Source organism: Streptomyces sp. BE20 (assembly GCF_036322525.1).
Taxonomy (GTDB): Bacteria; Actinomycetota; Actinomycetes; order Streptomycetales; family Streptomycetaceae; genus Kitasatospora.
Genome location: NZ_JAQYWW010001036.1, coordinates 1 through 57,671, shown reverse-complemented (window position 1 = coordinate 57,671; position 57,671 = coordinate 1). Strand labels below are relative to the sequence as shown.

Sequence of the window (57,671 nt, the reverse complement as noted above, 5' to 3'; positions counted from 1 at the left end):
ACTCTAGTTGGCGCACCTCGCCTTCGCAGGTGATTCCGCCTGTCCGGACGGGGCTTCCCAGGTGTGCACGCGTCAGGAGGGGGCGATGGCGCATCCGCACGTTGCGGACCCGCCCCGGGGCGCCCCTGGCGGCAGTGGCACCCGGGTGCGCGAGGCGGCGGTCGCGGCGGTCGCCCCTCAGCCGGAGCGGCGGGTGCCGGCCACCGGCGTGCCGCCGAGTGGGGCGAACCGCCGGCAGGCTGTACCGCCGTGGCCCTGCTCTGAACGTGAAAACAAGCAGGCGTGATTGCTTTTTCTCGCGCACGGTGCCACTCTGCTCACCGACGGCGAACATCGGGCCACCGGTCGGGGAGGCGCTCGCGTGACATCGGGGTCGAAGTCGGGTGCGGGGGAGGCGGATCGGCCGGGGCCGGTGCTGCGGATCGGCAATGCGTCGGGGTTCTACGGGGACCGGTTCTCGGCGGTGCGGGAGATGCTCACGGGCGGGCCCTTGGACGTGCTCACCGGGGACTACCTGGCCGAGCTGACCATGCTGATCCTCGCCCGCGACCGGCTGAGGGATCCCTCCCTCGGGTACGCGAAGACCTTCCTCCGGCAGATGGAGGAGTGCCTCGGCCTGGCCCTGGATCGCGGGGTCCGGATCGTGACCAACGCCGGCGGGCTCAACCCGGCCCGACTGGCGGACGCCGTCGTGGAGTTGGCGAAGCGACAGGGGCTGGAGCCGGCTGTCGCGTACGTCGAGGGGGACGACCTGCTGCCCCGCCGGGCCGAACTCGGACTCCCGGAGGGGCTGTTGGCGGCCAACGCCTACCTCGGAGCGTTCGGCGTCGCGGAGTGCCTGACGGCCGGCGCCGACGTGGTGGTCACCGGCCGGGTGACCGACGCCTCGCTGGTCGTCGGGCCGGCCGTCGCCCGCTTCGGCTGGACCGGGGACGACCTGGACGCCCTCGCGGGCGCCGTCGTCGCCGGGCACGTCCTGGAGTGCGGCGCGCAGGCCACCGGCGGCAACTACGCGTTCTTCCGGGAGCACGACGTCACCCGGCCCGGCTTCCCGGTCGCGGAGCTGTACGCCGACGGGTCCAGCGTGGTGACCAAGCACCCCGGGACGGGCGGCGCGGTCACCGTCGGCACCGTCACCGCCCAGCTCCTCTACGAGACGGGTGGACCGCGCTACCTGGGCCCGGACGTGACGGCGCGCCTGGACACCGTCCGGCTCACCCGGGAGGGCCCGGACCGGGTCCGGATCGACGGGGTGCGCGGCGAGGCCCCGCCCACCACGCTCAAGGCCGGGCTCAACCGGCTGGGCGGGCACCGCAACGAGGTGGTCTTCGTCCTCACCGGGCTGGACATCGAGGCCAAGGCGGACCTGGTGCGGCGGCAGTTCGAGGAGGCGCTGGCGCCCGGATCCCGGCCTGCCGAGCTGCGCTGGACGCTGGCCCGCACCGACCACCCGGACGCCGAGACCGAGGAGACCTCCTCCGCGCTGCTCCGGCTCACCGCGCGGGATCCGGACCCCGCCAGGGTCGGCCGCGACCTCGGCCGGGCGGCGGTGGAACTCGGGCTCGCCGGCTACCCGGGCTTCCACCTGGTCGCACCGCCCGGGCCCGGGGCGCCGTACGGGGTGTTCACGGCCGTGCCCGTGGACGCGGCGGCGGTCGAGCACACGGCGGTCCTGCCGGACGGCCGCCGGGTGGCCGTCCCGCCCGCCGCTCCGCCGCGTCCCGCTGGCCCGCTGCGTCCCGAACCGCCGCCGCCCGCGCCGCAACTCCCGGGCGGGGAAGCCGGGTACGGGCTCCCCGTGCCGCTCCCCGGCGGCGGTCCCACCCGCCGGGCACCGCTCGGTCTGGTGGCGGGCGCCAGGAGCGGCGACAAGGGCGGTGACGCCAACCTCGGCGTCTGGGCCCGCGACGAGCCCTGCTGGCGCTGGCTCGCGCACGCCCTCACCGTCGACCGGCTGCGGGAGCTCCTCCCCGAGACGTCGGAGTCGGAGATCGTCCGGCACGTCCTGCCGAACCTCCGCGCGCTCAACTTCACCATCACCGGTCTGCTCGGCGAGGGGGTGGCGGCCCAGCACCGCTTCGACCCGCAGGCGAAGGCGCTGGGGGAGTGGCTGCGCTCGCGCCACCTCGACATCCCGGAGGCACTGCTGTGACCGTCCTGCCCACCCGCCTCGACCCGGGCGGCGCCGACTTCACCGGGCACCGCGCCGCGATGCTCGCCAAGCTGGCCGAACTCGACGCCGAGCATGTCGCGGCGCTGGCCGGCGGCGGTCCCAGGTACGTCGAACGCCACCGCGAGCGCGGCAAGTTGCTGCCGCGAGAGCGGATCGAGCTGCTGATCGACCAGGACTCGCCGTTCCTGGAGCTCTCCCCGCTCGCCGCCTGGGGCAGCGACTACCCGGTGGGCGCCGCACTGGTCACGGGGATCGGCGTGGTCGAGGGCGTCGAGTGCGTGATCACCGCCAACGACCCGACCGTGCGCGGCGGAGCCTCCAACCTGTGGACGCTGCGCAAGGCCCAGCGCGCCAACGAGATCGCCCTCACCAACCGCCTCCCCTTGGTCAATCTGGTCGAGTCCGGCGGCGCCGACCTGCCCAGCCAGAAGGAGATCTTCATCCCCGGCGGCGCCCTCTTCCGCGACCTCACCCGGCTCTCCGCCGCCGGGATCCCCACCGTGGCGGTGGTGTTCGGCAACTCGACGGCCGGCGGCGCCTACGTGCCCGGGATGTCCGACCACACCGTGATGGTCGCGGAGCGGGCCAAGGTGTTCCTGGGCGGCCCGCCGCTGGTGAAGATGGCCACCGGGGAGGAGACGGACGACGAGTCGCTCGGCGGCGCCGAGATGCACGCCCGCACCTCCGGGCTGGCCGATCACTTCGCGGCGGACGAGCAGGACGCGCTGCGCCTCGCCCGCCGGATCGTGGCCCGCTTCGACCACCGCAAGCCGGGCCCCGACCCCGACCCGTCGGCCGAGCCGCCGAAGTACGCCGAGGAGGAACTGCTCGGCATCGTCCCGGGTGACCTCAAGGTGCCGTTCGACCCGCGCGAGGTGATCGCCCGGATCGTCGACGGCTCCGACTTCGACGAGTTCAAGCCGCTCTACGGCACCAGCCTGGCCACCGGCTGGGCCCGCCTGCACGGATTCCCGGTCGGCATCCTGGCCAACGCGCAGGGCGTCCTGTTCAGCCAGGAGTCCCAGAAGGCGGCGCAGTTCATCCAGCTGGCCAACCAGCGGGCGGTCCCGCTGCTCTTCCTGCACAACACCACCGGGTACATGGTGGGCCGCGCGTACGAGCAGGGCGGCATCATCAAGCACGGCGCGATGATGATCAACGCGGTCGCCAACTCCCGTGTCCCGCACCTGTCCGTGCTGCTGGGCGCCTCCTACGGGGCCGGTCACTACGGCATGTGCGGGCGGGCGTACGACCCGCGGTTCCTGTTCGCGTGGCCGAGCGCCAAGTCGGCGGTGATGGGGCCGCAGCAACTGGCCGGGGTGCTGTCGATCGTCGCGCGGCAGTCCGCCGCCGCGAAGGGCCGGCCCTACGACGAGGACGCGGACGCGGCGATCCGGGCCATGGTGGAGCAGCAGATCGAGGCGGAGTCGCTGCCGGTGTTCCTCTCCGGGCGGCTCTACGACGACGGGGTGATCGACCCGCGCGACACCCGGACGGTGCTCGGGCTCTGCCTCTCCGCGGTCCACAACGCGCCGGTCGAGGGCGCGTCCGGCTATGGCGTCTTCCGGATGTGAGAGGGAACAACGTGCTGATCACCCACCTGCTGGTGGCCAACCGCGGCGAGATCGCCCGCCGGATCCTGCACACGTGCCGGGAGTTGGGCATCGCCACCACGGCCGTGTACGCCGACCCGGACGCCGGCGCCCCGCACGTCCGCGAGGCCGACACCGCCGTCCGGCTGCCCGGTGCGGCGCCCGCCGACACCTACCTGCGCGGCGACCTCCTGATCGCCGCCGCGCTCGCGGCCGGCGCGGATGCCGTCCACCCCGGGTACGGGTTCCTCTCGGAGGACGCCGGTTTCGCGCGGGCCGTGCTGGACGCGGGCCTCGTCTGGGTCGGTCCCGGGCCGGAGGCGATCGCCGCGATGGGCTCCAAGACGGCCGCCAAGCGGCTGATGACGAAGGCCGGTGTGCCCGTCCTGGACGCCTTGGCCGAGCCGGTCGAGGCCGACCTGCCGCTGCTGGTCAAGGCGGCCGCCGGCGGCGGCGGGCGCGGTATGCGGGTGGTACGCCGACTGGCCGACCTGGAAATCGAGTTGGCGTCGGCCAAGGTGGAGGCGGCGAGGACCTTCGGCTCCGACGAGGTGTTCTGCGAGCGCTACCTGCCCGCCGGCCGGCACGTCGAGGTGCAGGTGCTCGCCGACGCGCACGGGACGGTGTGGGCGGTGGGCGACCGTGACTGCTCGTTGCAGCGGCGGCACCAGAAGGTCGTCGAGGAGGCGCCCGCGCCCGGCCTCGACCCGGCGGTGCGCGCCGCCCTGCACGAAGCCGCCGTCGCCGCCGCCCGGGCCACCGGGTACGTCGGCGCGGGGACGGCGGAGTTCCTGCTCGCGCCGGACGGGCGGTTCTACTTCCTGGAGATGAACACCCGTCTCCAGGTGGAGCATCCGGTCACCGAAGCCGTCACCGGCCTCGACCTGGTCGCCCTCCAGCTCACCGTCGCCGAGGGCGGGAGGCTCACCGGGCCCGCGCCGGAGACGGTCGGCTGCGCGATCGAGGCCCGCCTCTACGCGGAGGACCCGGACCACGCCTGGAGGCCCTCCACCGGTGTCCTGCACCGTTTCGGGATCCCGCTCCCGCACACCGAGTTCACCGGGCGCGGGCTACGGCTGGACTCCGGCGTCGCCGACGGCGGCGAGATCACGGCGCACTACGACGCGATGCTGGCGAAGGTGATCGCCTGGGGGCCGACCCGGTCGGCCGCCGCCCGGCGGCTGGCGGACGCGCTCGCCCGGGCCCGCATCCACGGGCCCGTCACCAACCGGGAGTTGCTGGTGCGCGCGCTCCGGCACCCGGAGTTCCTGGCGGGGCGCCTGCACACCGCCTTCCTGACCGAGCACGCGGCCGAGCTCGTCGCGCTGGGCGCCCCGGCCCCCGGCGGCGCCCGCGGCGCCGCCCCCGACGGTGCCGACCGGGCCCTCGCCGCCCTCGCCGCCGCGCTCGCCGACGCGGCGGGCCGCCGGACCGCACTGCCGTCGGGCTGGCGCAACCTCCCCTCCCAGCCACAGGTGAAGCGCTACCGGACCGCCGACGGCGTCGAGACGGAGGTCCGCTACCGGCTCACCCGCGACGGCCTGCGGGCCGAGGGCCACCCGGACACGGTCCTGGTCGACTCCTCGCCGGAGCGCGTCACGCTGCGGACCGGCCCGCTCCGCCGGATCTTCGACGTCACCCGCCACGGCGACCGCGTGTACGTCGACACACCGTCCGGTACCACGGTGCTCACCGTGTCGGACCGCTTCCCCGACCCCGCCGCGCGGACCGACCCGGGCGCGCTGCTCGCCCCGATGCCCGGCACCGTCGTCCGCACCGTCGCCGCCGTCGGCGACACCGTCACCGCCGGGCAGCCGCTGCTCTGGCTGGAGGCGATGAAGATGGAGCACCGCGTCACCGCTCCCACCGACGGCGTCCTCGCCGAGCTCCGGGCCGCCCCGGGCCAGCGGGTGGAACTCGGCACCCTGCTCGCCGTCGTGCAGCCCGCCACCTGAGCACCGGCCGCCCGGAACGGCCGAGCCGGGCCCCGGCCGCAGCCGCGGCCCCGGCCCTGGCTCGCAGGCCGCCCCCGCCCCCGGCTCCCGCCCCCGCTCCCGTACCGAGAGCCCTCGCCCCCGCCCGGAAGGACCAGCCATGTCCGCACCGCGCACCACCGCCCCCGGCAGCCCGCTCGTCGAGACCCCCGAACGCCAGGCGCTGCGCCGCGCCGTCGCCGACCTCGGCGCCCGTTACGGCTCCGCCTACTACCTGGCCAAGGCCCGCGCCGGCGAGCCCGTCGACGAGCTCTGGGCCGATGCCGGGAAGGCCGGCTACCTCGGGGTGAACCTCCCCGCCGAGTACGGCGGTGGTGGCGGCGGGATCACCGACCTCGCCATCGTCCTGGAGGAACTCGGCACCGCCGGGTGCCCGCTGCTGCTCCTGATCGTCTCCCCGGCGATCTGCGGCACGGTCGTGGCCCGTTTCGGCACCGAGGAGCAGAAGCGGCACTGGCTGCCCGGACTGGCCGACGGCAGCCGGCGGATGGCCTTCGGCATCACCGAGCCGGACGCCGGCTCCAACACGCACCGGATCTCCACCGTCGCGCGCCGCGGCGGCGGGGACTGGCTGCTGACCGGCCGCAAGGTGTTCGTCTCCGGCATCGACCACTCCGACGCCGTCCTGTTCGTCGCCCGCACCGAGGACGCCCGCACCGGGCGGCTCAAGCCCGCCCTGTTCGTCGTGCCGCGCGAGACCCCGGGCTTCGAGTTCCGGCCGATCCCGATGGAACTGGTCTCCCCCGAACGTCAGTTCCAGGTCTTCCTGGACGAGGTCCGGCTGCCCGCCGACGCCCTGGTCGGGGACGAGGACGCGGGGCTGCTCCAGCTCTTCGCGGGCCTCAACCCCGAGCGGATCATGACCGCCGCGTTCTCCCTCGGTCTGGCCCGCCAGGCGCTCGGCAAGGCCGTCGAGTACGCGAAGACCCGCACCGTCTGGTCGACCCCGATCGGCGCGCACCAGGGCCTGGCGCACCCGCTCGCCCAGTGCGCGGTGGAGATCGAGCTGGCGCGGCTGATGACCCAGAAGGCGGGTCTGCTCTACGACGCGGGCGACGACCGGGCCGCAGGCGAGGCCGCCAACATGGCGAAGTACGCGGCGGGGGAGGCGGCCGCCCGGACGGTCGACCAGGCCGTTCAGACCCTCGGCGGCAACGGTCTCACCCAGGAGTACGGCCTCGGGGCCCTGCTCGCCGCGACCAGGGTCGGCCGGGTCGCCCCGGTCAGCCGCGAGATGGTGCTCAACTACGTGGCCCAGCACACGCTCGGGCTGCCCAAGTCCTACTAGGCAGGCCGGACCGGTCCCGTCCGGGACCGGTCCGGCCCCGCCCCGAGGACTCCCTCCCGCCCCACCGCGCCGAGCCCTCGAACGGATCGTCGCATCATCGTTCTGGCATCTGACCGCCTCCGGAGGCGTCCGGCCCTCCGACCTCGGTGTTCGCGGACCGCGCCCCTTCTTGCGCCCCGCGCGCTCCGCCAAACGTTCGTCACTACGACGCACCGCCCGGCCACTGTCCGTATGCTCCTGTGCGCACCGTGCGGCCGGTCGTCCAGGACCTCCCGCCGGCCACCCCGCCCGCGCCAATTTCCGCACAGGAGGCACTCCTTGGTGTTCCACAGCGAGTTCCCGGACGTCGGCATCGTCGACCTGCCCCTGCACGAGGCCGTCCTGGGCGGCGCCGAACGCCACGGTGACCGGCCCGCCCTGGTCGACGGTGTCACCGGCGAGACGGTCACCCACGCCCAGCTCGGCCGTGCCGTCCGCCGGGTCGCGGCCGGACTGGCCGAGGCGGGCGTCCGCCAGGGCGACGTGGTGGCCCTGTTCAGTCCCAACTCCATCGGCTACCCGATGGCCTGCTACGGCGCCGGTCGGGCCGGCGCCACCGTCACCACCGTCTCCTCCTTCGCCACCGCCGGCGACCTCGCCGGCCAGCTGGCCGACAGCGGCGCCCGCTGGCTGATCACGGTCTCGGCGTTCCTGCCCACCGCCCGGGCCGCCGCCGAGAAGCTCGCCGCCGAAGGCCGGCCGCTCGCCGAGATCATCGTCCTGGACGGCGTTCCGGGCCACCGCTCGCTCGCCGACCTGCTCGCCGCCACCGGCCCCGCACCCGAGATCGACCTCGACCCGGCGACCGACATCGCCGTCCTGCCGTACTCCAGCGGCACCACCGGGATGCCCAAGGGGGTGATGCTCACCCACCGATCGATCGCCACCAACCTCGCCCAGACCGACGCCCTCTACCGCCCCGCAGAGGGCGAACGGGTGCTCGCCGTCCTCCCCTTCTTCCACATCTACGGCCTCGCCGCCCTGCTCAACCAGCCGCTGCGCTGCGGTGCCACCGTCGTCGTGCTGCCCCGCTTCGACCTGGAACAGTTCTGCCGCACCATCGAGGAGCAGCGCGTCCAGGCCCTGATCGTGGCCCCGCCGATCGCCCTCGCCCTGGCCCGGCACCCGGTGGTCGACCGCTACGACCTGTCCTCGGTCGAGTACCTGCTCTGCGCGGCGGCCCCGCTGGACGGCGATCTCGCCGAGTCCTGCGCCCGCCGCCTCGGCCTGCCGCACATCCTCCAGGGCTACGGCATGACCGAGCTCTCCCCGGTCAGCCACCTGGTCTCCCCCTCCGAGACCGACCCGCCCCCGGGCTCGGTCGGCCGGATGGTCCCCTCCACCGAGCTGCGCGTCGCCGCCCTCGACGGCAGCGACCCGGACCTCGGCCCCGGTGAACGCGGCGAGCTGCTGATCCGCGGCCCCCAGGTGATGAAGGGCTACCTCGGCCGCGCGTCCGAGACCGCCGCCACCGTCGACGCCGAGGGCTGGCTGCACACCGGTGACGTCGGCTTCGTCGACGACCGCGGCTACCTGCACATCGTCGACCGGGTGAAGGAGCTGATCAAGTACAAGGGGTACCAGGTCGCCCCCGCCGAACTGGAGGCGCTGCTGCTCAGCCACCCGCAGATCGCCGACGCGGCGGTGATCGGCGTGCGCAACGCCGAGGGCACCGAGTGCCCCAAGGCCTTCGTGGTGCGGGCCCCGGGCAGCGCGCTCACCGAGGAGGAGGTGGCGGCCTTCGTGGCCGGGCAGGTCGCCCCGTACAAGAAGGTCCGCGTGGTCGAGTTCCTGGAGGTCGTCCCCAAGTCCCCGGCGGGCAAGATCCTGCGCCGGGAGCTGCGGGCCCGGGAGGCCGCCCGCTGACGGGCACCCGCCGCGTCGCCGTACGACCCGGGGCGTCACCGGCCGCACCGCGCGGGCCGTGGTCTGGCAGGATCTGGCGCACCCCCCGGGCCCCCGGGCCGGTCGCCGTCCCCGGCCCCGCCCGCCGGCCCTCGCACGAACGGAACCGCCACCGCAGATGACCACGCACCCCACCGCCCGCGCCCCCCGGCAGGACCGCAGCCGCGCCACCCGGGCGCGGCTGCTGGCGGCGGCCGTCGACTGCCTCGCCGAGCTCGGCTGGAACGGCTCCACCGTCGCCGTCGTCGCCGAACGGGCCGGTGTCTCCCGGGGCGCGGCCCAGCACCACTTCCCGACCCGCGAGGACCTCTTCACCGCGGCGGTCGAGCACGTCACCGCCGAGCGGCTGGCCGCCGTCCGGGCCCACGCGGACGAGCTGCCGGCCGCGGGCCCGGCGCGCACCGAGGCCGTCGTCGGCATGATCGTCCGCCTCTACACCGGCCCGCTGTTCCGCGCGGCCCTCCACCTGTGGGTCGCCGCCGCCACCGAGGAGTCGCTGCGCGACCGGATCATCGGCCTGGAGGGACGCGTCGGACGCGAGGCCCACCGGGCCGCCGTCGAGTTCCTCGGGGCCGACGAAAGCGTCCCCGGTGTTCGCGAGACGGTGCAGGCCACCCTCGACATGGCACGCGGTCTCGGCCTGGCGAACCTGCTCACCGACGACAGTGCACGACGATCCGGAGTGATCCGGCAGTGGGCGGGCGTTCTTGAGGGTACGCTGCGGCCGGTACGCCCATGACGCCCGTACACCTGAACGACCGGCCGACCCTTCACCAAGGGGTCGCCGGGCGGCCGATGTCCGTGCAGTCTGGAGAAGAACCCCGGCCGGCACGGACCGCGAGGCCCCGCCCGGCCGGGCACGAGCCGAACCGGGGTGCTGCCTGATCATGCGGAGACACGAGTGGGACGCGACCGACGCCGCCGGCCCCGATCCGGGCGGCACCTCCGCACGTCTGGACGGCCATCGGCTCGTTCCGCTCGCCACCGCCCTGCTCCAGGACGACGGTCTGATCCTCCACTGGAGCGAGGACGCCGAGGCACTGCTCGGCTACCCCGCCGACGAGGCCGTCGGCAGCTACGCGGCCCAGCTGCTCACCGCCTCGGACGACCGCCCCGAAGTGCTGGAACTCTTCGAACGGATCATGGGCGGCAAGGGCTGGTCGGGCGTCTTCCCCGTCCGCCACCGCGACGGTCACACCGTCGAGCTGGAGTTCCGCACCTACCCGATCTCCGGCCCCGGCGGCACCCTGCTGCTGCTCGCCACCGCCTCCGACACCGTCGCCCTGCACCGCGTCGAGGCGGACCTCGCCGTCCTCGACGGCATCTTCGGACAGTCCCCGATCGGGATGGCCGTCTACGACACCGACCTGCGCTACGTGCGGCTGAACGAGTCGCTGGCCCGGATGAACGGCGTCCCCGTCGCCGCCCACCTCGGCCGCCGGATCAGCAGCGTGCTGCCCGGCATCAACAGCGCCGAGATAGAACAGATCATGCGCCAGGTGCTCGCCACCGGCCGCCCCGTCGTCGACGCCCGCTCGCACGGCCGCGTCCCCGGGGACCCGCGCCGCGACCGCGCCTGGTCCGCCTCCTACTTCCGGCTGGAGGACTCCACCGGCCGGGTCTTCGGCGTCTGTTCGTCGATCATCGACGTCACCGAGCGCTTCCAGGCCGAGGCCCGCGCCGCCCGCGCGCAGGAACGTCTCTCCACCATCGCCGAGGCCACCGCCCGGATCGGCACCACCCTCGACCTCCAGCGCACCGCCGAGGAACTGATCGAGGCGGTCGTCCCGCGGTTCGCCGACTTCGCCACCGTGGACCTGCTCGAAACGGTGCTGCGCGGCTCCGAGCCCACCGCCATCCCGGAGGACCGCTCCGTCCAGCTGCGCGCCGTCGCCGTCGGCGAGTCCTACGAGTCCGGACTGGTCCACGCCGTCGACACCATCGGCGAGGTCTCCGAGTACGCCCCCGGCCGCAGCTACACCCAGTGCCTGCGCAGCGGCCGCCCGCTGCTGCGCGCCCACGTCGACGAGGAGGTGCTGCGCGGGCTGGTCGCCTCCGAGGACCGCGTCGCCCCCGGCATCGAGGCGGGCATCCACTCGTACCTGATGCTCCCGCTCACCGCGCGGGGCATGGTGCTGGGCGGTGCCGAGTTCATCCGCATGCGCAACCCCGAACCGTTCACCGCCGCGGACGTCGCGCTCGCCGAGGAGCTGATCGCCCGCACCGCCCTCGCCATCGACAACGCCCGGCTCTACCGGCGCGAGCGCGAGACCGCGCTCACCCTCCAGCGCAGCCTGCTGCCCCAGGAGATCCACCGGACCCTGGGTCTGGAGATCGCCTACCGCTACCTGCCCTCCAGCGTCACCAGCGAGGTCGGCGGCGACTGGTTCGACGTCGTGCCGCTCTCCTGCGGGCGGGTCGCCCTGGTCGTCGGCGACGTCATGGGCCACGGCATCCGGGCCGCCGCCACCATGGGCCAGCTGCGCACCGTCGCCCGCACCCTCGCCACCCTGGACATGCCGCCCGAGCAGGTGCTCACCCGGCTGGACGAGACCGCCTCCGGCATCGGCGAGGGCCAGTTCGCCACCTGTATCTGCGCCGTCTACGACCCCCTGGAGCGCACCGTCCAGGTCGCCTCGGCGGGCCACCTGCCGCCCGTCTGGGTGGCCCCCGACGGCACCGCCCGCCGGGTGGAGGTGCCGCCGGGCGTCCCGCTCGGGGTCGGCGGCGTGGCCTTCGAATCCGTCGGGTTCAGCCTCCCCGAGGGCGCCATGGTCGCCCTCTACACCGACGGCCTGGTCGAACGCCGAGGCCACGACCTCGACGAGGGCATCGACCTGTTCGCCCGCACCCTCTCCGGCCCCGGACGCACCCTGGAGGAGAGCTGCGACGCCGTCCTCGGCGCGCTGGTCACCGACGGCACCGACGACGACATCGCGATGATCATGGCCCGGGTGCTGCCACTGCCCGCGGACCGGGTCGCCACCCTGCCGCTCACCGGCGGCGGGAGGCTCCCCGGCATGGCCCGCCGCTTCACCCGCAGCACGCTCGACGGCTGGGGCCTGTCCGGCCTCTCCGACTACGCCGAGCTGCTGGTCAGCGAGCTGGTCACGAACGCCCTGCTGCACGCCGACGCCCCGCGCCGGCTCCGGCTCTTCCGCGACCGGGTGCTCACCCTGGAGGTCGCGGACGCCGGCGGCCAGACGCCCCAGCTGCGCCCCTTCGCCGAGCAGGACGAGGGCGGGCGCGGCATGTTCCTGGTCAGCGAACTCGCCCAGCGCTGGGGGAGCCGGCTGACCCGCGACGGCAAGGTGGTCTGGGCGGAGCTGGAGCTCCCCTTCGGCGCGGTGTGACGCCGCCGGGCCTGCCCGAAAGCGTCCGTTCCGGCGCGAACCGTCGGGACCGGCACACGACGGGGCCCGGTCCGATCGACGATCGGACCGGGCCCCGCGTGCCCGTGACTACACCCCGGCCTTCTCCGGCGTCCGCTCCTCCGTCGGCTCCTGCTGCGGGGCCGCGTCGGGCAGCTTCCGCAGCAGCCGCCAGGCCAGCAGGGCCGCGCCCAGCAGCAGCACGCCCGCCAGGATCGCCGCGACGTTCAGCCCGTGGACGAAGGCGTCCCGGGCACTGGCCAGCAGCGGAGCGGCCAGCGCCTCCGGCAGTCCGTGCGCGGCCTCGACCGCGCCGCCCAGCGACTCACCGGCCTGCGCCGCCGCCGACCCGGCCTCGGCGGGGACGACCAGCCGGCCCACGTACAGTGCGCCGACCACCGAGCCGACCAGCGCGATGCCGAGCGCGGTGCCCAGCTCGTACGCCGTCTCGGAGACCGCGGACGCGGCGCCGGCCTTGTCGGCGGGCGCGGCACCCAGCACCAGGTCGGCGCCGAGCGTGTAGACCACGCCCTCGGCCGTGCCGACCAGGAGGAAGGCGGCGGCCAGCACCAGGTAGGTGGTGTCCTGCTGGATCCAGCCGAGCATGCCGATCCCGACGCCCATCGTCAGCAGTCCGGCGGTCAGCGCCGTGCGGGCACCCGTGCGGCGGACCAGCCGCGCGGTCAGCAGGCCGCCGACCACCGCGCCGGCGAAGGCCGGCAGCTCGGCCAGGCCGGCCTTCAGCGGCGGGTAGCCGCGTACCAGCTGCAGGTACTGCGAGGTCACGAAGACCACGCCGGACAGCCCGATCAGCGCGGTCAGCGACGCGAGGACGGCGGCGGTGAAGCGACGGTCGGTGAAGAGCCGGACGTCCAGCAGCGGGGTCTCCAGCCGCAGCTGGCGGCGGACGAAGACGGTCAGCGCCGCCGCGCCCATGACGGCCGCGACCGGCACCTCCCAGCGGACGAGGCCGTGGGCGGCGGCCTCCTTGATCGCGTAGACCACGCCGATCACACCGGTGAGGGAGAGCAGCACGCTCAGCACGTCCCAGCGGCCGGGCTTCGGGTCCTTCGACTCGGGCAGCAGCCAGGCACCGAGCACCAGCAGCAGGAGCAGCACCGGGATGTTGAGCAGGAAGACCGAGCCCCACCAGAAGTGCTCCAGCAGCACCCCGCCGACCACCGGGCCGAGCGCGGCGCCGGCGGTGGCCGCCGCGCCCCAGATGCCGATCGCGGTGGCCCGCTCCCGGTCGTCCGGGAAGAGCGAGCGGATCAGCGAGAGCGTGGACGGCATGACGGTCGCCCCGGCGACGCCGAGCAGCGCGCGGGCGACGATCAGCCAGCCGGCGGTGGGGGCGTAGGCGGCGAGCAGCGAGGCGGCGCCGAACGCGGCGGAGCCGGCCAGCAGCAGCTTCTTGCGGCCGATCCGGTCACTGAGCGCGCCCATCGAGACCAGCAGGCCGGCCAGGACGAAGGAGTAGGCGTCGCCGATCCAGAGCAGCTGGGTGCCGCTGGGCCGCAGGGTCTCGCTGATCGAGGGGATGGCCAGGGAGAGGACGGTCGCGTCGACGGCGACCAGGGTGACGGCCAGGACGAGGACGGCGAGGCCGGTCCAGCGCTGGCGGGGGCGGAGGTGGACGGTGCTGCTCATGGGTATCGGTGTCCGGTTTCCGGTCCGAGGTGCGTGGATGGTGGAGATCAGTGCGGCTGGGGCTGCGGGTGGGGCTGCGGCCGGGAGCTGCGCAGCGCGCCGCCGAGGAACAGTTCGGCCAGCGAGAACGCGGCGTCGCGCGGGGCGAGCCGGCCGTCCTGGATGGCCCAGCCGACGCCGGCCACCAGGTCGAAGAAGGCCTCGCTCAGCCAGGCCGCCGAGAGTTCGATCCGGAAGGCGCCCTGCTGCTGCCCGCGCAGGAAGAGTGCGTGCATCCGGTCGATCTGGGAGTCCCAGAGGTCGTTGATGTCGGCGTCGTCGTAGAGCTGGTTCTCGCCGGCCAGGAACGCGCAGAGCGCGGCGTCCGGGACGACCGCGTCGACCAGGCGGCGCAGCGCGGCGTGGGCGTCGCCCTCCTCGACGGCCGCGGTGTCGAGCGCGGCGCCGAACCGGCGGAGCCCGAGCAGGCCGACCTCGCGGATCAGCGCGTCACGGCCCGGGAAGAGCCGGTGCAGGGTGGCGCGGCTGATGCCCGCGGCGCGGGCGATCTCGTCGAGGTGGGCGGTCGGGCGGCGGGAGAGCACGCCGACAGCGGCTTCGAGGACGGAGTCACGATCGGTGGCCATGGAGCGAGTGTACGCTGAATGAGACATGGATGTCTCAAAGTTAATTCCGGTGACGCAGATGAGGCGAGAGTCGATGGGCGGCGGGCAGCAAAAAACCGGGGACGGCACCTGCCGTCCCCGGTCGCGGGCTTCCGCGGTCAGCTCTGGTTGTAGAACCCGGTCTCGTCCAGGGGCCGGTCGATGACCATCACCTCGACGTCCGCCGGGGTCAGCAGGAACACCCGGCGGGCGATCCGCTCGATGCCGCCACGGGTGCCGAAGATCAGACCGGAGGCGAAGTCGACCATGCGCTTGGCCTCGGCCTCGTCCATCTCGGTGAGGTCCATGACCACCGGGATGCTGGCCCGGATGTGCTCGCCGACCGTGCGGGCTGCCTCGAATCCGGTCGGCCGCAGGGAGACGATCTTGGTGGGGGCTGGGGAGGACTGCACCGTCTCCTGCTCGACCCACTCGTCGTCGTACACCGCGGCCGGGTAGTTCCCGGAGGGCATCAGCCACCCGTTGTGGTGCTCGTCGCGAAGTGCTCCCATGCCGCGCCTCCCTGCCTCGTTCCGTACAGGTCCCCCGGGTGCGCGTGTCCTTTTGACACGTCATCCACTCGTCGGAACTGTCCGAGTATCGCACTGATCACCGGTACCGTGCCCGCTCGCGACCCCCGTACGAGTCGTGCCGCGCCGGAAGCCCGGGCGGACCCGGACACCTCTTGCGACGCCGGTGCGCGACGTACGGTTGCGCGCGTAGACCATATCGGTCGCGGTCACCGCGCAATTGACCTTCTGTCAACAATGCGGGAACGATTTCACACACGTCCGACAGTGACCCCCGGCCGGCCGAGCGGATCGGCGGGTCCGACGCGCCCGGCGCACCGGGTCGGGCGCCGGGCGCTCAGGCCGCGGGCGAGCGCCGCCGGGCGGCGGCCCGCCACAGCGAGACCAGACTCACCAGGCAGAGCACCCCGATGGCCCCGGCCGACAGCAGGAACGCCGTCGACCCGGGCTCGCGCGCGGTGGCCGCGGCCGTGACGTAGACCGCCGTCAACGGCGTCACCCCCAGCGCCGTCGCGGTGACGAAGGGGAGGAACGGCACTCCGGAGAAGGCGGCGCCGTAGTTGCCCGCCTGGAACGGCAGCCCGGGCAGCAACCGCAGCAGGAAGACGCTACGGAAGCCCTGCTCGGTGAAGCGGCGGTCCAGGGAGAGCAGCAGCCGCCCGCGCAGGTAGGGGCGGAGCGCGTCCCGCCCGAGCCGGCGGGCCAGGACGAACGCCATTGCCGCGCCGAGCGTGGTGCCGAGGACGGCCAGCACCACGCCCTGCTGCACGCCCAGCAACAGCCCCGCGGCCGCGTTGAGCGCCGGCCGGGGGAAGAACGCCACCGTGCCCAGTGCGTAGACCGCGACGAACACGGGAGCCAGCGGCACGCCGGGCGGGAGCCCGCCGTCGAGCAGCGCCGTCGGGCTCCACAGCAGGAGCGAGCCGGCCGCGGCACCGAGGATCGCCAGGAGCGCCGCGAACCGGACCCGGACCGCGCGCGGCAGACGCCCCGCGGGCGCGGGAACCGTCGGTGAGGACACCGTCGGCGAGGCGTCCGTCGGCGAGGCGTCCGCCGGTACGGGGCCGGTCTCTGCCGGTACGGGCGGCGGCGGGGGTGTCACGGCTGCGGGCACGCCCCCGAGCCTAACCGCGGACGTCACCGGTTCGGGAGGCGGGACCGTCCGTGCCCGCGCCCGTGCTCAGAGTCGGACGGGCGGCCGGAGGCCGGTCCACAGCTGGTTGAGTCCCCCGTTGGCGCCCCACTGGATCACTGGGGCGCCGTCGCTCGCGTCGTACCCGGCCACGTCGAGCACCAGGCCGTTGCCGTTGCCGACGGTGCCGACCGGGTCACTGTTGACCCCGGGGACGTACCAGCGCTGGCTGCCCGACGCCGGTCGCGGTGCGCAGTGCGACTGAACGGGCCGTTCGCCCCAGACGGTGCTGCCGCCGGGGACGTCGAGGCACAGCCCGCTGTTCCGGTTGACCAGGAACCCGTTGCTGTTGGCCGCCCACTGCTGGTTGGCCCCGCCCGTGCAGGTCCACTGGCGGACGGGCGCACCCGCGTCCCTGCGCCAGTCGGAGACCTCCAGGCACTTGCCGGTCGAGTGGTTGAAGAGCTCGAAGTAGGGGGTGTAGCGCGGGATCTGCTCCGAGGCGGCCGCCGAGGCCGACCCGGTCACGGCGAGGCCGGACGCGAGGGCGAGGACGGCGGCGCCGGAGGCGAGCCGGCTGCCGAGGGATACGCGCATGGGGTGGTCCCTTCGCTGTCGAGACGGGGTGCTGGAGTTGACTAGCGGACGCTGCCGGTCGGCCACGGCGAGTAGAACCAGACCTGGTTGAGGCCGTTGTTCTTCCCCCACTGGGCCACGGGGGTGCCGTCGTCGGTGCTGGAGCCGGTGAGGTCGAGCAGGAGACCGCTGTGACCGTTGGTCAGGGTGCGGATCCCGCTGTGGTGGACGACGGTCTCGGCCCAGGTCTGGTTGAGCCCGCCGTTGCAGGTCCACTGGCCCGCCCGGGTGCCCCAGGTGGTGCTGTATCCGGGGATCTCCAGGCACTTGCCGCTGCGGACGTTGACGAACTCGCCGCGGTCGGTCCGGACCCACTTCTGGTTGGCGCCGCCGGTGCAGGTCCACTGGCGGACGGGTGCGCCGTCGTCGGTGCGCCAGTCCGCGACCTCCAGGCACTTTCCGGTGGCGGCGCTGTTGATCTCGAACGGGGTGCTGTCGGCGGCCCCGGCCGGCGCCGGTACCGCCAGTGCGAGCGCACAGGCGAGGACGGCGGCGGGGCCGAGACGGACGGCGAGCGTACGGCGGGCGGTGCCCATGGTTCCTCCTGCGGTGGGGTGGGTTCGCGAACGGGCGAGGACGGCCCGGACGGCTCCGGGGTCAGTGGTGCGGGCCGGGCGGGAACGGCGAGGGCGCCCAGACCTGGTTGTAACCGCCGGTCGGACCCCACTGGATGACGGGCGTGCCGTCGGCCGGGTCGGAGCCCGAGACGTCGAGGTTGAGGCCGCTGTTCAGGTTGACGATAGTGCGGCTGCCGCTGTGGAGCCGGTTGGCGTCGCTCCAGGCCTGGTTGCGCCCCCGGTTGCAACTCCACTGGCCGCCCGGGGTGCCCCAGGTGGTGCTGTACCCGGGGATCTCCAGGCACTTGCCGCTGTGGACGTTCACCAGCTCGTCGCGGTCGGTCCAGTACCACTTCTGGTTGTCGCCGCCGGTGCAGGTCCATGTCCGGACCGGGGCGCCGTCGTCGGTGCGCCAGTCGGCGACCTCCAGGCACTTGCCGACGGCGAGGTTCCCGAGCTGGAAGTGCGCGGAGTCCGCGGCGTGCGCGGGCGAGGACGGGGCGGTGACGGCCAGTCCGACGGCGAGGGCGAGGCAGGCGGCGGTGGAGCCGGCCCGCCGGGCGAGTGCGGTGGGAGTGCTCACGGTCTTCTCCTGACGGTGGGTCGGGTCGGGTGGTCGCGGTACCGGAGGGGACCGGTGCGGGGAGGGGTGGCGGACCCGCCCCGCACCGGCGCGGTTCACCGGCTTCAGAGCGGGGTGCTGCCGTCCTTCCAGACGAAGAAGAACTGGTTGACGACGGTGCTGCGCGGCCACTGGATGGCCGGGGCGCCGGGGTCGAAGGAGACCTCGGCCACGTCGAGGGCGAGCCCGCTGTGGACGTTGACGAACTCCCGGTAGGTGCGCAACCCGTAGTACGGCGGTCGTGACGAGGGCGAGGACGGCGGCTGCGGAGGCCGAGCCGGGACGACGCTTCACGATGGTGCGACGGGTCATGGGGTCCTCACGGTGTGTTCGAATATGGACATACCTGGGACACGGCGGTCCGTGCTCGCCACGGAGCGCCGGGAGTGAAGGGCGGATGGTCGGATGTACCCGGTCCCCCCGACCGGTTCGCAGGGTTCGACTGAGGATCATTCGAAAGGGTTGTGCGGCACCTGAGGAAAGTTCATGAACCCTGAGAAGTGGCCGGGTTCGGTGGCCGAGGGCGTGCGGGCGGGGCGTGCGGGGGAGCGGCGGAGGGCGCGAACGCGTGCGCCCCGGCCGCGGGGTGGCTGCGGCCGGGGCGTTGCGGGGGTCGGGTGGTGCGCGCCGGGGGACGGTGCCGGCAGGGTGTTCAGCCGTCCTGCCGCTGCCCGGTTCCGGTGCGGTCGGTCCGGCCCGGGACGGCGGCCGGTGCGGGGTGCGGGGTGCGCTCCGGAGCGGGCTTCGGGGTGGTGGCCGGCGCCCGGTCGGGCTCGGCCCGGCGCAGGGCGCCCGCGCTGAGGAACAGGGCGACGGAGAGCGCGGTGACGACCCCGAACGAGACGGTGAGCGAGGTGGCCTGCGCCAGCCCGCCGACGATCGCGGGCGCGATCAGCCCGGAGGTGTAGGTGACGGTGGCGACGCCGGCGATGGCCTGGCTCGGGTTGGTGCCGATCCGGCCGGCCGCGGCGAAGGCCAGCGGCACCACCACCGCGACGCCGACCCCGATCAGCGCGAAGCCGGGGATGGCCAGGGCCGGGCTGTCGGCGACGACGACCAGCAGACCGCCGGCGGTGGCGATCGCCCCGCTGAGCCTGGTGGCCCGGACGGCGCCGAGCCGGCGGATCGCCGCGTCGCCCGCGAGCCGGCTGACGGCCATCGTGAGGGAGAAGGCGGTGTACGCGGCGGCGGCCACGGTCGACGAGGCGCCGGTGACGTCCCGGAGGTAGACACCGCTCCAGTCCATCGACGCGCCCTCGGCGAACACCGCGCAGAAGCCGACCAGTCCGATCACCAGCGAGCTGCGCGGCGGCAGCGCGAACCGCGGCGGCTCCTCGGCCCCGTCCGGCGCCCGCAGGTCGGGCAGGGCGCGGCAGACCGGCTGGCTGACGGCCAGCAGGACGAGCGCGGTGACGGCGAGCTGGAGGCGCGCGTCGAGGTCCTGGTGGGCGGCGACGATGCCGAACCCGGCGGCCAGCAGCCCGCCGGCGCTCCACATCCCGTGCAGTCCGGACATGATCGAGCGGCCGAGCCGCTGTTCGATCTCCACGCCCTGGGCGTTCATCGCGACGTCGGCCATGCCGGCGCTGGCCCCGTAGAGCAGGAGGGCCGGGCAGAGGAGCGGCAGCGAAGGGGCGAGGGGCGGCAGGATCAGGGCCAGGCACCAGAGCGAGAGCAGCCCGCGGACCGCCGCCCGGCCGCCGTAGCGGTGGACGAACCGCCCGGCCAGCGGCATCGCGAGGGACGAGCCGATCGCGGGCATCACCAGGGCCAGGCCCAGCTGGCCGGGGGAGAGGTCGAGACGGTCCTGGATCCACGGGATCCGGCTGACGAACGTGCCGCTCACGGCCCCGTGCACGGCGAAGACGAGGGAGATGGAGGCCCTGGCCCGGCGTGGTGAGTCCAGTGTGTCGAGGGGTGGTCCTGCGGTCGAGGTGCTGGTCATCCGGCTTCTTCCCTCCCGGCCGCGCCGGAGGCGCGGCGGTGCCCTGAGGTGGTGGTTCCTGGTGGGTGGCTGCTGCTGGGGGTGGTACCCGTCGAGCGGCACCTGTGACCGGTGCCCGCGCGGGGTCGTCGGTGCGCGGCGGCGACGTGGGATAAATTATCAGGAAGGGACCCTGATAGAAACACTCTGGAAGGATGTCCGCCCATGACCACCGCGCGTACGGCCACGCCGAGCACCGCCCGGGCGATCAACGACCGGTTGGCGCTCAACCTGCTGCTCGACCAGGGACCCCTCACCGCCACCGAGCTGCGCGACCTCACCGGCCTCTCCCGGCCCACCGTCGCCGACCTGCTCGAACGGTTGCAGCGCACCGGGCTCGTCGCCGTGGTCGGCGAGCGCGGCGAGCAGCGGCGCGGCCCGAACGCCCGGCTCTACGCGCTGGTCGCCTCCCGTGCGCACCTCGCGGCCGTCGACGTCCGCGAGGGCGGCGTCTCGCTGGTCGTCGCCGACCTCGCCGGACAGGTCCTCGCCTCCGCGGACATCCCGGTCGACGTGCCCGGCGGCGACTCCGCGGTCGACGGCCCCGCCGCCGACCGTGCGAGTGCCGACCGCGACACCGCGGCCCGGATCGTCCGCACCCTGCTCGACACCGCCGCCCGGGCCGGCGCCGGCCACCTGCACACCGTCGCCGTCGGCGCCCCCGGCCTGGTCGACCCCGCCACCGGCCGCCTCCAGTCCACCGGCGAGCTGCCCGCCTGGCACGCCGAACTCCTCGCCGCCCTGCGGGCGCTCCCCGGCACCGACGTGATCCTGGAGAACGAGGTCAACCTGGCCGGCCGCGCCGAGTACCGGACCGGTGCCGCCCGCGACCGGGAGGACTTCGTGCTCATCTGGCTCGGCCACAGCGTCGGCGCCGCCGTCGTCCTCGACGGCAGGCTGCGCCGCGGGGCGAGCGGCGGCACCGGTGAGATCTGCTTCCTGCCCGTTCCCGGCTCCACCGGCCTTCCCAGTGCGACCAGCTGCGAGGGCGGCTTCCACGGGCTGGCCGGCAGTGCGGCCGTCTGCGCGCTGGCCCGCGCCCACGGGCTGCCCGCCGACCCCGCCGACGACGCCTCCGCCGCCGAGGCCGCCGTCCGGGCCGCCCTGCGCGCGCTCGGTGACGATCAGCCGGGCGGGCTCTTCCTGGAGGAGCTGGCCGAGCGGATCGCCGTCGGGGCCTCGGCCGTCTGCGTCGTCCTGGACCCGGGCTGCGTCGTCCTCGGCGGCGAGATCGGCCGGGCCGGCGGCGCCGAGCTCGCCGCCCGGGTGGAACGCCGGCTCGCGATGCTCTCCCCGCTGCGCACCGAGGTCCGGGCCGGCGAGGCGGGCGGCGGCGCGGTGCTCGGCGGCGCCGTCCTCACCGCCGGTGACGCCGTCCGCCGTGACCTCTTCGGCGAGCCGTAGGCACGGAGGGCGGCGGACGCCCTCCGGCGGGCCGGCCGTCGGGCGGGCGGGCCGGTCGTCGGACCCGGCCGGACCGGCCGTGCCGTCGCCGGCGGTGGCCCGGCCGGGCGCCGCTTGGCCGTGCGGGCACCCGGTACGGCAGGATGGCCGCGGGGGCTCCGGCCAGGGCCCGCCGTGTCCGCACCGCGTCCGCCGTCACGCGTACCGGCACCCGAACGATCGTCAGGAGTCGCACCATGGGCCAGCCCGGGGCACCGGTCAACCCGTACCGCATCAGCGAGGCCGCGGCGCTGCTCGGCGTGAGCGCCGACACCATGCGGCGCTGGGTGGATGCCGGCCGGGTCGTCGCCGAGCGTGACGAGCACGGTCACCGGATCATCCCCGGCGCCCAGCTGGCCGCCTTCGCCCGCGAGCTGGCCCGCCCGGAGAATGCCACCGAAGGCCGTGCCTCGTCCGCGCGCAACCGCTTTCCCGGCATCGTCACCGACGTCGTGCTCGGCGACGTCGCCGCCCAGGTGGAGATCCAGGCCGGGCCGTTCCGGGTGGTCTCGCTGATCAGCCGGGAGTCCGCGGAGGAGCTGGAGCTGGTGCCCGGAGCGCCTGCCACTGCCGTCATCAAGTCCACCAACGTGATGATCGAACGGCGCTGAGCGCGACCCGAGAACCCGTCAGGAGAGGATCGCCCGATGCCCCACCCCCCGCTGCCGTCCACCCAGAGCGCCGTCTTCGCGATCGAGGCGACGGCCGCCCGGCACGGCCGTGCGGTGAGCACCGATCACGACATCGGACACGACCGGACCTTCGCCGGTCTGGTCGGCACCGGCGGCGGTGGTGACGAGCTGGCCGCGATACCCCACGAGGCCCTGGTGGAGATCCCGGGCCGGCCCGGGATCACCGTCCGGCTCTTCGTCCACGACGAGGCCGTGGTGACGGTCGACCAGATCGCCTTCGACGTCCCGCGCGACAGCGTGCCGGCCTTCCTGAACTCGGTCTGGTCCGGTCTGGTCCACCTCAAGCGGCGGGCCTTCCCGCCCGCCTGCACCATGATCGTCACCGTGCCGGGTGAGCCCGCCTACCGCGAGGCCGTCACCCTGCCGGTCCTCACCCCGTGGCTCGCGGGGAAGATCCGCTGACCACCCGGCCGACCCGGCCGGTGCCCGCAGTGTCCGCGGTGCCCGCCGGCCCGGCGAACCCCTCGACCGCGCACCTCCCACCGGCCGACGACCGACCCGACCCGACCCGACCACCGACCCGATGATCGACCCGACGAGCGACCCGATGAGCGAATTGATGCGCGCACCGATGAGTGAACCGATGAACGGACCGATGACCGACTCAGCCCGCCCGCAGGGCTCCGCCCCCCGCCCGGTGCTCGCCGTCGCCCACCGGGGCGACCCGTACCGGTACCGCGAGAACACCCTCCCGTCGATCGAGTCGGCGCTCGCCGCCGGGGCCGACGCCGTCGAGGTCGACGTCCGGCTCACCAGGGACCGCGTCCCGGTCCTGCTGCACGACGCGACGCTGGAACGGCTCTGGGGTGACCCGCGCGCACTCGACCGGGTCACCGCCGAGCAGCTCGACGACCTGGCTGACGGGCAGTACGCCGTCCCCACCCTGGCCGAGGCGCTCAAGGCCGCGGAGGCGTCCCCGACGGCCAGGCTGCTCATCGACCTCGACGACCCGACGCCCGCCGCGGCGGCCTGGGAGGCCGTCACCGGACTCGGCGCCGAGCGGCGGGTCGCGTTCTGCGGCCCGGCCACCGCGATGCTCGCCGTCCGCGCGCTCGCCCCCGGGGCGGAGATCGCGCTCACCTGGAAGCAGCCCCGGCTGCCCGTCCGCGCCCTGCTGGACGACCTGCGCCCGCACTACCTCAACCCGCCGTTCGGCCTGGCCACCCCGGAGTTCACCGCAGCCGCGCACCACGCCGGGCTCGCCGTCTCCACCTGGACCGCCGACCTGCGCCGCACCATGCGCAGGCTGCGCGCCGCAGGTGTCGACTCGATCACCAGCAACCGGATCGCCGTCCTGCGCTCCGTCCTGGACGGCCGCCGGTGAACGACGGCGAGGTCCTCGGGCCGAGAGCGCTCGGCCGCGCGCTGCTGGCCCGGCAGCACCTGCTGACCCGCACCGCCGCCACCCCGGCCGCGATGATCGGGCACCTCGGGGGCCTCCAGGCCCAGGCCGTCCCGCAGCCGCCCTACCTCGGGCTGCTCGCCCGGCTGGACGGCTTCACCCCGGACGCGCTCGACGAGCTGATCGAGGGGCGGCAGGCCGTCCGGATCGCCCTCCAGCGCGGCACCATCCACCTGGTCACGGCGGAGGACTGCCTCACACTGCGCCCGCTGCTCCAGCCGGTGCTGGACCAGGGGCTGCGCGCCACCTTCGGCAAGCGCCTGGACGGTCTCGACCTCGACGCGCTGGCCGCCGAGGCCCGCGCCCTGGTGGAGGAGGAGCCCCGGACGTTCCAGCGGCTCGGCGTCGAGCTGGCGGCCACCCGCGCCGACCGCGACCCGGCCGCGCTGGCGCAGGCGGCGCGCTGCCTGCTGCCGCTGGTACAGGTTCCGCCGCGCGGCCTCTGGGGCCGTGGCGGCCCCGCCGCGCACACCACCGCCGAGGACTGGCTGGGCCGTCCGCTCGATCCTGCGCCCTCGCTCGACGACCTCGCCCTGCGCTACCTGGCGGCCTTCGGTCCGGCCACCGTCGCCGACCTGCAGAAGTGGTGCGGCCTCAGCCGGCTCGCCCCGGTGCTGAAGCGCCTCGCTCCCGGTCTGGTCACCTTCCGCGACGACCACGGCCGGTTGCTCCACGACCTGCCCGACGCGCCCCGGCCCGACCCGGACACCCCGGCGCCGGTCCGGCTGGTCGCGCCGTTCGACAACCTGCTCCTCTCGCACGCCGACCGCACCCGCGTGCTGCCCGAGGAGTACCGGGGCCGGGTGATGACGCAGAACGGCATCGTGCTCGGCACCCTGCTGGTGGACGGACTCGTCGCCGGGAGCTGGCGGCTGGCCGAGGACCGGCCCGGTGAGCGGGTGGTGACGGTCCGCCCGTTCGTGCCGCAGGCCCGGGCCGACCGGCGTGCGGCCGAGGCGGAGGCCGAGCGGGTGTTGGCGTTCGCGGGCGGGGGCGGGGCGGTCCGCTTCGAGGAACCGGAGTAGGGGGCGGGCGTTCGACGGTCGGTCCGGTGTTCGGGGAGGCCGACTCGTTCGAGTGGCCTGCGGCGGGTGGTCCGTGCACGGAGCGGCCGGCCTGGCTTGAATCGACCCACCCGTCGGACGGCGGCGCCGCACGCGGCGCCGCCCCGTGAAGTGGAGTCGACAATGGCAGCACCTGTACCGGACGGCGTCTACGCCATCGGCAAGCCGGAGGAGCAACTGCTCACCCTCCAGGAAGCGAAGGAGTTCGTGGTCGTCCTCCCGCCGACCGGTGGGCCCGGCGAGCAGGAGTGGGAGGTGGCCGCGCAGAGCAACGGGAACGTCGTCGTCAAGAACCTCCGGCACGGCAGCTTCCTCGGCCTGGAGGGCCGGCCGGAGGTGAACCAGCAGGTCGTCGGTGCCGCCGAACCCTTCGAGTGGGTGCTCTACCAGGCCGCCGAGCCGTACTCCTTCCACGTCGTCCTCCCCGGCGGCCCGGTCGACGGTGAGGAACTGGCGCTCGACCTGAGCGTGCTGCGGATCTTCCCGCCGCGCACCGCGCTGCGGCCGTTGGACGTCGAGGACCAGGCGCAGACCTGGTCGTTCAGGTTCCACGAGTGACGGAGGGGCGTCCGGGCCGGTACCGCCACGGCCGGCCCGGGCGCGCCCGAGAGGGAACAAAACGCGCAATTGATCGGATCATCTGCTGAGATGGGGCAGACCTGGACCGATCGACCGGACGGAGACGCGGATGCCGGGGGAGCCGGGGAAACCAGGGGCGCAGCCGGGGGAGCCGGGGGAGCGGAAGGAAGGCCCGTCCGGCGACGGCTCGCAGGCGGAACGGCGCGCGACCGAACGGCGCGGGCCGGTCGACGTCCTCGAAGCGAGGCCCACGGACCACCGCCGTCCCTACCTGATGCTGCCGCCCCCGATCCGGGCCGCGGCCGCGTGGTCGGTGGCGGTCATCCTGCTCATCACCGTCGCCTCGCTGGTGGTCTACGCCCTCGTCGAACTGCGCGCCGCCACCGTCCCGGTCATCCTGGCGCTGCTCGGCACCTCGCTGCTGTACCCCGTGATGCCCTGGATGGTCCGACGCGGAGTCAGCCGCTCGGTCGCCTCCGGGCTCACGTGCGCGGTGCTGGTGGCCGCCGTGGGCGGGGTGATCGCCCTCCTGGTCAACTCCCTGGTGCACAGCGCACCGCAGATCGCCGCCTCGCTCCAGGAGGCCGGCGACCGGATCGCCGCATGGCTCGGCCCGTTCGGCGAGAAGATCCGGCACGCCCTCGACAACGCCCAGGGCGAGACCAGCTCGCTGCTCTCGACCGTCACCGACGGCGTGCTGTCCGGGCTCGGCCTGGCCACCCAGATCGTCACCGGAGCCGTGCTGGCACTCGCGCTGGTCTTCTTCTTCCTCCGCGACGGCCACCGCACCGGCGACGCCATCCGCTCCTACCTGCCCGGCCGCACCGCCGACACGGTCGTCGCCTGTGCCGAGCGGGCCTTCGAGGCGATGGCCGGGTTCATGCGCGGCACGACCCTGATCGCCCTGATCGACGCCTTCTTCATCACCGTCGGCCTTCTCGTGCTGAGCGTCCCCGGTGCGCCCGGCCTCGGTGCGCTGGTCTTCATGGGCGCGTACATCCCCTTCGTCGGGGCCTTCCTCTCCGGTGCGGTCGCCGTCCTGGTGGCGCTCGCCGAAGGCGGCTTCGGGACGGCGCTCTGGGCGCTCGGCATCGTGCTCGCCGTCCAGGTCATCGAGGGCAACGTCCTCCAGCCGCTGATCCAGAGCCGCACCGTGGAACTCCACCCGGCCACCATCATGGTCGCGGTGGTGGCCGGCGCCGGGATCGCCGGCATCCTCGGCGCCCTGCTCGCGGTGCCGATCTGTGCCGCCGTCCTGGGCGTCGTCTCCGTCCTGCGGGGCGATCCGAACCGCCGGGCGCGCGGAGGGCGGCGGAACGGCACGGCCCCCGCCGAGGTGGCCGTACCGGAGTAGGCGGCCGGGCGCCGTCCTCCCGGCCGCCCCGGTTGCCCGGGCGGCTGCCCTGCCCGTCCGTCCTGCCCGATTGCCCGGAACCCGGTTGCCGTGCGTGTGCCGAGTAGTGGAGAGTGCCGGGTGCGGGGGAGCCGCCGAGGTGTCACGAGAGAGGGGTGGGGCTGCTGATGACGGTCGAACGTATCAAGGTGTCGGACGGTGAGGCCGGTCCGTACGGCGTGACGGTCGGTCCGGACGGAGCGATCTGGTACACGCTGGTGCACGCCGGGGAGATCGGACGGCTGGCGCCCGACGGCACGGTGACCGGGTACGGGCTGGGCGCGCCGGAGTGCGGACCGTCGGTGATCACGGCCGGCCCGGACGGGGCGCTCTGGTTCACGCGGATGCGCGACCACCGGATCGGACGGATCGGCACCGACGGGACCGAGCGCTCCTTCGCGCTGCCGGGCGAGGGCGCCGGTCCGTACGGGATCACGGCCGGCCCGGACGGCGCGCTCTGGTTCACCGAGCTGAGCGCCGACCGGATCGGCAGGATCACCGTGGACGGCGAGGTGACGGAGTACCCGCTGCCCGTCACCGGAGGCTTCCCGTCGATGATCGCCGCCGGGCCGGACGGGGCGCTCTGGTTCACCCTCAACCAGGCCGACGCGGTCGGCCGGATCACGGTCGAGGGCGAGGTGACGATCCATCCGCTGCCCACCACCGGCACCGCGCCGGTCGGCATCGCAAGCGGTGCGGACGGCGCGCTCTGGTTCGTCGGGATCGGCGCCGGGCTGGTCGGCCGGATCGAGGTCGACGGCAAGGTCACGGAGTACCCGCTGCCCGACCGGGCCGCCCGACCGCACGCCATCACGGCCGACCCGGACGGCCGGCTCTGGTTCACCGAGTGGGGCGCCGGCCGGATCGGTTCGCTCGGTCCCGGGGGCGACTACCGGAGCCACGAGCTGCCGGTGCCCGGCGCGGAGCCGCACGGCATCGTCGTGGGCCCGGACGGCGCGGTGTACGCGGCACTGGAGATCGGCGAGATCGCCCGCCTCGCCCGGTAGCGGAGCCACCGGGCCGGCAGCGGCTACGGCGGGGCGGTCAGCGCGGTGAGTCCGTCCGGCGGTGGTGGGCGGCGGGGGTGTGGCCGAAGACCCGGCGGAAGGCGTCGATGAAGGCGCCGGCCGACGCCCAGCCGCAACGGTGCGCCACCGCCGTGACCGGCAGGTCGTCGGCCAGCAGCTTCAGCGCGTGGTGCAGTCGCAGCTGGGTGCGCCACTGGGGGAAGGTCATGCCCAGTTCGTCGTGGCAGAGCCGGCTGAGGGTGCGGGCCCCGGCCCCGGCGGCCCGGCCGAGCTCGGCGAGGGTGCGCCGGTCGGCCGGATCCCGGTCGAGGAGGACCCCGACCGCGGCGAGCCGCGGGTCGCGCGGCACGGGCAGGTGCAGCGGCTGCTCGGGGGCGTGCCGCAGTTGGTCCAGCAGGACGGCCAGCACGCGCCGTCCCTCCTCGGTCCGTTCGGTGCCGGGGCTGCTGTACGCGATCAGGAGCTCGCGCAGCAGCGGGCCCACCGCCAGCACGGCCGGGCGGGTCAGCCCGAGCGGGTTCCGGTCCAGCGGCAGGCCGACCGTGTGCAGCACCGTCCGTCCGTACGCGCGGTGCCGGTGGAGCGTCCCGGCCGGGATCCAGAGGGCCCGCGTCGCCGGTGCCACCCAGGTGCCCGCGTCCGTGGTCACCGCGAGCACGCCGCGGCCCGCGTACACGATCTGGTGCACCTCGTGCCGGTGCGCGGCCACCTCCGAGCCGGCCGACAGCGGGCGCGTGGTGGTCGGGTGGTCCGTCGGGCCGTGCTGCGCACGGTCGTGACCGGGCGGTCGGTCGGGTGAGGGGGCGGTTGACGGGCAGGGCGTCTGGTCGGGCGACTGGTCGGGCGGCGGGGGTTGGCAAGAATCCGGCATCGATCGGCACTTTATCGGAAGTGCGCCACCGGTCCGGTCCCCGATGATCGGCTCGTGACCTCCCAGACCTCGTCCCGAACCGCCCGAACCGGCGGTGCCGGCCGGCCCCGCGGTGCCGCTCCGATCGCCGCGCTGGCCGCCGGCCATGCGGCCGTCGACTTCTACCAGGGCGTCGTCCCCGCCCTGATCCCCTTCCTCGTCGCCGGCCGCGGACTGGGCTACCTCGCCGCGTCGGGGATCATGCTGGCCGCGACGCTGCTCTCGTCCGTCGTGCAGCCGCTGTTCGGCGTGCTGACGGACCGTTGGGCGATGCCCTGGTTGATCCCGGCCGCGACGGTGACGGCAGGTGCCGGAGTCGGCGTGGCCGGGCTGTTCGGGACCTACCCGCTGGTCTGCGCGGCGGTCGCGGTCTCCGGGATCGGGGTGGCCGCCTACCACCCCGAGTCCGCTCGGCTGGCGCGGGCCGCGAGCGGTACGGGCCACACCCGGATGGGCTGGTACTCGCTCGGCGGCAACATCGGCTTCGCTCTCGCCCCGCTGCTGACCGGCCCGGTACTGGAGGCCGGCGGGCTCGGTGCGACGCCCTGGCTGGTGCTGCCCGCGCTGGCCGCCGCCGTGCTGACCGGCCCGGTGGTCCGCAACCTGGCCACCCGGACGGCCGTCGCGCAGTCCGCCGCCCCGCGCGGTGGCGGGCACGACGACTGGCCCGCGTTCCTGCGGCTCTCGGCGGTGGTCGGCTGCCGGTCGGTGGTCTTCGTCGGGCTGAGCGCCTTCGTCGCCCTCTACGCCCGGCAGCGGCTCGGGGGCGGGACCGGCGGCAGTTCCGGCGCCGGGACGGTGGCGCTGTTCGCCCTGTTCGCGGGCGGCGCGGTCGGCACCGTCCTGGGCGGGTGGCTCGCCTCGCGCTGGGGCCGGGTGCGGACCGTCCGGTGCGCGTACGCGGCCGCCGTCCCGGCCGTGGCCGGACTGCTGCTGGTGCCCGGGCCGGCGCTGTACGGCTTCGCGGCGGTCGTCTCGCTGGCCCTGTACGTGCCCTTCTCGATCCAGGTGACGCTCGGCCAGGACTACCTCCCGAGCCGGATCGGGACCGCCAGTGGCGTCACCCTCGGCCTCGCCGTCAGCGTCGGCGGGGTCGCTGGCCCGGTGATCGGGCTGCTCGCCGATCACGTGGGTCTGCGGGTCGCGCTCGCGCCGCTGGCGGCCCTGTGCGCGGCGGCGTGGTGGATCGCGCGCCGACTGGTGGAGCCCGCCGGGGCGGCGGCGGTGGCGGCGGCCGGCACGGAGCCGCCGGCCGAAGCGGCGGGGCTGCCCGGGACGGCCGGCGGTCCGGTCCGGGAGTCCTGAGGGCGGAGCCCGCCGGGTGCGGCCCCGCGCGGACACCGGTGGAGGCTCCGCCGGGCGCCCGGGTCAGCCCTCGCCGCAGAGCTCGGAGGCCAGGTCGCAGAGCCCGGCGCGGTCGGTGCGGCCGGTCTTGGCCAGCAGGTTGGCCATGTGTTTCTCCACCGTGCGGGGGGAGATGGACAGCTTCCGCGCCAGCTCCTGGTTGCCCGGGCGGGCGGCGAGCAGGACGAAGACCTCGTACTCGCGGACCGTCACCCCGCAGGTGCGCAGCCGGGCCGGCACGGCGTCGCGGCCTCCCCGGTGCTGGGCGACACTGGCGCCGGCCCGCCGCAGCAGTGTCCGGCAGGCGGCGGCGACCGGTTGCACCTCCGCCTGGTGGAAGTACTCCTCGGCGGTGCGCAGCCAGGTCACCGGATCGCCCCATCCGTCGGCCAGCGCGGCCTCCGCGGTCAGCCGCAGGGCGAGGTGGTGGGCCAGCGGGAACGGTGCGGCGGTCAGCCGGGCCTCCGTGACCGCACGGGTGGCCTCGGCCGGCCGGCCCTCACGGCCCAGCAGGACCGCCTCGGCGAAGCCCAGGAACTGACGGTTCCAGGCGAGTTCGGCGGCCGGCGAGGCCACGGCCCGGTCGAGCTCGGCCCGCCCCCAGCGGCCGTCGGCCACCTCCAGCAGCGGATGCAGGCCGTGCCGGCCGGCCAGGTAGAAGACGCTGGGGTGCTCCTGCTCCCAGACCAGGCCGGCCGCCAGCTCGGCGGTGGCCCCGGCCCGGTCCTCGGCGAGCAGCGCGCCGACGGCCCGGCAGAGCCCGTACCGCAGTGGCATCAGGAACGACTCCTCGCCGCCGGCCTGCCGGAACCGGGCCAGTTCGCGTTCCGTCTCCCGGCCGCGGCCGCGGTGCGCGGCCAGGGTGGCGGAACAGAGCAGCAGGTAGCGGTGGGCGGCGAGGTTGCGCAGCCGGGCGGTGGCGTCCAGACACCGGTCGACGATCTCCCGGGCGGTGTCCCACTCGCCGCGCAGCACCGCGTTCATCGCGAGCAGTCCGTCCAGCGTCTGGGTGAGCATGATCGCGCCGAGCCCGGCGGCGGCCTCGCGGGCCCGCTCCAGCCGGGTGCCGTCGCCCGTGCGCATGAAGGCGTTGGCCCCCAGCCGGAGCAGCGCCTCGACCCGCCAGACCGGCAGGGCGTGGGCCTCGGCGACGGCCAGCATGCGTTCCAGGCAGGCGTCGGCGGCGTCGAAGCCGCGTTCGCGGGCGAGCAGGGCGAGCAGTTGCCAGGCCTGGCAGGCGACCACCGGCAGCCCGGCCCGTTCGGCCACCTCGGCGGCCTGGCGGGCGCGTCGTTCGGCCTCGGCGAGGCGGGTGGCGGTGTCGGTCCGGTCCTGCGGGTCGTGGACCGGCAGCAGGGCGAGGTGTCCCTCGACGACCGCGAGTGCGGCGTCCTGCTCGGGTCGTGGGCGGTCGGCCGAGAGCGTGCGCACGGCGGCGACCTGGGCCACCGCGTCCGGGCCGCGCTCGGCCATGACCGCCGCCCAGGCGAGGCGGGTGTGGAGGTCGATCCGGCGCTCGACGGCGGGGGTCCGGGCCGGTCCCCGGTCGGCGTGGACCGGGGGCAGCGTCCGGGCGAGCTCGAACGCCCGGTCCAGCTGGCCCGCCTCGGCGAGTGCGGGCAGCAGCCGTTCGGTGACGGTGGTCCGTTCGGCGTCCCCGGCGAGCTCGCGGGCGCGTTCCAGCAGGATCACCGCCGAGCTGGCCGCGCCCGCCTCCAGCATCCGCCGTCCGGCCTCCGCGAAGTGCACCGCCGCGCCCGCCCGGTCGCCACCCGCGAGCAGTAGGGAGGCAACCAACTGGCGTCTTTCGTCGGCGAGTTCCGGATCCGTTCGGACGATCGCCCGGGCCGCCCGGCGGGCCAGCGCGGCCCGTTCGGCGGGGGCCAGGGCGGCGGTCACCGCGTCGGCGGTCAGAGCGTGCCGGAACGCGTAGCGGTCGGGGGCGGCGCCGTCCGGCACGATCATGTTGGCCTCGGACGCCGAGCGCAGGTGGCTGAAGAGGGTCCGGTCGTCGTACCCGGTGATCAGCTGGACGGTGGTCACCGAGAACCGGCTGCCCAGGGTGGCGGCGGTCAGCAGTAACTCCCGTACCTGAGGGTCGAGTTGGTCGATCCGGCGACTCCAGCTGCGGACGATGGTGCTGGGCACGCCGGTCCGTGGTCCGCCCGGTAGGGTCCAGCGGCCGTCCTCGCCGCGGTGCAGCGCGCGGGAGTCCAGCATGTCGGCGAGCAACTCCTCGACCAGGTAGGGGCAGCCGTCGCCACGAGCGGCCAACTGGTCGATGACGGCCGCCGGTACGTCGGCGACCTCGCTCTCCAGGATCGCCGCGGCCAGCGCGGCGACCTCGGCGGGTGGCAGCGGGCGCAGTTCGGCGACGGTGGCGGCGCGCCGGCGCTCGGCGGTCCGGACCAGGTCCAGGGCGGGGCCCGGTTCGGCGCGCAGCGTGCCGAGCAGCAGCACCGGCAGGCCGTCCAGGTTGTCGACGAGGTACTCCAGTACGGCGACGGTCTCCGCGTCGGTGTCGTGCAGGTCCTCCAGCAGCAGCACACAGCCCTGGTCGCGGCCGAGTACGGCGAGCAGTCGCAGCAGCGCCTCGGCCAGCTCGACGACCGTCTCCGGGTAGGCGCCCGTGCCGGCCGCCGACGCCCCGTCACGCCACTCCGGCACCAGCCGGGCGAGCGCCGGGCGGTAGGGGGCGAGTTCGAGGTCGGCCGGCGGGCCGGCGGCCCGGAACCGGGAGGAGAGCGCCTCGATCAGCGGGCGGAAGGGCGTCACCGTGCCGGTCGAACTGCCCCGTCCGCGCAGGACCGGAAGGCCCAGCCCGTACGCCTGGTAGGCGCATTCGCCGGCCAGCCTGGACTTGCCGATACCGGCCTCGCCGAGCAGGAAGACCGCCCCGCCGGCCCGCTGCCGGGCGGCGGACAGCACATCGCCGAGCAGCCCGATCTCGGCTGCCCGGCCGACGGTGATCGACGACGTGGTGCGCATGGCCGCAGGCTACTTGACGTGGCATCTGTTCTGAAGGGCGGCGAATCGGCCACGAAGCAGACACGGTACGAACACGGGACGATTACGGCTCGACCACATGGATGGGGCGATGGTCCGGCGGGGTGACGGGTGTGACGGATGTGATCACTGGGTCGGGTGGGGTGTCCGGGAGTGGGGAGGCCGGGGTGCGGAGCGGTGTTCCGGAACGGTGCGGCCGGTTCCGGCGGGGCGGAGGGGGCGGGTGGCACGGCCGTCCCGCCGGGTGGTGCAGGTGGGGCGCACAGGAGCACGGGGTGCGGGCGGACGGCGGCGGGAGCGGGCCGGTCGGCTTGCAAATTCCGGGGCACGGGGCGCGCCGGGAGGGGCGCACGGGCGCACGGCGCGGTGCGGGCGGCGCGCGCAGTGGCGCGGTCCACCGCCGGGGGGCTGCCCGTACCCCGGCGGTGGACCGTCCGGCCGTGTCAGGGCCGGGGAGGGACTGCTAGAACGGGGTGGTCATGGTCGGGAACTCGAAGATCGGCGGGACGACCCCGCCGGTGCCGGCGAGCAGCTGCGAACGCAGCCCCAGGCCGCCGCCGGTGCGCAGCCGGATCTCGCCGGCCGGGTGGTCGGCAGCGTCACCGGGGCGGGCAACGGGCTGGGTCCGGTTCGGCTGCTGGTCGTTGGTGTGCATCGGGTGGTGCTCCTTCGCGGTCGGTGCGGACAGTGCGGGGGTGGCGCCGGTTCGACAGGGGCGGAAGGGGTCGGCGGACAGGGCGGGCGGTGCGGTCCGTCCGGCCGCACACGGAGTGCGGCGAACGGGCGTGTGCGGGGCGGGCGGAGGCCCGCGCGGGTCGGATCGGATCGGGTCAGTCCGGGTCGGGTCGGGTGCCGGGAACGGTCGGAGGGCGTGGTCGGCGGAGTGCGGGAGGCCCGCCGGAGCGGAGCAGCAGGGCGGGCGGCACGAGGTCGGGGAAGCCGAGGCGGAGCAGGCCGTGGCCGATCCCGGCCAGGCCGGTGAGCAGGCCGGGATGCGGGACGTGGTCGGGGGTGCCGCAGCGGGCCCCGTCGTGGTCGATTCCGGCCAGTAGCGCCCCGGCCCGGCGGACCCACGGCGTCCGGCCGGACGCGGGGCCGTGCCGGCCGAGCAGTTCCAGGACGCCGAGTTCGCCGTGGCAGAGGCTGTGGTCGGCGATCGGTATGGCGCGGGCGGTGTTCCGGACGGCGCGCTGGGCCCACTCGGCGAGCCGGCGGTCGGCGAGCGCGAGCGGGCTGTCGACCACGGCGAGCGCGACACCGGCCCGGCCCCGGCACCAGGAACCCTCCCGGGAGCGGGCGGAGGTGGCGACGTGCAGGGCGGCGAGCCCGGCCCGGTGGTGCGGCCCGTCGACCGCCTCGCCGATGGCCTCGGCGTACCGGAGCAGGGCCCAGCCCGTGCCGGCCGTGCCGTGCGCGAATCCGGTGGCGGGCGGCACGGGTCCGTCCACGAGCCGCTCGGCGCCGAGGGCGGCGGCGCGCAGCGCGGCGGTGGCCTGTGCGGCGGTGGCCTGTGCGGCGAGGGCGTCGGTGCCGGGCGTACCGGCGGTGCGGGCGCCGGCGGCGTGCGGCGGCCGTCCCGTGGCGTGACCGGGGTGGCCCGCGCGGCCGGTGTGTCCGGGGGCGGCGAGCGCGGAACGCACGGTCGAGGCGTGCACCGCGAGCAGGGCGGCGACGCCGCCGGCGGTGCCGCTGTGCACGCCCGGGTCGCTCTCGCGCTCGATCGCGGACGCGACGAGTGCCACCGCCGGGCCGGTCCACTGCCTGACCAGGGGGTCGTCGAGGATACGGGCGATCTCGGTGAGCGCGTAGGCGATGCCGCCGAGGCCGGCGAAGCCGCCGGAGCCGACGGCGGCCGGGAGGTCGGGGTGGGCGGCGAGGGATTCGAGCAGGCCGGGCACGGGTGTGAGGGCCTGACGGGCGACCTCGGCGTAGCGGTCGGAGCCGGTGAGCGCGGCGAGTTGGGCGAGGAAGAGCGCGGCACCGGTGTAGCCGCCGGCCAGGTCGGCGCCGAGCGGTCGGACCCGCCAGTACCGGTCGGCGAGCAGCTCCAGGCCGAGCCAGTTGGTGCGGGACCGGGCCCGGTAGGCGTCGGCGACCAGCTGGTCGCCGACGCCCCGGGCGGCGGTGAGCAGCTGCTCGGGCTCCGGCGCGGTGGCCCAGACGTTCTCGGGGACGGGCCGGCCCGGGCGGTGTGCGGGCGTCCCGGCGGCGCCGACCATGGCCGCGCGGATGATCCACTCCTGGTCCTTGCGGTCGACCCCGCCGAGCCCCGCGAGCTTGGACTCCGCCCGGGCCAGCCCCGCCTCGGCGAGTTCCCCGGGCAGCCGCCGGCCGCCGGAGGTCCACAGATCGCGGGCGCCGGGGCGGGCGGTGAAGAGCGGGACGTCACCGCTCCAGAGGTCGGCGATCTCGTGGTCGGCGAGTTCGGGCCGGCCGGGATCGTCGACCGCGTCGGTGCGCAGCAGCTCCAGGACGGCCTGGCGCGCGGCGGCGTCGCGCAGCACGTCCGGGTGGGTGGACTCGTCGAGCAGGCGTGCGTAGACCCGGGTGGCCCGGGGCACCACGCGGACCTCGTCCTCGGCGAACGAGCGCAGCAGGCCGCGCGGGCCGACGAGCCGGTCGCGCCCGGCGGCGAGTGCGGCGTACCCGGCGCGGAAGCCTTCGACCAGGGCCTCGGTGTGGCCGGCCGGGTCCACCGGCGCGCCGCCCAGGCGGGGGCGGTTGTGGGCCTCCCCGAACGGTCGCGGGCGCCGGACCAGCCGCATCTCGTCGGTGCCGGCGCCGGCCCAGTCGACGCCCTCGACGGGGGAGGTGAGCCGGCCCGCACCGCCACCGCCGATGCCGGAGACGTCCACCGCGCCGTCGTCGCCGACCAGCAACTGCGGCAGCAGGCCGACCCGGTGCACGGACTCCTGGAGGGCCAGGACGGCCGGGTCCTCTGCCGGGTCACGCCGGGCCGGCGGGTGGAACAGCGTCTCGACGTCCACCAGCACCGGGTGCTCCCCGCACGCGACGAGGTTCTCGAAGTGCAGGTCGGTGCCGTCCAGGACGTGCAGCAGCGCGAGCAGCGCGCCCTGCCGGCGGTAGAAGCGCTCGACCTCGAAGCCGGTCAGGCAGGGGCGTGCCTCGGCGTACTCGGTCCAGCCGTGGCCGCCGCGGTCGAGCAGGCCGAGCGCGCGCAGCCGGGGCACCCCGGGCTGCGCGGTGTACCAGGTGAGCAGGGCGTTGAAGTGCCGGTGCGCGGCGGGCGGCCGGGGCCGGTGGACGACGGCGCCGCCGTCGGCGAAGTGCAGCACGGCCACCGCACGCCCGCGCCGGTGCCGGTCGCCCGCGTCGGCGGCGACCGCGACCAGCGCGCCCGGGTCGCGTCCGCGCAGCAGGCCGGCGACCAGGGACGGACGGTCGCCGGCGAAGCGGTCCAGCAGCTCGGCGAACGCGTCGGCGGCGTCGAGGCAGGCGCGGGCGAGCAGCCGGGCCAGCACCGGGTACTCGCGCAGCAGCGCGGCCAGGCCCTCGCGGCGCGCCGTGAGCGCGAGGAACGAGCGGAACCGCTCGTGCGGGCTGCCGCCGGCCAGCCGCCCGCCCGCCCGTGCCACGTTGAGCTCCAGGACCAGCGTGCGGGCCGCGATCCGGGCGAGCCGTTCGGTCAGGCGGGCGGTGAACCCGGTGCGCAGGGCGGCCAGGTCGATCCGACCCAGCTGCTCGGCGGCCCGCACGCCGGGGGAGAGGGCGGTCAGCAACCGGACCTGGGCGCGGTCGGCGAACGGCTGCAGGACGAGCGCGAAACCCGTCAGCCCCGGGTAGGCGGCGCGCGGCACCACCGGGCGGACCGGGGCGGCGGCGACGGCGGCCTCGGTGAAGGCGGCCCAGTCGGGGCGGGCGGCGGGGGCGGGCCGGCCCGGCGTCAGGCCGCGCTCCCACCAGGGGGGGCCGCCGGAACGGGCAGCCCGGAGGCGGGAGCGGTGGAGGCGAGAGGCCGGGCCGGGGTGCGCCGGGCCGGGGCTCGGCGCGGCGGGGTCCGGTGCGGCGGGAGGGGGTGCGGCGGGCGTCTCCCCGGGGACGTGCGGGGTTCCGGATGCGGATCCCGGCCCGGACGAGGCCGGGGCTCCGGTTCCGGCCGGCGCCCGGTCGGGACCGGCCGGTTCGTCCGGCGAGGTGGCATCACCGGGCACCGGAGAGTGCGGGAACGGTGCGGTCGAGGAGATCGCCGGTGCGACCGGGCCCTGAACCGGTCCGGCGCCTCCGTCGAGGCGCGTGCTGCGCACGGCGTTCACTTCTGCCACCACCGCACCTCCGATGCCGGGAGAGGGCTGCGCTGCCGTCGAAGGCGCCGCCCTCGGTGCCGATCCTGGCGTCGAGGCGGCCACCGGGGCATGGGGGGAGGGCCCCCATCTTTGTGGCGGTCGGCCCGCATGATCCGGGCCGACCGCCGGGGCCGGGGGAGGCGCCGGGTGCGGGGCCGGTGCACGATCGGGTGCGGGGCCGGTGCGTGGCCGCCGCGTTTCCGGGTTCCGGGGAAGGGACCTACCGTCTGGCGAACAGGAGCCGAGTGGCGACCGCGGGGCGGCCGTTCATCGTGAGCACCGGGAGTTCGTGCTCGGCCACCGCGTCGAATTCGCCGAACAGTTCGCCCAGCCACGCCCGGGTGTGGTGGCGGCAGACCGCGCCGTCGCCGGTCTCGAACACGCCGAACCGGCCGTACCGCGGCTCGAACCGCCGGTAGCGCTCGCGGTTGCGTTCGTCCGGCTGGAGGCAGTAGTCGCTGACCTGGAGGAGCGCGCCCGGGCGCAGCACCCGGTGGAGTTCGGCGACGAGGGCGCGCTGGGCGTCGTCGCCCGGTACGCAGGTGAGGACGGCGAACAGGAAGGCCGCGTCGTAGGAGGAGTCCGGACGGTCGAGCCGGGGCGGGTCGGTCAGCACGTCGAACCGGGCGGCCGGTTGCTCGGCGCGTGCCCGGGCGACCGACTCCGCTGCGACGTCCACGCCTTCGACGTCGGTGAAGCCCAGGCCGGCGAGTTCGCCGGCGAGCCGGCCGTACCCGCAGCCGTAGTCCAGGAGGGCGGCACCCCGGTCGATCCGGGCGGTCCAGCCGGGGTGCAGCGGGTGGCCGAAGGTCTTCCCGGTGCCGGTGGAGTTCCAGTACGCGGACTGGTCGTCGGGGATCGACATGGCCCGATCATGCCACGGCCGGGGCGCGGTCCGGCATCCCGCGACGTCAGAGAGCGGGTGTGGCCCGGCCGTCCGGGGATTCCCGCACTCCCGGCGCCCGGGACGGCCGGCTCGCCCCGGCGGGAGCACCACGCCCGGACGAGCCGGGTCGTCCCGGCGGTGGGGGCCGGACGGCGGGCGCCGATGGGGCCGTTCGGCCCTTGTGACGGCTGTGCGGTGGCGGGATGGTGATCGACGCGCCGGTGTGTGCGGGCCTGCCGGAGGCGGGTGGCGCGGCCTGACGAGAACGCGGAACGGGAAGAGGCCTGAGGTGGGCGAGTTGGTCACGGTGCGGGTGTGCGAAGGGATTTCGCGAGGTTTCGCGGTCGACGCCAGGGCCCGGATCGCAGCCGTGGTGAGCGGGGCGGACGCCCTGGTCGAGTCGCTGCGGGTCCGGGTCGGACCGGTCGGCCCGACCGGCGTCCTGGCTCAGGTCAACGCGGACGTGGACGGCCGGCGGATCCGCGTCCAGGAGGTCGCCGTCGATCTGGGGGAGGCCCTGGACCGGCTGGCCGACGGCCTGCGAGGCCGGATGACAGCCGTCGCCTCGGGGTGGGCGCCCCGGCCCTGGCCCCGCCGGGCCCGGAGCCGAGGGCCTGCCGCGGCCCCCTCGTCGGTCGAGACGCCGCCGGCCGGGGTTCCGGAGGTCAGGGCCCAGCAGGTCAGGGCCTCGGAGGCCAGGGCCCGGCGCTGGGCGGATCCGCAGGCCGCCCGTACCGAACTCCCCTGCGCCGCCGGGCCGCAGGACATCGTCCGGCGCAAGCAGGCCCACCTCGTGTGGTGCTCGCCGGACGCCGCCGCCCGGACGATGGACGCGATGGACTTCGACATCCACCTCTTCACCGACCCGGCCACCGAGACCGACGCCGTGGTCTACCGGGTGGGTCCGACCGGCTACCGGCTGGCCCGTACGGCCGCGGCCGGTCCGCCCACCCGGCCGATCGCCCCACTCACCCTCAGTCCGAGCGGTGCACCGGAGTTGACGGAGAACCAGGCCGTCGAACGGCTGGCCGCCGCCGAGCTGCCGTACCTGTTCTTCGCCCAGCCGGGTTCGCGGCGCGGGCGGGTGCTCTACCGGCGCTTCGACGGCCGGCTCGGCCTGATCGCGGGCGCCTCGTGAACGACGAGTCCGTCCGTCGCCGCCTGCGCGCGCTGCGCCGGCCCGAGGGCCTGCCGCCGCCCGCCCGCCCCCGTCCGGCCTCCGACGCCCCGCCGCGCGAGCTGGTCCCGCTCGAACGGGCCGAGGCCCTGCGGCTGTTGGGACGTGCGCCGTTCGGCCGGATCGTCTTCACCGTGTCCGCGCTACCGGCGATCCGCCCCGTGAACCACCTCCTGGTGGACGACGTCATCGTGATCCGGACCCACGACGGCGCCGCGCTGACCACGGTCGCCCGGGGCGGGGGCGACGCCGGCGTGGTGGTCGCCTACGAGGCCGACGCGATCGACCCGTCGACCCGGCTCGGGTGGAGCGTGGTGGTGACCGGCTTCGCGCGGCCGGTCACCGATCCGTCCCTCCTGACCCGCTACCGTGGGCTGTTGAGTCCATGGGTGAACGCCTCGATGGACCACACGGTGGCCATCCGGCCCGACCTCGTGACCGGCTACCGGATCGCCGCGGTCGGCACCGCCGCCGCCTCCTGACGCTCCCGCGTCGGCCCCGTCGGCCGGGGGCGTGGCCACCGCGGACGTGAGCGGCCGAGGCCCGCGGGCGACCTTCGCCGACGCTCCGCCGTCCCTCGGCCGACGGCTCCCGACTGCGCCGGCGCGACCGGGGAGAACGTCAACTCCCCGGCAGCGACCGGTGCTTCGTCGTCTCCGGGGGCCGGTGACGGTGGTCCCGGCCGGTGGTTCCGAACCGGGGCCCACCGGCCCCGGCCGCTGGGTCCAACGGCCCTGGGACGCAAGGGTGTCGCGTTCCGATCATGGATCGCCACCCATCCGCAGTAGTTTCGAAGGAGTGCGTCCTTGAGCGCCATCGAGGCACGGGGCGACAACGCGCCGCCGCCGTCCGCCGCCCGCCCGGAAGGAGTCCGGGCCGCGCGGCCCGGCTCGGCCCTGGTCCGGCTGCTGACGACCACCGATCACAAGACGATCGGCACCATGTACCTGGTGTCCTCGTTCGGGTTCTTCCTGATCGGCGGCATCCTCGCCCTGGTCATGCGCGCCGAACTCGCCCGTCCGGGGACGCAGATCCTCTCCAACGAGCAGTTCAACCAGGCCTTCACCATGCACGGTTCGGTGATGCTGCTGCTCTTCGCGATGCCGCTGTTCACCGGCTTCGCCAACTGGATCATGCCGTTGCAGATCGGCGCACCCGACGTCGCCTTCCCCCGGCTGAACATGCTCGCCTTCTGGCTGTTCCTGTTCGGCTCGCTGATCGCCGCCGCCGGCTTCGCGACCCCGCAGGGGGCCGCGGACTTCGGCTGGTTCCTCTACGCGCCGCTCTCCGACGCGGTCCACTCGCCCGGCGTCGGCGCCGACATGTGGATCATGGGCGTCACGCTCTCCGGCTTCGGCTCCATCCTGGGCGCGGTCAACTTCATCACCACGATCATCTGCATGAGGGCCCCCGGCCTGACCATGTTCCGGATGTCCATCTTCTGCTGGAACGTGCTGCTGACCTCGGTCCTGGTGCTGCTGGTCTTCCCCGTGCTGGCCGCCGCGCTGCTCGCCCTGGAGTGCGACCGCAAGTTCGGCTCGCACGTCTTCGACCCCGCCAGCGGCGGGGCCATGCTCTGGCAGCACCTCTTCTGGTTCTTCGGCCATCCCGAGGTGTACATCCTGGCCCTGCCGTTCTTCGGCATCGTGTCGGAGATCATCCCGGTGTTCAGCCGCAAGCCGATGTTCGGCTACGCGGGTCTGATCGCCGCCACCGTGGCCATCGCGGGCCTCTCGGTCACCGTGTGGGCGCACCACATGTACGCCACCGGCCAGGTGCTGTTGCCGTTCTTCTCGTTCATGACGTTCCTGATCGCGGTGCCGACCGGCGTCAAGTTCTTCAACTGGGTCGGCACCATGTGGAAGGGCTCGCTGAGCTTCGAGACGCCCATGCTCTGGACGGTCGGCTTCCTGGTCACCTTCCTGTTCGGCGGCCTGACGGGCGTGCTGCTGGCCGCGCCGCCGATCGACTTCCACGTGACCGACTCGTACTTCGTCGTCGCCCACTTCCACTACACGCTGTTCGGCACCGTGGTCTACGCGATGATGGCCGGCTTCCACTTCTGGTGGCCCAAGATGACCGGGCGGATGCTCGACGAGCGGCTCGGGCGGATCTGCTTCTGGACGCTCACCATCGGGTTCCACTCCACCTTCCTCGTCCAGCACTGGCTCGGCGCGGAGGGCATGCCGCGCCGCTACGCCGACTACCTGGCCTCCGACGGCTTCACCGTGCTCAACACGGTGTCCACCCTCGGCTCCTTCCTGCTGGGCCTGTCGATCCTGCCGTTCCTCTACAACATCTGGAAGACCGCCAAGTACGGCGAGCGGGTGACCGCCGACGACCCGTGGGGCTACGGCCGCTCGCTGGAGTGGGCCACCTCCTGCCCGCCGCCCCGGCACAACTTCGTCACCCTGCCCCGGATCCGGTCCGAGTCGCCGGCCTTCGACCTGCACCACCCGGAGATCGCGGCCCGCGACTTCCTGGACCACAACGGCGAGCCCGCCAAGCACCTGGCAGGCGTCACCCCGGCGGCGTACGACGCCCCCGCACCGCGACGCGGCCGCGCCCTCGGGAGTTCCGCCGCCGGTTCCTCCGGGGCGTCCTCCGAGACGTCCCCCGGCGCGGGCCGCTGACGGCCTGCCCCTGAACGCCGCTCCCGCCCGCGTCGCTGCCCCCGGGCGGGCGGGAGCGGCCCTCCGTCCCGGGCCCTCCGTCCCGGGCCAGTCCACACGTCTTCCTTCGTCCGACGCCTTCCCGAATCCACGTCGAGCCCCACCGGCTGAGGAGCGCACGACACCATGTCCCACACCGTTCTCGCCATCGGCACGGCCGCGACCACCGCGTCCGGCTGCGTCTGGTACCTGCCCGCCATCGCCGACCTCCAGGCGGGCGACGACCGCCCCCGCTCGGCCCGCACCGCCGCTGCCGCCTGCGTGGTCTGGTGGGCCGGCCTCGCCCTGGGCGGCGTCCTGTTGCTGGCCGTCCCGGACTGGCAGCCCGCCGCCCGGATCACGCTGGCCGGCCTGGTCGCCGGTGTCCTCCTGCGGGTCCGCGCCCACCTGCAGAGCCGGTCCGAGTGGCGTGAGGACCGCCTCCGCTGGGCCCTGCTCGACCCGGACCCGGACTCCGGGGCCACCTGCTCCCCGCGCCCGGCGGCCCGCACGCTGCTCGGCTGGCTGCTGGTGGGACTGGCGGTCGCCTCGCTCGGCGCCGCCTCCGTCCTGCTGACCGGTGGCGGCCCCCTGGCCCCGCGCCTGGGCGCCGCGGCCGGAAGCGCCGGCGCCGTCTCCGCCGCCTTCCTGCTCATCGGCCTCGGCGACGTCCGTCGGCACCGTCGCTGAGGCACCGCCGTGAGGGCTCCGCCCCGTCTACCGTGACCGTGTTGCTCACCTGTCCGGTAGGGGTGGTGCGGAGGATCCAAGTCGACCTTTGAGCAGGGACTTTGAAAAGCAGTCAGGTCGACCCGTATCTTCGGGCGCGACACCGGGGGAACCGCCCCGGTGGCGTCGAAAGGGGTGTCCCATGACCACTGCCTCACCGCGCGAGGTCCTCCAGCGCTTCGTCGACTACATGGCCGACGGTCCCGACGAGGCGGCGGCGGACCTGTGCACGGAGGACGCCGCCTTCGAACTGCCCTACCTGATGCCGGGCGTGCCCGAGCAGAAGCCGGGGCGGGAGGCCTTCCGGGCCCACCTGCGGCACGGCGCCACGATGCAGAAGTCCGAGAGCGTGGACCCCGTGAGCATCCACGAGACCGCCGATCCCGAACTCGTCGTCGTCGAGTACCGCCTCCAGGGGCACGTCCTGGCCACCGGGCGGAAGTTCGCCTTCGACATCGTGATGTTCGCCCGGGTCCGGGACGGACTGATCACCTGGTCGCGCACCTACTCCAACCCGCTCGACAGCGCGATAGCCTTCGGCGCCGCCGAGCGGCTGCTCACCGCGATCGCGGCCGGGTAGGGGCAGGCCGGGGCCGGGACCGGCGCTGTCCTCGGCACCGATCCCGGCGCCGGACCGTCCCGGGCCGATGGGGTCGTTCGACCCTGGCCGGGGGCGCGGCGCCGGGGCATGATGCGGTGGACCCGGCGTGTGGTGTGCCGGGCGTGGAGAGGGTGGAGCCGCGAGATGGCGAGCGAGACGGCCGGTACCGAGACGCCGGCACCGGTCAGAGTGTTCCTGCTGGACGACCACGAGGTGGTGCGCCGCGGTGTGCACGACCTGCTGGACTGCGAACCGGACCTGGAGGTGGTCGGCGAGGCGGCCACCGCCGAGCAGGCCCTCGTCCGCGTCCCGGCGCTGCGGCCCGACGTCGCCGTGCTGGACGTCCGCCTCGGCGACGGCGACGGTGTGGCCGTCTGCCGCGAACTGCGCTCCCGGATGCCCGACCTGGCGTGCCTGATGCTGACCTCCTTCGACGACGAGGAGGCGCTCCTCGACGCCGTGATGGCGGGCGCCGCCGGGTACGTGCTGAAGCAGATCAGCGGGACCGACCTGGTGGCCGCCGTCCGGACCGTCGCCTCCGGGCGTTCGATGCTCGACCCCGGCGCGGCGACCCGCCTGCTGAACCGCCTCCGCAGCGAGGCCGAGCCGGCCCAGCCGTCCACCGGAGGACCGGAGCTGACCGTCCGCGAGCAGGAGGTGCTGGCGCTGATCGGCGAGGGCCTGACCAACCGGCAGATCGGGGAGCGGCTCTACCTGGCGGAGAAGACGGTGAAGAACCACGTCTCCCGCCTCCTGGCCAAGCTCGGCGTGGAGCGGCGCGTCCAGGCCGCCCTGATCGCCACCGAGCTGCGCCAGGCCGCGGCCGCCCAGCCGACCTACCACCCGCGTATCCTCGGCGGCGGCCTGCGCGGCTGACCCGCGCCCTGAGCCCAGGCCCCCGGAGGTCGGTGGGGGCCGGGGTGTCGGCGTTGCCGCGGTGCGCCCTCCCTCCGTCCGGCAAGCCCGTCCGGGGCCGCCCCTCGCCGCGCCCGTACCGTCCGCCTCGCCCGGTCCGGGCGCCTTTCGACGCGGCCCCGCCGGCCGGGGGCGGTGGACGGGACCCTCGACGGGACCATCGGCCCTCGCCCCGCCGCTGCCCGGCGAGTGACCATCGCTCGCATGAACGTCGATCCTGAAGCCCCGGCCGTGGTGCCGGTCGAAGCGTCCGCAGGGCCGCCGGCGGGCGGTTCCCGGGACCTCGACGAGGCCCGGGCACTGGAACTACTGGGCGGCACCGACGTGGGGCGGGTCGTCTACACGGTCCGTGCGCTGCCGGCGGTCCTCCCGGTGCGGTTCCGGTTGGACGCGGGCGGCGGCGTGCTGGTGTCGGCGGCGGCCGGATCCGAGCTGGCCCGGGCGGTGGACGGCGCGGTGATCGCCTTCGAGGCCGACGAGGTGGACGGCACCGACGGCACCGGTTGGTGCGTCACCGTCCTCGGCCGCGCGGAGGTCCGCCGACCGGCGAGGGGGCCGGGCGCGGCCCGGGTCGAGATCCGGATCGGTGCCGAACTGGTCGTCGGCCGGCACCTGACCGCCGACCTGTCCTGACCGCCGACCGTCCCTGGGACCGGGCCTGAGCCGTGCCTGAGCACGGCGGGTCCGCAGGCCCGCTGACCCTGCTCCCCCCGGGGCGCGGGCTACAGCCCCAGCGGGGCCTCCCAGCGCAGGACGGTCCCACCGCCGTCCGCCGGGCGCAGCTCGAAGGTGCCGCCGACCCGCTCGGCACGTTCGGCGAGGTTGCGCAGGCCACTGCGCCGGCCCCCGGACGGTACGCCGACGCCGTCGTCGGTGACCGTGAGCGCGACCACGCCGCCGAGGGCGCGCAGGGAGACCTCGACCCGGCAGGCCCGGGCGTGCCGGGCGGCGTTGCTGAGGGCCTCTCCGAGGACGGCCATGACGTGTTCGGCGAGTTCCTGCGGCACGTCGGTGTCGAGCAGGCCCTCCATGCTGAGCCGCGGGGCGAAGCCGAGGGTGGCCTGGGCCTCGCCGACGGCCCGGGTGGCCCGGGCGCGCAGGCCCCGGTCGGGCTCGTTGTGGGCGCGCAGACCGAAGATCGTGGAACGGATGATCTTGATCGTCTCGTCCAGGTCGGCGACCGCCCGGCTGACCCGGTCGGCCGCGCTCGGGCTCTCGATCAGGCGGCCTGCGCTCTGCAGTGTCATACCGGTGGCGAAGAGCCGCTGGATAGCCAGGTCATGGAGGTCGCGGGCGATCCGGTCGCGGTCCTCCAGCAGGGTCAACTGCTCGGCGTCGCGCCGCCGTTCGGCCAGCTCAAGGGCGAGCGCGGCCTGGTCGGCGAAGCCCAGGAGCGGGCCGGTCTCCTCGGCCGTGAACGGTGGCCGGCCGCTCTCCCTCGCGAGCAGCAGCACACCCCGTCCGAACCCCTCGCCGGTGCCCAGCGGCACCGCGACGGCCGGTCCGAGCCCGGTGAACCGTCCGGCCGGTCCGGCCGGGTACCGCCCGTCGTGCTCCAGCTCGTCGCTGGTGACGGGGGATCCGGACGCGTACGCGGCGCCGGAGAGCGTGCCGTCCACCGGCACGGTCACCCCGAGCCGCGCCTCCGGACGGCCGCCCAGGGCGACCTCGACGGTCAGCTCGGCCGCACGCTCGCCCGGTCCGGCGAGCGCCACCGAGACGTCGGCGAGCTCGGCGCCGGCGATCTCCCGGGCCCGGCGCGCGATCAGCTCGACCACCTCCAGCCGGGGGGCGCCGGAGAGGAGACTCCGGGTGATCTCGGCGCTCGCCCGCAGCCAGCGCTGCTGGCGCTGCGCCTCCTCGTACAGCCGGGCGTTGTCGATGGCCACCCCGGCAGCGACGGCGAGCGTCGAGATGACCGCCTCGTCGTCGGCGTCGAAGTCCAGGCCGCCGCGCTTGTCCGTGAGGTACAGGTTGCCGAACACCTCGCCCCGCACCCGCACCGGAACCCCGAGGAAGGTGTGCATCGGCGGATGGTTGGGCGGGAAGCCGACCGAGGCCGGGTGGTCCGAGAGCACCGGGCAGCGCAGTGGCTGCGGCTCACGGATCAGCTCGCCCAGGATGCCGTGCCCGGCCGGCAGCGGGCCGATCGCCTCGATCTCCTCCTCGGTGAGACCGACCGTCAGGAACTGGGACAGCGTGTGCCCGTCCGCGCCGATGACGCCGAGCGCCGCGTACCGGGCGTCGACCAGGTCGGCGGCGGCCTCGACGATCCGGCGCAGGGCCTGCGAGAGGTCCAGCTCGCGGCCGACGGCGAGCACCGCCTCCAGCAGGCTGTGCACCCGGTCGCGGGTGCCGCGTGCCGCGTCGATCCGCCACTGGAGCTCCTCCAGGAGCTCGTCCAGGCGCAGCTGCGGGATCCGTGCGCCCGCGCCACGCGGATGCGGCCGGTCCGCGGCCGGGGTGGCGGCGGTGACAGCCGTGGCGGCGAGGCCGGGATCGCCGGGAGTGCCGAGGATGTCGGGAGCACCGAGGATGTCGGGAGCGCCGACGGCGCCGGGAGGTGCGGGAGTGGCGGGCTCGGCGCGGCTCCCGGGGGCCGCGGTGGCCCGGGGGCACGCCGCAGGGGGCGCTTCGTCGTGTCCGCCGGTGCCCGTCCGCGTACCTTCCGCGCCGTTCACCGGCGTCCTCCTCGTCGTTCTGTCCTGCCCGGTCCGGTTCCGCCCCGGTCGTCGGACCGGTCGGATTGTCGGATTCACGTTAGTGCCCAGGGCGGCCCGTGCGGCACCCCGGGGTGGTCATGGACGCGTCTTCGGTCCTGCCCAGGGACCTATGGCCCTGCGGCGCGGGCCCTGCGGCCCCTGGCCCGGCGCCGGGCCGCCCGACCAGGGTGGGAACCGGCGGACGGTGCGTCAGGCCGCACCGGCCGGAAGCCGGCCGGAAGCCGCCCGGTCACCGGGCGGCCACCGTACGGCACCAGCGGCACGCAGTGGACCTGCGGCGGGACCGGCAGCGAACCCGGTGCGGACCCGCGGCGGGACAACGAGCGGAGAGGAACCTCCCATGACGCCCCCTGTTCTGGTCGGAGTCGACGGATCGCCCGAGAGCACCGCAGCCGCCCACTGGGCCGCCGAGGAGGCCCGGCGCCGCGGGGCCGCGCTGCGCCTGGTGCACGTCTGGCCGTGGCTCACCGACGGCCGGGCCGCGTTCGCCGACCCTGACGACCTGCCGGTCGCCGCCCAGCGGATGCTGGCGGGGACGGCGGAGGAGGTCCGTGAGGGTCACCCCGGCGTGGCCGTCCACACCGACGTGGTGCTCGACGCCGCGGTCGACGGGCTGGTGGCCGCCGCCGAGGACGCGGGTCTGCTCGTCGTCGGCTCGCGGGGCCTGGGAGGCTTCGCCGGATTGCTGGTCGGCTCGGTGAGCATGGCGGTCGCCGCCCGGTCGGCCGCGCCGGTGGTGGTCGTCCGCCCGGAACGTCCGGCCCGTCCGGCGGAGCCGCATCGTGACCGGGCGCCGGCCGCTTCGGAGACACGGCCTGCGGCGGTCCCCGAGACCGTTCCCGAAGTGGTCGTCGGCGTGGACGCCGGTGCGCCCGGCGACGCCGTGCTGGCGTTCGCCTTCCAGGAGGCCGCGCTGCGCGGCGCCCGGCTCCGGGCGGTCCACGGCTGGGACCTCCCACCGGCGTTCGCGGTGGTCGGCTTCCTGCCGTCCGGTTCCGAGATGGCGCTGCTCCAGGCGGGGGAGGAGAAGGCGCTGGCCGCCGCTCTCTCGGCGCACCGGGAGCGGCACCCCGACACGGAGGTCGTCGAGCAGGCCAGGCTCGGCGCCGCCCGCACGCTGGTGGAGGAGTCGGTCGGGGCCGGGCTGGTGGTGGTCGGGCGCCGACGCCGGCCGCACGACTTCGGCCCCCGGCTCGGACGGGTCGCGCACGCGGTGCTGCACCACGCCCACGCGCCGGTCGCGGTGGTCCCGCACGACTGACACGGTGAGGATGCGGGCGCGGCGCAGTGCGGCGCAGTGCGGCCGGTGGCCGTCGAGGCGCGGCGGGTGTCGCCGCCCCGCCGCCCCGCCGCCCCGCCGCCCCGCCGCCCGACGACCCGCCCCGAGGCCCCGCTGATCCACCCCGCCCCGGGCCGTAGGCGCGGCGCCGCCCTTCGCCCTCCGGACGCGGGCCGTTGGACCCTGCCGTCCGGCCGCCGGACGGGCGCAGGCTCGGAGTAGCAGCCGTCCCGACCGCCACCGTCCCGACCGCCACCGCCCCGACCCGGCCGTCCCGACCCGGCCGTCCCGCCCGCGCGGTGCCGTCCCGCCCGCGCGGTGGCTCCGCCGGGGCGTGGCGACGAGGCAAGGAGAGGATCGCCATGACCGAGTCCACCCTCACCCCGGACGACCTGCGGCTGCTGGCCGTCGCCGGCGGCGCGGCCCCCTCGCTGCACAACAGCCAGCCGTGGCGGTTCCGCCCCACCCCGGACGGGTGCGGGATCGAGGTGCACGCCGACCTCGCCCGCGCCGTCCCGCTCGCCGACGCCGTCGGCTCCGCACTGCACGTCGCCGTCGGCGCGGCCCTGTTCAACCTGAGGGTGGCCGCCGTCCGGCTGGGCCGCGAGCCGGCCGTCCGGCTGCTCCCGGATCCGGTCGACCCCGGTCTGTCGGCCGTCCTCGACCTCGCGCTCCGCGCCGCTCCCGGATCCGCTTCCGTCGTCCCGCCGTTCGGCCGCGATCTCTATCCGGCGATCACCGAACGCCGCTCCAGCCGACGGCCGTTCACCAACCGGGACGTGCCCGAGGCGTGCTCGCGGAGCTGATCGCCGCCGCCCGGGAGGAGGGTGTGGCACTCGCCGTGCTGGAGGAGGCCGGGGTACGGCAGGTGCTGGCGCTCACCGCCGAGGCCGAGGACCGGATCGCCCACGACCCGGCCCGGCGAGCCGTCCGCCCACCCCGCCGAGCGACGGGTCGGGGGCCGCCCGGCCGCTCAGGTCGGTGGCCGGGCCGCCTCCCCTCGCTGCGGGCGGCCCGACCACCGGGCTTCGCGACCGGGCTTCGCGACCGGACGGCGTCGGCCGCCGGTGGTCGCCCCCCACTCCTGCCGCCCGTCGCCGCCGCAGGCCGTCCTCAGCCGCTGCGGCGTCCGCCCGGCTTGACGACCTCCGCCTTCAGCCGCAGCTCGGGGCTGTGGCGGAAGGTGAGCGTGAACTCCACCCACTGGCCGACCGTGAGCGCCGGCGGGTTCGTGATCATCAGGTCGGCGTCCTCCGGCGACATCACCAGCTCGCCGCGCTCCGGCACGGGCAGGGCCGTGACCGGCTCCCACCGGCCGGAGGCACCCTGGTGCAGATGGCGTTTCAGCGTCACCTTTCCGCCGAACTCCCAGCTGGCACCGGTGAGTTCGTCCGGTATGTCGCCGGGGTTGCGGACCGTGAAGAAGGCGGCCGTGGCCGTCGCCCCGCCCGTCGTCGGCAACAGCAGCCAGCCCGGACCGGCCTCCACCGGCTGTGGCCGCCCGGCTCCGCCGACCGCGGTCCACCCGGAGAGCAGCGCCAGTGCCACCACCGCCGCCGCGACCGGCGGGCCGACCACCTTCAGCCGCTCGGGGACGCGCCCCGTCCGTGCGGAGATCCTTCCCGGCCGTACCCCGCCCACCGCACCGCCGCCGCTCACCGCGCGCCCCCCGTACCCGTGCCTGCGCCCGCCCGCGCCGAGCGTCGCGCCCGGTCCGGCCGCCGCCCGCCGCCGGGGGCGCCGCCGCCCCGTCCGTCCGAGGCGCCCCGGCCGGGCCGCCAGGTCCGCAGCCGCAGGCTGTTCCCCACGACGAGCAGCGAACTCAGCGACATCGCCACCGCCGCCAGCATCGGGTTCAGCAGCCCGACCGCCGCCAGCGGGATCAGCACCACGTTGTAGCCGAACGCCCACAGCAGGTTGACCCGGATCGTGCCCAGCGTGCGCCGGGCCAGCCGGACGGCGTCCACCACCGCCTCGATGTCCCCGCGCACCAGGGTCAGCCCGGCGGCGCCGATCGCCGCGTCGCTCCCCGAGGCCAGGGCCACCCCGAGGTCCGCCGAGGCCAGCGCGACCGCGTCGTTGACGCCGTCGCCGACGACCGCGGTCGTCCGTCCGGCGGCCTTCAACTCGGCCACCACCTCGGCCTTGCGCTCCGGCGAGGCCGAGAAGTGCACCCGCTCGATGCCCAGTTCGGTTGCCACCGCGTGCGCCGCGCCCGGCCCGTCACCGGTCAGCAGGACCGGTTCCAGACCCATCCGGCGCAGCCGGTGCAGCGCGCGCCAGCTGCCCGAACGCAGGGTGTCGCCGACCGCGAGGACGGCCACCGCCCGCCCGTCCAGCTCCACGACCACCGGCGTCCGGCCGGCCGCCGCAGCCTCCTCCAGCGCGGTCACCAGCCCGGCCGGCAGCGGTCCGACCGCGTCGTCCGGGCGGACCACCCGGACCTGCCGCCCCTCCACCGTGCCGGCCACCCCCACCCCGGCAGTGGCCCTGAACTCGGCCACCGCCGGGAGGGGTTCGGAGCCACATCGCTCGCGGGCCGCCCCCACGACGGCCCGGCCGATCGGGTGCTCCGAACGGTGCTCGACGGCTCCTGCGAGCCGGAGCACCTGGTCCTCGTCGACCCCCGCGTCCGGGGCCACGGCCACCGCCGCGAGCTCCATCCGGCCGGTGGTCAGTGTCCCCGTCTTGTCCAGCACCACGGTGTCGATCCGCCGCAGGCTCTCCAGCACCTCCGGGCCGCGCACCAGCACGCCCAGTTCGGCGCCCCGGCCGGTCGCCGCCAGCAGCGCGGTCGGCGTGGCCAGGCCCAGCGCGCACGGGCAGGCCACCACCAGGACGGCGACGGCCGCCGTCACCGCCGCCTGCGGGTCGGCCCCGGCACCCAGCCAGAAGCCCAGCACGCAGACCGCGACCGTCAGCACGCACGGCACGAACACTCCGGCCACCGTGTCCGCCAGCCGCTGCGCCCGGGCCTTCCCGGCCTGGGCGTCCGCCACCAGGGCGGTGATCCGGGCGAGTTGGGTGTCCGCACCGACCGCCGTCGCCCGTACTACCAGGGCGCCGCCGACGTTCACCGTGGCGCCCGCCACCTGGTCGCCCGGACCGACCTCGACCGGCACCGACTCGCCGGTCAGCAGGCTCAGATCCAGGGCCGAGCTGCCCTCCACCACCACACCGTCGGTGGCCACCCGCTCGCCCGGCCGGACCACGAACTCCTGCCCGGGCAGCAGCTGTTCGATCGGCAGCAGCTGTTCCTCCCCGGTCTCCGGGTCGCGGACGCACACCTCCTTGGCGCCCAGCTCCGCCAGGGCCCGCAGCGCCGAACCGGTGCGCCGCCGCACCCGCCCCTCCAGCAGCCGCCCGGCGAGCACGAACAGCGGCACCCCGACGGCCGCCTCCAGGTAGACGTGCGCGGCGCCGCCGCCGTCCGCGGTCAGCGAGAACGGCATCCGCATGCCGATCTCGCCCGCCCCGCCGAACACCAGCGCGTACGCGGACCAGCCGAACGAGGCCACCACCCCGAGACTCACCAGGGTGTCCATGGTCGCCGCCGCGTGCCGCAGTCCCTGCCAGGCCCGCCGGTGGAACCCGGCCGAACCCCAGCTCACCACCGGCACCGACAGCGCGAAGCAGACCCACTGCCAGGCGTCGAACTGCAGCGACGGAACCATCGACAGGACCACCACCGGCACGGCCAGCAGGGCCGTCACCAGCAGCCGCCACCGGTCCGCGGACTCGTCCTGGTCCGGGCCCGCCGCCGACAGCCCGTCCGGGGCCTGCTCGGCGGTGTAGCCGGCCCGTTCGACCGCCGCCACCAGTTCCTCGACGCCCACCCCGGCCGGGTGCAGCACCCGCGCCCGCCCGGTGGCCAGATTGACCCCGGCGGTCACGCCCTCGATCCGGGCGAGCCGCTTCTCCACCCGGCTGACACAGGCCGCGCAGGTCATCCCGCCGACCACCAGATCGGTGCTGACCGGCGGCGGGCCGGTCTCCCCGCTCCCGGGGCTCTCCACCACGGCCCTCATCGGCCCGCCCCCATGTCATGCCCCATCCCGGGTTTACCCCCGCCGCCCCCGCCGGGCGTCAGCCCGGGCGTCACGGGCCCGGCTCCGCGCCCTACCGCGAAGGCCACTACGAACACCACCACCAGCATCAGGGCGAACCCCACCAGCACACTCAACGGCCGGGCACCCGGCGACATCCCACTCACCCCCCACCAGTCGTCCCCCCACCCCGATCAGTTCCCGTACACCCCTGATTGACCCGGATCATCCCTCCGGTGAGGGCGGCGAGGGTGACGGGCACCTCTGCCCTGCCGGCCTCGCACCGACCGGGAAGCGCGGGCCGCCCACACCCACCTCGCCTCCGCGCCCGTCCAGGCCCCGGGTGCCGGAAGCCCTCGGCGCGGACCCGGTGGTGGTCACGGCGCCAAAGGCGGCAGGGCCGACTCGACGGGTACCCGCCGAGTCGGCCCTGCGGTTGCGGTGGGCGACCATGCGGACGGCCCCGGCCCCGATGCCCCGGCGTCTACGGCCGCCGCGCCGCACGGTGGTCGAGGTGCACGAGGACGGTCGAGTGGAACCGTTCGACGGCATCGTCGACGCTGCGGATGAAGCCGGTCTCGGCGTTGCCGCGGGTACTGCCCATGCTCTTCGACAGGGAGAGACGGAAGCCGGTGATCCGCGAGGTGTCCTTCGGCAGGAGGTCGCCGGGTTCGGGCCGGAGCTTCTCCAACGTGCCCCGGGGACCGGCGGCAGCGCCGTCGGTGAGCGTCTCCACGTGCAGGTCGGCCGGGGCTTCGGCGAGCTGGCGGATCAGGCGCTTGACCCAGCTGAGCGGATAGCCCTGCTCGGGGGCCGGGATCTCGGTCGAGGTGCGGAGCTTCCCGACCCGGAGGTCGGCGGTGATGGAGATGCTGCCGGCGGCGTCGTCGATCCTGATCTCGGCGCTCAGTCGACCGTCCGTGCAGAGCCGGTCGGCGAGCTCGGTGCGGCGGGCCCGGGCGTCCTCGCCACGGCGGGTCCGTTGGACGGGCAGCACCTTGACGCCGAGTTCGCCGCCGAGTTGGAAGCAGACCTGCCGGACGAGTCGTTCCCAGCTTTCGACGACCTGGACGGCGCGCTCGTCCCCCGTGGCCAGCGTCTCGTCGTCGATGCCCTTGCGGACCGGCACCCAGGCAGGGCCCATGTTCTGGAAGCCATGGCAGCCAGAGTTCTCGTGCTGGAGGTAGTGCAGGAGTTCCTGGAGCAGCCACGCGTGCGCGGGGTTGCTGACGCCCTCGTGCCGGATCAGCGTCTTCGCCTGGTAGGCGACCTCGGCCCAGGAGAGGTGGCCGAGCAGGACCTTGTGCTTGCGCCGTCCGTCGACCTTGACGGCGACGAGCGGACTCCCGTCGAGTGCCACGTCGTTGGAGAGGGTGATGACCGCCTCGTAGCCGCGTCGTGCGGCGATGTCCATGTAGTCCTGGACCTGATCGGCCTTCAGCGGGTTGCCGTTGGTCTTGCTCTCGACGAGGGCCGTCCACAGCCGCCCGGCCCGCTCGACGCGTATGACGCCGTCGGGCCGCTTGGGCGAGTCGCCGTGCGGCAGCGACACCTCGGTGAACGTCTCGGTACGGCCGGCCGGTGCGCCGAACGCGGCGGTGAGGCGGCGTCCGAACTCCGGCACCTGGGCCATCACGGACAGCAGGACCGAGGTGGCACGGACCTCCCGCTCGCGGTCGCTCTTGAGGCTGCTGGCGGGGAAGAGCCGCGCCGTGCGCCAGGCGTCGTTCTCGGCGAGCGACGGCTTGGGGGCCTTGGGGAGGGTGACCTTCTTCTTGGCCGTGCGTAGCCGCTTGGGGGCTGTCGGCTCGGGAGCCGAATCGGTGGTCGGAGCCGGGACGGCGGGCGGTGCCGTGGTGGTGGGCGGGTTAGCGGTGGCGGGCGCCGTCGTCGTGGCAGCCGACTCCTCGGCCCCGGGCAGGGGGTCCGTGGTGAGGGCGCCGCCGGTGCCGTCGGCGCGGTCGTTCTCGTCGCGCACGTCGAGCTCGTTGTCCGAGTCGTTCTCGTCGTCCTCGATCTCGATGCCGAAGTCGGTGGCGAGCCCCGCCAGTCCGGTGTCGTAGCCCTGGCCGATGGCGCGGAACTTCCACTCCTGGTTCCGGCGGTAGATCTCGCCGAACACGAAGGCGCTCTCGGAGTCCGCGTCGGTGATGGAGAATCCGAGCAGCCGCTCGCCGCCCAGGTCGGTGAGTTCGACCCGGAGATTATCCAACTTGCCGAAGGGAGCCCGCTGGTGGCGGCTGGCTGCGATCACCAGGCGGTCGATGTCGGTGGGCACGGCGGTGAGGTCCAGCTGGATGCGGTCCTCGGTCCCGGCCTCGGTCGGGGTCTGCCCGAGCAGTTGGACGCTTCCGTCCTCGGCGGTGGGGTTGTTGTAGAAGAAGAAGTCGGCGTTGCTGCGGACCTTGCCGTCGGCGGTCAGGAGGAGGACCGAGACGTCGGCGTCCCCGTCGCCGTCGGGGCTGCTCCACCCGAGGCCCACGGTGACGGAGTCGGTGGCCTCGCTCAGCGCCGCGAGTCCGACATTGGCTCCCTTGACCATTTCCTGCACGAATGTCCCCCAGAGGAACAGGGCTGTGCCGGTGGCGCCGGCGCAGCCGTGATGTGGTGGTGCCGTCGGCGTGTGCCCGCCCCGGCCAGCAGGGAGCCTAGCCGCTTGAGAAGGCGCTGTGACCAGGTTCCGAGCAGATTGTATGCATGCTATCGGTGTGTCATGTTCGCGAATGCGGCTGGGAACGAAGCCTGCCATCACATACGGCGCTGCCCCGGCGCCGGGGGTGGGGCCGGGGCAGCGGGGTTCGGGGTGTCAGGGGAGGGGGATGCGGACGACCTGGGGGTCGTGGTCGCTGAGCTGGGTGGGGAACTCGCTGTTGAGGTGGACGATGTCGTAGCTGTAGGGCCTGGCCGCGAGGGCGGGGGAGATCAGGATGTGGTCGAGCACCTGGGAGTTGCCCTCGTAGACGTAGGTGTAGCGCTCGGCGAGGGGGAGGGTGCGGGGGAGGTCGACCAGGGAGCCGCCCGCGGTGAGGAGGTCGGCGGTCTGGGAGAACTCGAAGTCGTTGATGTCGCCGAGGACGATCACCGAGGCGTTCGGGTCGACGGCGAGGAGCTGGTCGGTGAAGGTCTTCACCACGCCGGCCTGGGCGTGCCGCTGGGTCTCGGAGGGGCGGGCCGGCTGCTGGTAGCGGCCGAAGAGGGGCTGGTCGCCGCCCTTGGAGTTGAAGTGGTTGGCGATCACGAAGACCGGGCGGCCGTTCCAGCGGAACTCGCCGGCCAGCGGCTTGCGGCTGGCGCCGAACGCGGAGTTGCCCGGATCGATCCGGCCGGGGGAGTAGGCGAGTGCCGGGGTGCCGCCGCTGTTGACGACCGAGTTGGCGGTGCTGGAGCCGGCGCCCGGGCGGTCGGTGAAGGTCAGACCCTGGTCCGTGCGGTAGAGGAAGACCTGGCGGATGTTGCCGCCGGGCTGGCCGCCGTCCTGGCCGTCCACCGGGTTGATCTGCCGGTAGGAGTAGGGCGGACCGCCGGCCGCGGTGATGGCGGCGGTCAGCCGGGCGAGGGTCTGGTCGGCGGCGACGGTGCCGTTGTCGGTGGCGCCGTTGTTGTCCTGGATCTCCTCCAGCGCGACCAGGTCGGGCGCGCGGAGGTTGGTGACCACGGCGGCGGCCAGGCCGTCGAACTTGCTCTGGGGGTCGTTCGGGGAGAGGTTCTCGACGTTGAACGTCGCCGTGGCCAGTTCGCCGGCGGCCGGCGCGGCCGTGGTCTCCGCGGTGAGTCCGCCGGAGGTGACCGTCGGGGTCGTGGTGGGGAGCAGCTTGAAGTTGCCGAAGGAGTAGTCGACGACGCCGACGGTGGCGCCGGTGAGGTTGTCGCCGACCTTGGCGATCGGTACGGGGGCGAGCACGTCGTCGAGGACGATCCGTTCGGGGTTGCCGTCGCCGGCCCGGAGGAGGATGCCGCCGCGGGTGGTACGGGTGGTGGAGCCCTGCGGGACGACCGGGATCTCGCCGAAGGAGCTGGTCGGGCCGACCACGGCCGCGTCGTCGATCCTGACCCGCATGCCCTCCAGGGACTCCCAGAAGTCGAGGCCGTCGGTGGACGGCTGGAAGCCGGCCGCGGTCTCGACGTTGCCGCTGGTCACGCCGGAGATCACCGCGGCCGGCGGCACCCGGCCGCCGGCCCCGACCAGGGTGGGTGCGGGAAGCGGCGCGTTGTGGGTGAGGACGGTGACGCTCGGTGCGGTCAGTTCGGTGACGGTGAGGTTGGTGGTGCCGCCGGTGCCGCCCGGACGGAACTCGCTCACCGTGCCGCCGACCGTCACCGAGTCGCCGACGGCGACGCCCGGTGCGCCGGCCGTGTAGACGTAGACGGCCTCGCTGGTGGCCGGGTCGGCGTCGGGCTGCGGGTCCTGGAACCAGAAGCCGCTCGGGCCGGTGGCGGTGACGACGCCGGGGACGGCCGTGACGGTCTGTCCGGCCTTCGGCGAGGTGCGGGCGGCGCCCTGGACGTCACGTATCCGGGTGCCGCCGGTGCCGCCGCCGGAGGAGGAGTTGCGGGGGGCGGGCGCGGTGACGGCGAAGTCGGCCGCGTTGCTGTCGGTGTCGGTGGCCCCGCCGCCGGCCCGCAGCGCGGCCGCGGTGTTGGCGAGGTTGCCGGTCGGTGAGCCCTCGGCGGAACTGGCCGTCGACCCGTAGCCGACGAAGTCCTTCACGCCCGGCTGGGTGGGGCAGCCCGTGGCGCAGGTGAGCGCGGTGCCATTGGTGACCAGCGCGACCTTGCCGGTGGTGGCGCTCAGGGCGAGCGTGCCGGTCGCGTCCGGCGTCGGCAGGGCGGCTCCGGAGCCGGCCCCCGCCGCCTGCTGGACGAGGTAGTACCTGCCGGGGGCGATGGTGCCCGACAGCGTGGTCCTCGCCCAGGAGGAGCCGCCCGCCGAGGCGTACTGGACGGTCCAGCCGGTGACCGGGACCGGCACGGTGCCCCGGTTGTAGAGCTCGATGTAGTCGTTGGCGTACTGGGCGCCGGAGTTGCCGCCACCGCCGTACACCTGGCTGATCACGATGTCCGCGGACACCGCCTGCGCGGTGCCGGCCGGCAGCGCGAGGAGCGCTCCCACGACGGCGGCGGCGGATGCCACCGCCGGTGTGCGGAGCCGGACTCGATCGGTTCGCCTCACGGGGGTCCTCCTGACGAGCGAGCGGGTGATTGTCGGCGCTGTGCGTTCAGGGGCGTGTCTGTCGGACAAGCCTTAGAAGTCATCTCATTTGGGCTTGTAGGCTGCTCGCGTGCTGATCGTGGAGCGTCTGGTGCCGGATGAGTTGTGGGAGTTGTTCCAGCGGGTGGTGCCGGCGGCGCCGACGCGTCCGCAGGGTGGCGGGCGTCGGCGTC

The 57,671-nt window shown here is 75.0% G+C and carries 44 protein-coding genes; 25 read left to right on the top strand and 19 right to left on the bottom strand.

Annotated elements, in window-relative coordinates:
• Positions 1 to 472: 472 nt before the first annotated feature.
• The 7 genes from PUR61_RS29045 (at position 473) to PUR61_RS29015 (ending at position 12,344) form a co-directional block, all read left to right on the top strand.
• A complete protein-coding gene (locus PUR61_RS29045; RefSeq protein WP_443035254.1) occupies positions 473 to 2,152 on the top strand; it encodes an acyclic terpene utilization AtuA family protein in 1,680 nt (559 codons plus the stop codon).
• On the top strand, positions 2,149 to 3,747 hold the full coding sequence (locus PUR61_RS29040) for an acyl-CoA carboxylase subunit beta (protein WP_329882447.1): 1,599 nt from the start codon (positions 2,149 to 2,151) through the stop codon (positions 3,745 to 3,747). The genes PUR61_RS29045 and PUR61_RS29040 overlap by 4 nt, the downstream gene beginning before the upstream one ends.
• Positions 3,748 to 3,761: 14 nt before the next feature.
• Entirely contained in the window at positions 3,762 to 5,720 is a 1,959-nt protein-coding gene (locus tag PUR61_RS29035) for an acetyl/propionyl/methylcrotonyl-CoA carboxylase subunit alpha (protein ID WP_329882496.1), read from the top strand.
• Positions 5,721 to 5,859: 139 nt separating this feature from the next.
• The gene (locus PUR61_RS29030) at positions 5,860 to 7,047 is read left to right on the top strand and encodes an acyl-CoA dehydrogenase family protein (protein WP_329882446.1); all 1,188 of its coding nucleotides are present in this window, start codon (positions 5,860 to 5,862) and stop codon (positions 7,045 to 7,047) included.
• Between the two features lie 318 nt (positions 7,048 to 7,365).
• Positions 7,366 to 8,952, top strand: coding sequence for a 4-coumarate--CoA ligase family protein (locus PUR61_RS29025; protein WP_329882445.1), 1,587 nt, complete (start codon positions 7,366 to 7,368; stop codon positions 8,950 to 8,952).
• Between the two features lie 157 nt (positions 8,953 to 9,109).
• Positions 9,110 to 9,730 carry a TetR/AcrR family transcriptional regulator gene (locus tag PUR61_RS29020; RefSeq protein WP_329882444.1) on the top strand — a complete coding sequence of 207 codons (621 nt, stop codon included), beginning with the start codon at positions 9,110 to 9,112 and terminating at the stop codon, positions 9,728 to 9,730.
• Positions 9,731 to 9,878: 148 nt separating this feature from the next.
• Positions 9,879 to 12,344: a SpoIIE family protein phosphatase gene (locus PUR61_RS29015; RefSeq protein ID WP_329882443.1), complete on the top strand. Its 2,466-nt coding sequence runs from the start codon at positions 9,879 to 9,881 to the stop codon at positions 12,342 to 12,344.
• A 108-nt stretch (positions 12,345 to 12,452) separates the two neighbouring features.
• Here PUR61_RS29015 and PUR61_RS29010 read toward each other — a convergent pair whose 3' ends face one another.
• The 9 genes from PUR61_RS29010 to PUR61_RS28970 all read right to left on the bottom strand — a co-directional run bounded on the left by PUR61_RS29010 (position 12,453) and on the right by PUR61_RS28970 (position 20,078).
• On the bottom strand, positions 12,453 to 14,012 hold the full coding sequence (locus PUR61_RS29010; RefSeq protein ID WP_329882442.1) for an MFS transporter: 1,560 nt from the start codon (positions 14,010 to 14,012) through the stop codon (positions 12,453 to 12,455).
• Positions 14,013 to 14,059: 47 nt separating this feature from the next.
• Entirely contained in the window at positions 14,060 to 14,638 is a 579-nt protein-coding gene (locus tag PUR61_RS29005; RefSeq protein WP_329882441.1) for a TetR/AcrR family transcriptional regulator, read from the bottom strand.
• Positions 14,639 to 14,775: 137 nt separating this feature from the next.
• The gene (locus PUR61_RS29000) at positions 14,776 to 15,168 is read right to left on the bottom strand and encodes a cell division protein SepF (RefSeq protein ID WP_329882440.1); all 393 of its coding nucleotides are present in this window, start codon (positions 15,166 to 15,168) and stop codon (positions 14,776 to 14,778) included.
• A 355-nt stretch (positions 15,169 to 15,523) separates the two neighbouring features.
• Positions 15,524 to 16,300 carry a TVP38/TMEM64 family protein gene (locus tag PUR61_RS28995; protein ID WP_329882439.1) on the bottom strand — a complete coding sequence of 259 codons (777 nt, stop codon included), beginning with the start codon at positions 16,298 to 16,300 and terminating at the stop codon, positions 15,524 to 15,526.
• Between the two features lie 66 nt (positions 16,301 to 16,366).
• Positions 16,367 to 16,915 (bottom strand): RICIN domain-containing protein, encoded by a 549-nt coding sequence (locus tag PUR61_RS28990; protein ID WP_329882437.1) that lies wholly within the window; start codon positions 16,913 to 16,915, stop codon positions 16,367 to 16,369.
• A gap of 41 nt (positions 16,916 to 16,956) precedes the next feature.
• Positions 16,957 to 17,490, bottom strand: a complete 534-nt coding sequence (locus PUR61_RS28985; RefSeq protein ID WP_329882436.1) for an RICIN domain-containing protein — start codon at positions 17,488 to 17,490, stop codon at positions 16,957 to 16,959.
• Between the two features lie 61 nt (positions 17,491 to 17,551).
• Positions 17,552 to 18,094: an RICIN domain-containing protein gene (locus PUR61_RS28980; protein ID WP_329882435.1), complete on the bottom strand. Its 543-nt coding sequence runs from the start codon at positions 18,092 to 18,094 to the stop codon at positions 17,552 to 17,554.
• Between the two features lie 104 nt (positions 18,095 to 18,198).
• Positions 18,199 to 18,357: an RICIN domain-containing protein gene (locus PUR61_RS28975; RefSeq protein ID WP_329882434.1), complete on the bottom strand. Its 159-nt coding sequence runs from the start codon at positions 18,355 to 18,357 to the stop codon at positions 18,199 to 18,201.
• Between the two features lie 428 nt (positions 18,358 to 18,785).
• Positions 18,786 to 20,078, bottom strand: coding sequence for an MFS transporter (locus PUR61_RS28970; RefSeq protein ID WP_329882433.1), 1,293 nt, complete (start codon positions 20,076 to 20,078; stop codon positions 18,786 to 18,788).
• 204 nt (positions 20,079 to 20,282) lie between these two features.
• On the opposite strand from PUR61_RS28970, the gene PUR61_RS28965 reads away from it, so the two are divergent.
• The 8 genes from PUR61_RS28965 (at position 20,283) to PUR61_RS28930 (ending at position 27,697) form a co-directional block, all read left to right on the top strand.
• A complete protein-coding gene (locus tag PUR61_RS28965) occupies positions 20,283 to 21,521 on the top strand; it encodes an ROK family transcriptional regulator (protein WP_329882432.1) in 1,239 nt (412 codons plus the stop codon).
• A 236-nt stretch (positions 21,522 to 21,757) separates the two neighbouring features.
• Positions 21,758 to 22,171, top strand: a complete 414-nt coding sequence (locus tag PUR61_RS28960) for a TOBE domain-containing protein (protein ID WP_329882431.1) — start codon at positions 21,758 to 21,760, stop codon at positions 22,169 to 22,171.
• A gap of 36 nt (positions 22,172 to 22,207) precedes the next feature.
• The gene (locus PUR61_RS28955) at positions 22,208 to 22,654 is read left to right on the top strand and encodes a hypothetical protein (protein WP_329882430.1); all 447 of its coding nucleotides are present in this window, start codon (positions 22,208 to 22,210) and stop codon (positions 22,652 to 22,654) included.
• Positions 22,655 to 22,847: 193 nt separating this feature from the next.
• Positions 22,848 to 23,576, top strand: a complete 729-nt coding sequence (locus tag PUR61_RS28950; protein WP_329882429.1) for a glycerophosphodiester phosphodiesterase — start codon at positions 22,848 to 22,850, stop codon at positions 23,574 to 23,576.
• Positions 23,573 to 24,679 carry a winged helix DNA-binding domain-containing protein gene (locus tag PUR61_RS28945; RefSeq protein ID WP_329882428.1) on the top strand — a complete coding sequence of 369 codons (1,107 nt, stop codon included), beginning with the start codon at positions 23,573 to 23,575 and terminating at the stop codon, positions 24,677 to 24,679. The genes PUR61_RS28950 and PUR61_RS28945 overlap by 4 nt, the downstream gene beginning before the upstream one ends.
• Before the next feature lie 162 nt (positions 24,680 to 24,841).
• Positions 24,842 to 25,276 carry a hypothetical protein gene (locus PUR61_RS28940; protein ID WP_329882427.1) on the top strand — a complete coding sequence of 145 codons (435 nt, stop codon included), beginning with the start codon at positions 24,842 to 24,844 and terminating at the stop codon, positions 25,274 to 25,276.
• Between the two features lie 130 nt (positions 25,277 to 25,406).
• The gene (locus PUR61_RS28935; protein ID WP_329882426.1) at positions 25,407 to 26,651 is read left to right on the top strand and encodes an AI-2E family transporter; all 1,245 of its coding nucleotides are present in this window, start codon (positions 25,407 to 25,409) and stop codon (positions 26,649 to 26,651) included.
• Positions 26,652 to 26,818: 167 nt separating this feature from the next.
• Positions 26,819 to 27,697: a Vgb family protein gene (locus PUR61_RS28930; RefSeq protein WP_329882425.1), complete on the top strand. Its 879-nt coding sequence runs from the start codon at positions 26,819 to 26,821 to the stop codon at positions 27,695 to 27,697.
• A 37-nt stretch (positions 27,698 to 27,734) separates the two neighbouring features.
• On the opposite strand, the gene PUR61_RS28925 is transcribed toward PUR61_RS28930, so the two are convergent.
• Positions 27,735 to 28,589, bottom strand: coding sequence for an AraC family transcriptional regulator (locus PUR61_RS28925; RefSeq protein WP_329882424.1), 855 nt, complete (start codon positions 28,587 to 28,589; stop codon positions 27,735 to 27,737).
• A 123-nt stretch (positions 28,590 to 28,712) separates the two neighbouring features.
• On the opposite strand from PUR61_RS28925, the gene PUR61_RS28920 reads away from it, so the two are divergent.
• Positions 28,713 to 29,933, top strand: coding sequence for an MFS transporter (locus tag PUR61_RS28920; protein ID WP_329882495.1), 1,221 nt, complete (start codon positions 28,713 to 28,715; stop codon positions 29,931 to 29,933).
• 63 nt (positions 29,934 to 29,996) lie between these two features.
• On the opposite strand, the gene PUR61_RS28915 is transcribed toward PUR61_RS28920, so the two are convergent.
• The 4 genes from PUR61_RS28915 to PUR61_RS28900 form a co-directional block, all read right to left on the bottom strand.
• Positions 29,997 to 32,960, bottom strand: a complete 2,964-nt coding sequence (locus PUR61_RS28915; protein WP_329882423.1) for a helix-turn-helix transcriptional regulator — start codon at positions 32,958 to 32,960, stop codon at positions 29,997 to 29,999.
• A 481-nt stretch (positions 32,961 to 33,441) separates the two neighbouring features.
• Positions 33,442 to 33,633, bottom strand: a complete 192-nt coding sequence (locus PUR61_RS28910; protein WP_329882422.1) for a hypothetical protein — start codon at positions 33,631 to 33,633, stop codon at positions 33,442 to 33,444.
• Between the two features lie 175 nt (positions 33,634 to 33,808).
• On the bottom strand, positions 33,809 to 37,261 hold the full coding sequence (locus PUR61_RS28905) for a type 2 lanthipeptide synthetase LanM family protein (RefSeq protein ID WP_329882421.1): 3,453 nt from the start codon (positions 37,259 to 37,261) through the stop codon (positions 33,809 to 33,811).
• 241 nt (positions 37,262 to 37,502) lie between these two features.
• A complete protein-coding gene (locus tag PUR61_RS28900) occupies positions 37,503 to 38,147 on the bottom strand; it encodes a class I SAM-dependent methyltransferase (protein WP_329882420.1) in 645 nt (214 codons plus the stop codon).
• A 310-nt stretch (positions 38,148 to 38,457) separates the two neighbouring features.
• Between PUR61_RS28900 and PUR61_RS28895 the strand changes: the two genes are divergently transcribed.
• The 7 genes from PUR61_RS28895 to PUR61_RS28865 all read left to right on the top strand — a co-directional run bounded on the left by PUR61_RS28895 (position 38,458) and on the right by PUR61_RS28865 (position 44,874).
• Positions 38,458 to 39,306, top strand: coding sequence for a sigma 54 modulation/S30EA ribosomal C-terminal domain-containing protein (locus tag PUR61_RS28895; RefSeq protein WP_329882419.1), 849 nt, complete (start codon positions 38,458 to 38,460; stop codon positions 39,304 to 39,306).
• A gap of 50 nt (positions 39,307 to 39,356) precedes the next feature.
• Positions 39,357 to 39,827 (top strand): pyridoxamine 5'-phosphate oxidase family protein, encoded by a 471-nt coding sequence (locus PUR61_RS28890; protein WP_443035253.1) that lies wholly within the window; start codon positions 39,357 to 39,359, stop codon positions 39,825 to 39,827.
• Positions 39,828 to 40,151: 324 nt separating this feature from the next.
• Entirely contained in the window at positions 40,152 to 41,978 is a 1,827-nt protein-coding gene (ctaD, locus tag PUR61_RS28885) for an aa3-type cytochrome oxidase subunit I (RefSeq protein ID WP_443035251.1), read from the top strand.
• Between the two features lie 165 nt (positions 41,979 to 42,143).
• Positions 42,144 to 42,686: a hypothetical protein gene (locus PUR61_RS28880; RefSeq protein WP_329882418.1), complete on the top strand. Its 543-nt coding sequence runs from the start codon at positions 42,144 to 42,146 to the stop codon at positions 42,684 to 42,686.
• A gap of 181 nt (positions 42,687 to 42,867) precedes the next feature.
• Positions 42,868 to 43,305 (top strand): nuclear transport factor 2 family protein, encoded by a 438-nt coding sequence (locus tag PUR61_RS28875; protein WP_329882417.1) that lies wholly within the window; start codon positions 42,868 to 42,870, stop codon positions 43,303 to 43,305.
• 165 nt (positions 43,306 to 43,470) lie between these two features.
• A complete protein-coding gene (locus PUR61_RS28870; RefSeq protein WP_329882416.1) occupies positions 43,471 to 44,202 on the top strand; it encodes a response regulator transcription factor in 732 nt (243 codons plus the stop codon).
• A gap of 243 nt (positions 44,203 to 44,445) precedes the next feature.
• Entirely contained in the window at positions 44,446 to 44,874 is a 429-nt protein-coding gene (locus PUR61_RS28865) for a pyridoxamine 5'-phosphate oxidase family protein (RefSeq protein ID WP_329882415.1), read from the top strand.
• 89 nt (positions 44,875 to 44,963) lie between these two features.
• Here PUR61_RS28865 and PUR61_RS28860 read toward each other — a convergent pair whose 3' ends face one another.
• Positions 44,964 to 46,661, bottom strand: a complete 1,698-nt coding sequence (locus PUR61_RS28860; RefSeq protein ID WP_443035252.1) for a sensor histidine kinase — start codon at positions 46,659 to 46,661, stop codon at positions 44,964 to 44,966.
• Positions 46,662 to 47,304: 643 nt separating this feature from the next.
• On the opposite strand from PUR61_RS28860, the gene PUR61_RS28855 reads away from it, so the two are divergent.
• A complete protein-coding gene (locus PUR61_RS28855; RefSeq protein WP_329882414.1) occupies positions 47,305 to 48,225 on the top strand; it encodes a universal stress protein in 921 nt (306 codons plus the stop codon).
• Positions 48,226 to 48,605: 380 nt separating this feature from the next.
• Positions 48,606 to 49,049 carry a hypothetical protein gene (locus tag PUR61_RS28850; protein ID WP_329882413.1) on the top strand — a complete coding sequence of 148 codons (444 nt, stop codon included), beginning with the start codon at positions 48,606 to 48,608 and terminating at the stop codon, positions 49,047 to 49,049.
• A 307-nt stretch (positions 49,050 to 49,356) separates the two neighbouring features.
• Here the strand turns inward: PUR61_RS28850 and PUR61_RS28845 are convergent, their stop codons facing one another.
• The 4 genes from PUR61_RS28845 to PUR61_RS28830 form a co-directional block, all read right to left on the bottom strand.
• The gene (locus tag PUR61_RS28845; protein ID WP_329882412.1) at positions 49,357 to 49,902 is read right to left on the bottom strand and encodes a copper chaperone PCu(A)C; all 546 of its coding nucleotides are present in this window, start codon (positions 49,900 to 49,902) and stop codon (positions 49,357 to 49,359) included.
• Positions 49,899 to 52,271, bottom strand: coding sequence for a heavy metal translocating P-type ATPase (locus tag PUR61_RS28840; RefSeq protein WP_329882411.1), 2,373 nt, complete (start codon positions 52,269 to 52,271; stop codon positions 49,899 to 49,901). The genes PUR61_RS28845 and PUR61_RS28840 overlap by 4 nt, the downstream gene beginning before the upstream one ends.
• Before the next feature lie 502 nt (positions 52,272 to 52,773).
• The gene (locus tag PUR61_RS28835) at positions 52,774 to 54,831 is read right to left on the bottom strand and encodes a TerD family protein (protein ID WP_329882410.1); all 2,058 of its coding nucleotides are present in this window, start codon (positions 54,829 to 54,831) and stop codon (positions 52,774 to 52,776) included.
• 264 nt (positions 54,832 to 55,095) lie between these two features.
• A complete protein-coding gene (locus tag PUR61_RS28830) occupies positions 55,096 to 57,459 on the bottom strand; it encodes a lamin tail domain-containing protein (RefSeq protein ID WP_329882409.1) in 2,364 nt (787 codons plus the stop codon).
• Between the last annotated feature and the right edge of the window lie 212 nt (positions 57,460 to 57,671).

What these genes read in the sequence shown, in the direction of transcription:
- PUR61_RS29045 (WP_443035254.1), top strand. Translation starts at nt 473, where the DNA reads ATGCTCACGGGCGGGCCCTTGGACGTGCTCACCGGGGACTACCTGGCC.
- PUR61_RS29030 (WP_329882446.1), top strand. Translation starts at nt 5,860, where the DNA reads ATGTCCGCACCGCGCACCACCGCCCCCGGCAGCCCGCTCGTCGAGACC.
- PUR61_RS29020 (WP_329882444.1), top strand. Translation starts at nt 9,110, where the DNA reads ATGACCACGCACCCCACCGCCCGCGCCCCCCGGCAGGACCGCAGCCGC.
- PUR61_RS29015 (WP_329882443.1), top strand. Translation starts at nt 9,879, where the DNA reads ATGCGGAGACACGAGTGGGACGCGACCGACGCCGCCGGCCCCGATCCG.
- PUR61_RS29010 (WP_329882442.1), bottom strand. Translation starts at nt 14,012, where the DNA reads ATGAGCAGCACCGTCCACCTCCGCCCCCGCCAGCGCTGGACCGGCCTC.
- PUR61_RS29005 (WP_329882441.1), bottom strand. Translation starts at nt 14,638, where the DNA reads ATGGCCACCGATCGTGACTCCGTCCTCGAAGCCGCTGTCGGCGTGCTC.
- PUR61_RS29000 (WP_329882440.1), bottom strand. Translation starts at nt 15,168, where the DNA reads ATGGGAGCACTTCGCGACGAGCACCACAACGGGTGGCTGATGCCCTCC.
- PUR61_RS28990 (WP_329882437.1), bottom strand. Translation starts at nt 16,915, where the DNA reads ATGCGCGTATCCCTCGGCAGCCGGCTCGCCTCCGGCGCCGCCGTCCTC.
- PUR61_RS28985 (WP_329882436.1), bottom strand. Translation starts at nt 17,490, where the DNA reads ATGGGCACCGCCCGCCGTACGCTCGCCGTCCGTCTCGGCCCCGCCGCC.
- PUR61_RS28970 (WP_329882433.1), bottom strand. Translation starts at nt 20,078, where the DNA reads ATGACCAGCACCTCGACCGCAGGACCACCCCTCGACACACTGGACTCA.
- PUR61_RS28965 (WP_329882432.1), top strand. Translation starts at nt 20,283, where the DNA reads ATGACCACCGCGCGTACGGCCACGCCGAGCACCGCCCGGGCGATCAAC.
- PUR61_RS28960 (WP_329882431.1), top strand. Translation starts at nt 21,758, where the DNA reads ATGGGCCAGCCCGGGGCACCGGTCAACCCGTACCGCATCAGCGAGGCC.
- PUR61_RS28955 (WP_329882430.1), top strand. Translation starts at nt 22,208, where the DNA reads ATGCCCCACCCCCCGCTGCCGTCCACCCAGAGCGCCGTCTTCGCGATC.
- PUR61_RS28950 (WP_329882429.1), top strand. Translation starts at nt 22,848, where the DNA reads ATGACCGACTCAGCCCGCCCGCAGGGCTCCGCCCCCCGCCCGGTGCTC.
- PUR61_RS28940 (WP_329882427.1), top strand. Translation starts at nt 24,842, where the DNA reads ATGGCAGCACCTGTACCGGACGGCGTCTACGCCATCGGCAAGCCGGAG.
- PUR61_RS28935 (WP_329882426.1), top strand. Translation starts at nt 25,407, where the DNA reads ATGCCGGGGGAGCCGGGGAAACCAGGGGCGCAGCCGGGGGAGCCGGGG.
- PUR61_RS28930 (WP_329882425.1), top strand. Translation starts at nt 26,819, where the DNA reads ATGACGGTCGAACGTATCAAGGTGTCGGACGGTGAGGCCGGTCCGTAC.
- PUR61_RS28925 (WP_329882424.1), bottom strand. Translation starts at nt 28,589, where the DNA reads ATGCCGGATTCTTGCCAACCCCCGCCGCCCGACCAGTCGCCCGACCAG.
- PUR61_RS28915 (WP_329882423.1), bottom strand. Translation starts at nt 32,960, where the DNA reads ATGCGCACCACGTCGTCGATCACCGTCGGCCGGGCAGCCGAGATCGGG.
- PUR61_RS28910 (WP_329882422.1), bottom strand. Translation starts at nt 33,633, where the DNA reads ATGCACACCAACGACCAGCAGCCGAACCGGACCCAGCCCGTTGCCCGC.
- PUR61_RS28900 (WP_329882420.1), bottom strand. Translation starts at nt 38,147, where the DNA reads ATGTCGATCCCCGACGACCAGTCCGCGTACTGGAACTCCACCGGCACC.
- PUR61_RS28880 (WP_329882418.1), top strand. Translation starts at nt 42,144, where the DNA reads ATGTCCCACACCGTTCTCGCCATCGGCACGGCCGCGACCACCGCGTCC.
- PUR61_RS28875 (WP_329882417.1), top strand. Translation starts at nt 42,868, where the DNA reads ATGACCACTGCCTCACCGCGCGAGGTCCTCCAGCGCTTCGTCGACTAC.
- PUR61_RS28870 (WP_329882416.1), top strand. Translation starts at nt 43,471, where the DNA reads ATGGCGAGCGAGACGGCCGGTACCGAGACGCCGGCACCGGTCAGAGTG.
- PUR61_RS28865 (WP_329882415.1), top strand. Translation starts at nt 44,446, where the DNA reads ATGAACGTCGATCCTGAAGCCCCGGCCGTGGTGCCGGTCGAAGCGTCC.
- PUR61_RS28855 (WP_329882414.1), top strand. Translation starts at nt 47,305, where the DNA reads ATGACGCCCCCTGTTCTGGTCGGAGTCGACGGATCGCCCGAGAGCACC.
- PUR61_RS28850 (WP_329882413.1), top strand. Translation starts at nt 48,606, where the DNA reads ATGACCGAGTCCACCCTCACCCCGGACGACCTGCGGCTGCTGGCCGTC.
- PUR61_RS28840 (WP_329882411.1), bottom strand. Translation starts at nt 52,271, where the DNA reads ATGAGGGCCGTGGTGGAGAGCCCCGGGAGCGGGGAGACCGGCCCGCCG.
- PUR61_RS28835 (WP_329882410.1), bottom strand. Translation starts at nt 54,831, where the DNA reads ATGGTCAAGGGAGCCAATGTCGGACTCGCGGCGCTGAGCGAGGCCACC.